General features: G+C 41.5%; 48 protein-coding genes, 1 tRNA gene and 1 pseudogene (1 of these 50 running past the window's edge). 14 read left to right on the forward strand and 36 right to left on the reverse strand.

Annotated elements, in window-relative coordinates; translation table 11 throughout:
• Nucleotides 1-481 (forward strand): peptidase M23 (locus G7Y42_RS11010; RefSeq protein ID WP_165006146.1); only part of this gene is annotated, 481 nt, incomplete at its 5' end.
• Nucleotides 482-680: 199 nt separating this feature from the next.
• Here G7Y42_RS11010 and G7Y42_RS11015 read toward each other — a convergent pair.
• The 7 genes and pseudogenes from G7Y42_RS11015 to G7Y42_RS11045 all read right to left on the reverse strand — a co-directional run bounded on the left by G7Y42_RS11015 (nucleotide 681) and on the right by G7Y42_RS11045 (nucleotide 8534).
• Entirely contained in the window at nucleotides 681-980 is a 300-nt protein-coding gene (locus tag G7Y42_RS11015; RefSeq protein WP_165006145.1) for a hypothetical protein, read from the reverse strand.
• A 194-nt stretch (nucleotides 981-1174) separates the two neighbouring features.
• Nucleotides 1175-1843 carry a GntR family transcriptional regulator gene (locus G7Y42_RS11020; protein WP_165006144.1) on the reverse strand — a complete coding sequence of 223 codons (669 nt, stop codon included), beginning with the start codon at nucleotides 1841-1843 and terminating at the stop codon, nucleotides 1175-1177.
• Between the two features lie 144 nt (nucleotides 1844-1987).
• Nucleotides 1988-3064 (reverse strand): mannonate dehydratase, encoded by a 1077-nt coding sequence (gene uxuA, locus G7Y42_RS11025; protein WP_165006143.1) that lies wholly within the window; start codon nucleotides 3062-3064, stop codon nucleotides 1988-1990.
• Between the two features lie 16 nt (nucleotides 3065-3080).
• Nucleotides 3081-4688 carry a mannitol dehydrogenase family protein gene (locus G7Y42_RS11030; protein ID WP_165006142.1) on the reverse strand — a complete coding sequence of 536 codons (1608 nt, stop codon included), beginning with the start codon at nucleotides 4686-4688 and terminating at the stop codon, nucleotides 3081-3083.
• A gap of 197 nt (nucleotides 4689-4885) precedes the next feature.
• A pseudogene (locus G7Y42_RS15205) lies at nucleotides 4886-6521 on the reverse strand (glucosyltransferase).
• A 392-nt stretch (nucleotides 6522-6913) separates the two neighbouring features.
• A tRNA-Leu gene (locus tag G7Y42_RS11040) sits at nucleotides 6914-6997 on the reverse strand.
• An 85-nt stretch (nucleotides 6998-7082) separates the two neighbouring features.
• A complete protein-coding gene (locus G7Y42_RS11045) occupies nucleotides 7083-8534 on the reverse strand; it encodes a hypothetical protein (RefSeq protein ID WP_165006141.1) in 1452 nt (483 codons plus the stop codon).
• A 317-nt stretch (nucleotides 8535-8851) separates the two neighbouring features.
• On the opposite strand from G7Y42_RS11045, the gene G7Y42_RS11050 reads away from it, so the two are divergent.
• Nucleotides 8852-9352 (forward strand): GNAT family N-acetyltransferase, encoded by a 501-nt coding sequence (locus tag G7Y42_RS11050; protein WP_165006140.1) that lies wholly within the window; start codon nucleotides 8852-8854, stop codon nucleotides 9350-9352.
• A 242-nt stretch (nucleotides 9353-9594) separates the two neighbouring features.
• Here the strand turns inward: G7Y42_RS11050 and G7Y42_RS11055 are convergent, their stop codons facing one another.
• Both G7Y42_RS11055 and G7Y42_RS11060 read right to left on the reverse strand, forming a co-directional pair.
• Nucleotides 9595-9939, reverse strand: coding sequence for a metal-sulfur cluster assembly factor (locus G7Y42_RS11055; RefSeq protein WP_165006139.1), 345 nt, complete (start codon nucleotides 9937-9939; stop codon nucleotides 9595-9597).
• Between the two features lie 155 nt (nucleotides 9940-10094).
• The gene (locus G7Y42_RS11060) at nucleotides 10095-11012 is read right to left on the reverse strand and encodes a YitT family protein (protein WP_165006148.1); all 918 of its coding nucleotides are present in this window, start codon (nucleotides 11010-11012) and stop codon (nucleotides 10095-10097) included.
• Nucleotides 11013-11189: 177 nt separating this feature from the next.
• On the opposite strand from G7Y42_RS11060, the gene G7Y42_RS11065 reads away from it, so the two are divergent.
• Nucleotides 11190-11681 carry a YajQ family cyclic di-GMP-binding protein gene (locus G7Y42_RS11065; RefSeq protein ID WP_165006138.1) on the forward strand — a complete coding sequence of 164 codons (492 nt, stop codon included), beginning with the start codon at nucleotides 11190-11192 and terminating at the stop codon, nucleotides 11679-11681.
• Between the two features lie 234 nt (nucleotides 11682-11915).
• On the opposite strand, the gene G7Y42_RS11070 is transcribed toward G7Y42_RS11065, so the two are convergent.
• Complete coding sequence (locus G7Y42_RS11070; RefSeq protein ID WP_165006137.1) at nucleotides 11916-14282, reverse strand: ATP-dependent DNA helicase; 2367 nt, start codon at nucleotides 14280-14282, stop codon at nucleotides 11916-11918.
• Nucleotides 14283-14592: 310 nt separating this feature from the next.
• On the opposite strand from G7Y42_RS11070, the gene G7Y42_RS11075 reads away from it, so the two are divergent.
• From G7Y42_RS11075 to rpsT, 8 genes are all read left to right on the forward strand, one after another.
• A complete protein-coding gene (locus G7Y42_RS11075) occupies nucleotides 14593-15219 on the forward strand; it encodes an MBL fold metallo-hydrolase (RefSeq protein WP_165006136.1) in 627 nt (208 codons plus the stop codon).
• 24 nt (nucleotides 15220-15243) lie between these two features.
• The gene (locus G7Y42_RS11080) at nucleotides 15244-15948 is read left to right on the forward strand and encodes a histidine phosphatase family protein (protein ID WP_165006135.1); all 705 of its coding nucleotides are present in this window, start codon (nucleotides 15244-15246) and stop codon (nucleotides 15946-15948) included.
• 348 nt (nucleotides 15949-16296) lie between these two features.
• Complete coding sequence (locus tag G7Y42_RS11085) at nucleotides 16297-17130, forward strand: undecaprenyl-diphosphate phosphatase (RefSeq protein WP_165006134.1); 834 nt, start codon at nucleotides 16297-16299, stop codon at nucleotides 17128-17130.
• A gap of 200 nt (nucleotides 17131-17330) precedes the next feature.
• Nucleotides 17331-19256, forward strand: coding sequence for a heavy metal translocating P-type ATPase (locus G7Y42_RS11090; protein ID WP_165006133.1), 1926 nt, complete (start codon nucleotides 17331-17333; stop codon nucleotides 19254-19256).
• A 119-nt stretch (nucleotides 19257-19375) separates the two neighbouring features.
• Nucleotides 19376-19816, forward strand: coding sequence for a DUF441 domain-containing protein (locus G7Y42_RS11095; RefSeq protein ID WP_165006132.1), 441 nt, complete (start codon nucleotides 19376-19378; stop codon nucleotides 19814-19816).
• 108 nt (nucleotides 19817-19924) lie between these two features.
• Nucleotides 19925-20053: a hypothetical protein gene (locus G7Y42_RS15155; RefSeq protein ID WP_277424430.1), complete on the forward strand. Its 129-nt coding sequence runs from the start codon at nucleotides 19925-19927 to the stop codon at nucleotides 20051-20053.
• A 398-nt stretch (nucleotides 20054-20451) separates the two neighbouring features.
• The gene (locus tag G7Y42_RS11100; RefSeq protein WP_123874829.1) at nucleotides 20452-20721 is read left to right on the forward strand and encodes a hypothetical protein; all 270 of its coding nucleotides are present in this window, start codon (nucleotides 20452-20454) and stop codon (nucleotides 20719-20721) included.
• A gap of 384 nt (nucleotides 20722-21105) precedes the next feature.
• Nucleotides 21106-21360 (forward strand): 30S ribosomal protein S20, encoded by a 255-nt coding sequence (gene rpsT, locus G7Y42_RS11105; RefSeq protein ID WP_005878687.1) that lies wholly within the window; start codon nucleotides 21106-21108, stop codon nucleotides 21358-21360.
• Between the two features lie 213 nt (nucleotides 21361-21573).
• Here the strand turns inward: rpsT and holA are convergent, their stop codons facing one another.
• The 26 genes from holA to chvE form a co-directional block, all read right to left on the reverse strand.
• Entirely contained in the window at nucleotides 21574-22617 is a 1044-nt protein-coding gene (gene holA, locus G7Y42_RS11110) for a DNA polymerase III subunit delta (RefSeq protein ID WP_165006131.1), read from the reverse strand.
• Between the two features lie 36 nt (nucleotides 22618-22653).
• On the reverse strand, nucleotides 22654-24930 hold the full coding sequence (locus G7Y42_RS11115; RefSeq protein WP_165006130.1) for a DNA internalization-related competence protein ComEC/Rec2: 2277 nt from the start codon (nucleotides 24928-24930) through the stop codon (nucleotides 22654-22656).
• Nucleotides 24923-25405, reverse strand: a complete 483-nt coding sequence (locus G7Y42_RS11120; protein ID WP_165006129.1) for a ComE operon protein 2 — start codon at nucleotides 25403-25405, stop codon at nucleotides 24923-24925. Before G7Y42_RS11120 ends, G7Y42_RS11115 begins: the two co-directional genes overlap by 8 nt.
• Nucleotides 25406-25416: 11 nt before the next feature.
• Entirely contained in the window at nucleotides 25417-26106 is a 690-nt protein-coding gene (locus G7Y42_RS11125; RefSeq protein WP_165006128.1) for a helix-hairpin-helix domain-containing protein, read from the reverse strand.
• A gap of 763 nt (nucleotides 26107-26869) precedes the next feature.
• Entirely contained in the window at nucleotides 26870-27913 is a 1044-nt protein-coding gene (locus G7Y42_RS11130) for a SepM family pheromone-processing serine protease (RefSeq protein ID WP_165006127.1), read from the reverse strand.
• The gene (gene coaD / locus G7Y42_RS11135) at nucleotides 27903-28394 is read right to left on the reverse strand and encodes a pantetheine-phosphate adenylyltransferase (RefSeq protein ID WP_165006126.1); all 492 of its coding nucleotides are present in this window, start codon (nucleotides 28392-28394) and stop codon (nucleotides 27903-27905) included. The genes G7Y42_RS11130 and coaD overlap by 11 nt, the downstream gene beginning before the upstream one ends.
• Nucleotides 28391-28951: a 16S rRNA (guanine(966)-N(2))-methyltransferase RsmD gene (gene rsmD / locus G7Y42_RS11140; protein ID WP_165006125.1), complete on the reverse strand. Its 561-nt coding sequence runs from the start codon at nucleotides 28949-28951 to the stop codon at nucleotides 28391-28393. The genes coaD and rsmD overlap by 4 nt, the downstream gene beginning before the upstream one ends.
• 170 nt (nucleotides 28952-29121) lie before the next feature.
• Complete coding sequence (locus tag G7Y42_RS11145) at nucleotides 29122-29460, reverse strand: YlbG family protein (protein ID WP_165006124.1); 339 nt, start codon at nucleotides 29458-29460, stop codon at nucleotides 29122-29124.
• On the reverse strand, nucleotides 29447-29881 hold the full coding sequence (locus tag G7Y42_RS11150; protein ID WP_165006147.1) for a YlbF family regulator: 435 nt from the start codon (nucleotides 29879-29881) through the stop codon (nucleotides 29447-29449). Before G7Y42_RS11150 ends, G7Y42_RS11145 begins: the two co-directional genes overlap by 14 nt.
• Nucleotides 29868-30995, reverse strand: a complete 1128-nt coding sequence (locus tag G7Y42_RS11155; RefSeq protein WP_165006123.1) for a CAP-associated domain-containing protein — start codon at nucleotides 30993-30995, stop codon at nucleotides 29868-29870. The genes G7Y42_RS11150 and G7Y42_RS11155 overlap by 14 nt, the downstream gene beginning before the upstream one ends.
• A gap of 19 nt (nucleotides 30996-31014) precedes the next feature.
• The gene (locus G7Y42_RS11160; protein ID WP_165006122.1) at nucleotides 31015-34443 is read right to left on the reverse strand and encodes a pyruvate carboxylase; all 3429 of its coding nucleotides are present in this window, start codon (nucleotides 34441-34443) and stop codon (nucleotides 31015-31017) included.
• 20 nt (nucleotides 34444-34463) lie between these two features.
• The gene (locus G7Y42_RS11165) at nucleotides 34464-35630 is read right to left on the reverse strand and encodes an FtsW/RodA/SpoVE family cell cycle protein (RefSeq protein ID WP_165038194.1); all 1167 of its coding nucleotides are present in this window, start codon (nucleotides 35628-35630) and stop codon (nucleotides 34464-34466) included.
• Nucleotides 35631-35632: 2 nt separating this feature from the next.
• Nucleotides 35633-35935 carry a DUF1507 family protein gene (locus G7Y42_RS11170; protein ID WP_165006120.1) on the reverse strand — a complete coding sequence of 101 codons (303 nt, stop codon included), beginning with the start codon at nucleotides 35933-35935 and terminating at the stop codon, nucleotides 35633-35635.
• Nucleotides 35936-36098: 163 nt separating this feature from the next.
• Complete coding sequence (gene recQ, locus G7Y42_RS11175) at nucleotides 36099-37850, reverse strand: DNA helicase RecQ (protein ID WP_165006119.1); 1752 nt, start codon at nucleotides 37848-37850, stop codon at nucleotides 36099-36101.
• 255 nt (nucleotides 37851-38105) lie between these two features.
• Nucleotides 38106-39935, reverse strand: coding sequence for a translational GTPase TypA (gene typA, locus G7Y42_RS11180; RefSeq protein ID WP_165006118.1), 1830 nt, complete (start codon nucleotides 39933-39935; stop codon nucleotides 38106-38108).
• A 155-nt stretch (nucleotides 39936-40090) separates the two neighbouring features.
• Entirely contained in the window at nucleotides 40091-40879 is a 789-nt protein-coding gene (locus tag G7Y42_RS11185) for an inositol monophosphatase family protein (RefSeq protein ID WP_165006117.1), read from the reverse strand.
• 4 nt (nucleotides 40880-40883) lie between these two features.
• Nucleotides 40884-41159, reverse strand: a complete 276-nt coding sequence (locus tag G7Y42_RS11190) for a UPF0223 family protein (protein ID WP_165006116.1) — start codon at nucleotides 41157-41159, stop codon at nucleotides 40884-40886.
• Between the two features lie 252 nt (nucleotides 41160-41411).
• Nucleotides 41412-42818 (reverse strand): dihydrolipoyl dehydrogenase, encoded by a 1407-nt coding sequence (lpdA, locus tag G7Y42_RS11195; RefSeq protein WP_165006115.1) that lies wholly within the window; start codon nucleotides 42816-42818, stop codon nucleotides 41412-41414.
• A 7-nt stretch (nucleotides 42819-42825) separates the two neighbouring features.
• Nucleotides 42826-44472, reverse strand: a complete 1647-nt coding sequence (locus G7Y42_RS11200; protein ID WP_165006114.1) for a dihydrolipoyllysine-residue acetyltransferase — start codon at nucleotides 44470-44472, stop codon at nucleotides 42826-42828.
• A gap of 24 nt (nucleotides 44473-44496) precedes the next feature.
• Nucleotides 44497-45474, reverse strand: a complete 978-nt coding sequence (locus G7Y42_RS11205) for an alpha-ketoacid dehydrogenase subunit beta (RefSeq protein ID WP_165006113.1) — start codon at nucleotides 45472-45474, stop codon at nucleotides 44497-44499.
• A gap of 2 nt (nucleotides 45475-45476) precedes the next feature.
• The gene (gene pdhA / locus G7Y42_RS11210; protein WP_165006112.1) at nucleotides 45477-46586 is read right to left on the reverse strand and encodes a pyruvate dehydrogenase (acetyl-transferring) E1 component subunit alpha; all 1110 of its coding nucleotides are present in this window, start codon (nucleotides 46584-46586) and stop codon (nucleotides 45477-45479) included.
• A gap of 470 nt (nucleotides 46587-47056) precedes the next feature.
• Complete coding sequence (locus G7Y42_RS11215) at nucleotides 47057-48472, reverse strand: PLP-dependent aminotransferase family protein (protein ID WP_165006111.1); 1416 nt, start codon at nucleotides 48470-48472, stop codon at nucleotides 47057-47059.
• 107 nt (nucleotides 48473-48579) lie between these two features.
• Nucleotides 48580-49557 carry a GMP reductase gene (gene guaC / locus G7Y42_RS11220; protein WP_165006110.1) on the reverse strand — a complete coding sequence of 326 codons (978 nt, stop codon included), beginning with the start codon at nucleotides 49555-49557 and terminating at the stop codon, nucleotides 48580-48582.
• Between the two features lie 249 nt (nucleotides 49558-49806).
• Nucleotides 49807-51015: a multiple monosaccharide ABC transporter permease gene (mmsB, locus tag G7Y42_RS11225; protein WP_165006109.1), complete on the reverse strand. Its 1209-nt coding sequence runs from the start codon at nucleotides 51013-51015 to the stop codon at nucleotides 49807-49809.
• A 1-nt stretch (nucleotide 51016) separates the two neighbouring features.
• On the reverse strand, nucleotides 51017-52546 hold the full coding sequence (gene mmsA / locus G7Y42_RS11230; RefSeq protein WP_165006108.1) for a multiple monosaccharide ABC transporter ATP-binding protein: 1530 nt from the start codon (nucleotides 52544-52546) through the stop codon (nucleotides 51017-51019).
• A 73-nt stretch (nucleotides 52547-52619) separates the two neighbouring features.
• A complete protein-coding gene (gene chvE / locus G7Y42_RS11235; RefSeq protein ID WP_165006107.1) occupies nucleotides 52620-53711 on the reverse strand; it encodes a multiple monosaccharide ABC transporter substrate-binding protein in 1092 nt (363 codons plus the stop codon).
• A gap of 256 nt (nucleotides 53712-53967) precedes the next feature.
• Between chvE and G7Y42_RS11240 the strand changes: the two genes are divergently transcribed.
• The 3 genes in view from G7Y42_RS11240 to G7Y42_RS11250 are tightly spaced (at most 13 nt apart) and all read left to right on the forward strand, a layout consistent with a single transcriptional unit that may run on beyond the window.
• Nucleotides 53968-54987, forward strand: a complete 1020-nt coding sequence (locus G7Y42_RS11240; RefSeq protein ID WP_165006106.1) for an ABC transporter substrate-binding protein — start codon at nucleotides 53968-53970, stop codon at nucleotides 54985-54987.
• 12 nt (nucleotides 54988-54999) lie between these two features.
• Nucleotides 55000-56442, forward strand: a complete 1443-nt coding sequence (locus G7Y42_RS11245; RefSeq protein WP_165006105.1) for a histidine kinase — start codon at nucleotides 55000-55002, stop codon at nucleotides 56440-56442.
• Between the two features lie 13 nt (nucleotides 56443-56455).
• A protein-coding gene (locus tag G7Y42_RS11250; RefSeq protein WP_165006104.1) for a helix-turn-helix domain-containing protein crosses the window boundary here: on the forward strand, nucleotides 56456-57671 show its 5' portion. The gene runs 353 nt beyond the window's last position; the window shows 1216 of its 1569 coding nt (coding positions 1-1216); its start codon is at nucleotides 56456-56458; its stop codon lies beyond the right edge, outside the window.

The raw sequence follows: 57671 nt of genomic DNA on the forward strand, positions 1-57671 counted from the left end.
TGGTGACAACTCCTTGATCAATGCCATTGCAGAATCAAACTCAATTTCTAACATTAACCTGATCTACTCAGGACAACAATTAACGATCCCTACTGGAGACAGCTCTGCTCAAGCAGCTTACACAGCTCCTCAAGAAACAGCTGCTCCTGTGCAAGAAGCACAACCAGTCGCTGAACCTGTTCAAGCACAACCTGCTCAAGTACAAGAAACAGTCCAAGCGCAACCTGCGGCTCCTGCTGCTACTGAAACAGCAAGCACTGGGACGAATTCAGCGAAAGAATGGATCGCTCAAAAAGAATCAAGCGGTTCTTACACAGCAACAAACGGTCGTTACATCGGACGTTACCAATTGGATTCTTCTTACTTGAATGGTGACTATTCTGCTGCGAACCAAGAACGTGTCGCAGAACAATATGTCACATCTCGTTACGGTTCATGGGAAGCTGCTAAATCTTTCTGGGAAGCAAACGGTTGGTACTAAGAGAGAGAAACATAGCCTCAGCAGCATGCTGAAGGGTATAGGAACGATAGGACCTTTCTATCGTTCCTATTTTTTTGTCAAAAAAACTTACCTCCACGGTGTTTGCTGGAAGCAAGTCTGCTGTCTTTGCTAAAAATGGGCTTCGCATACTCAATCATGAATGACTATCTTACAGTGATGGCTGGATTTCTTTGCCCTTCTAGTCATTTAACCTATGTTCATCGATGATCTCTTTGATCTGCTCAAAATTCTCGCTTAAAAAAAGGTTAGCCGAGATAGTTATAACTGTTTTTTCATCTGGGATTTTTACGAAGGGTCTGATGATCTCAGGCAAAATGACAAAATCTGCTGAAGCGAGTTTCTCTGGTTTTGTCGAAATCATATAATAGGCAGAAAAATAAGTTTCGATTTCCCTTTTTAAATCTGAAAGCTCAAAATAGGCAGAAGCATACCATGCTATTTCTTCTGTCGTATCTAATAAAAATAAAACATTTGGCATCATACAACTCCTCTTTTTCTTTCAATATGTTCAAGAGCAAGTAATCATGTATTCTCTGCTTGCTGATTCTCCTCAAGTTTAGTCTCATTAGACGAAAAATAAACAGCATAACTGTAAAAAATTTTCTTAAATTTTCGCATTTATCAAAAACGAAAAAAAATTCTTTTGCATCTATTTTTGCTTTATTTTATGATTCATCCGTCAAAATAAGTTGAGAACTCTGCCTGGACATATCGAACGTCCTGATCGATCAAATGCAGATGTTTTGAAACTAGTTGTTCCACTTGTTCTTTTTTCTTCATTTGGACCAGTTGCAGTAATTCCTCATGATCTTCTGTGATACTATGCCGGGGAAGTGCTGGCACTTTCAACCGCAAATAACGGTATCGGCTCAATTGTGTATTCAAAAGCTGCATCCATTTCCAAACAAAGTTTTTACCTGCTATGGAATAAAAGGCGGAATGGAACTCTTCATCCATCTGGAAATATATTTCTGGCTCTTCCAGATCCTCATAGATTTTTTGGATCTGTATTTTTTTCTCCAAGCTTATGATTTCTTCTGGAGTTATTTTGTCACAGGCTTCTGAGAATACGAGTTTTTCAATCGTTTCACGAACGAATAATGCCTCATATACTTCCTGCATCTTGATTTTTGAGACATACGTCCCACTTTGAGGCAAGATATAAAGCAGCCCCTCTTTTTCAAGGCTGAGTATCGCTTCACGCGCCGGTGTTTCCCCTATTCCAAGTCGCTTGACCAAATCTCTTTTAGAAATCTTCGTTCCAGGCGGAAGTTCAGCCGTCATAATCAATCGTTTGATTTTATCATAAGCAGTGCTTTGGTTATTGTTTCTTGTGTCCACTCGATTATTCCTTTCTATCGAAACCTGTTATTGATCTGTTTACCTGATTATAGCATAACCTAATGTGCGAGATTTATTCGTATACCTTACGATCAATAAATAAAGAAGGCCGAGCATTCCTTCTACGCCAGCCTTCAAAAATAGTTATTTGTTCAACTTTTGCGCCATGTCCCAACTTCCAAGCAAATAGCAGGCTCCCATTGCACGATCATACAAACCATATCCTGGGCGAACATTTGAGAAATTCTCTCCGAAAACATGGCGTCCATGATCAGGACGAATATAACCGGAAAACCCAGATTTCTGAAGAGCAGCCATCACTCCAGTAATATCTACTGTACCATCCGCTGTTCGATGTGATACTTCACTGAAGTCACCGTTTGGATCTACACGTACATTGCGCACATGCATAAAATGGATGCGTTCTTTGAATTCATTGATCATTTCGATCACGTGGTTATCCGGATTTGAGCCTAATGAACCCGTACAAAACGTCAAACCATTATAGATAGAAGAATTGCAGGCTAACAGCTTTCGGATATTTTCCGAATGATTGACGAGACGCGGTAGACCGAATATTGAAAACGGCGGATCATCAGGATGGATAGCCATTTTGATATCATACTTTTCACATGTAGGAATGATTGCATCAATGAAATAGTTGAAGTTTTCTCGTAACCGGTCATCATCGTACCCTTCATAAGCTTTGAACAATTCTTTGATTTTCGCCATGCGTTCTGGTTCCCAGCCAGGCAATGTCAAACCGTGGCTTTCTTTTTCTACCATCTCTACCATTTCTTGCGGAGTAGTATAGATGATTTTTTCTTTTTCAAAGAAGAGTGCTGTCGAGCCGTCAGGTAAAGGGTGGAACATATCTGTACGCGTCCAGTCGAAAACCGGCATAAAATTATAACAGACGACCTTCACGCCATTTTTTCCCAGATTTTCTAGACATTGCTTATAGATCTCGATGTAGTGATCCCTAGTTGGCAGTCCCAGTTTGATATCGTCATGCACATTCACGCTTTCGACGATCGTTGCTTTCAATCCATTGCTTTGGATATAATCGATTTCTTCTTTGATCTCTTCTTCTGTCCATAATTCTCCAGGCTGTTTTTCATGTAACGCCCAGACGATTTCTTCCATTGCAGGGATCTGACGGATATATTCTAGAGGAATCGGATCATTTCCTCGTCCATACCAGCGAAATGACATTTTCATTTTTTTATCTCCTTTTCTATTCTATGATTGTCTGACGAATCGTTTGGCGGATAGCTCCTTTTCCTTCATTCATCTGATCAAATAATTCCAGCACTTTTTCGGCAAGTCCAGCTTGATATAGATCCACGCCGAAAATAGATGTGTCTTTTAATAATTCTTTTATCGACTCGTTCAAAAATGGCTTGCCTAATACAAATCCTTTAAAAAACGGCTGTAAATCTTTTAACAGCGGATCTGGACTCACAGCAAAATTCTCATTGCTGTCATCGATCCCTGTCAAATAACGCAGCCAGCCTGCATATACGAGAGGGATGGCTTTGAGTTCTTTTACATCTAGATCTGGTGCATGTAAATACGCTTTGACGGTTTCGCCAAATCGGATCGCTAATTTTTGTGAGGTGTCTGTGGCGATGCGTTGTGGTGTGTCCGGAATGAAAGGATTTGGCAGTCTCACTTCGATCACTTCGTCAATAAATTTTCTTGGAGAAATAATCTTCGGGTCCTTTACCACTGGGAGCCCTTCTTTATAACCGAGTCGTCTGATCAATCGAACCAAATCCACTTCTTTCATTTCCTGATGGATCGAATCAAAACCAAGCAAGCAGCCAAAAATCGCCAAAGCTGTATGCAATGGATTTAGACAAGTCGTGACTTTCATCGTTTCTACCGCATTGACCATTGCACGATCTGCAAAAATGATTCCTGTTTTTTCCAATTCGGGGCGTCCATTCGGAAACGTGTCTTCCATAACTAGATATTGGGTCTCTTCCCCATTCACATAGGGAGCAACGAAACTGTGCTTAGCTGTCTCTACGGGATGGATATGTTCGAAACCGTCTTCTTCTAGCATTTCTTGAACTGATTGATCCGGTCTTGGTGTGATTTTATCGATCATCGACCAAGGAAAGGCCACTTGGTCACTATCTTGCATGTAATCGACAAAGCCTGTTTCGACGAATCCTCTTTGATGCCATTCTTCTACATAACGAGAAACAGACTTCTGCAGTTTCTCTCCATTATGAGACATGTTGTCCAGACTAACTAAAGCGAGCGGCCACTTACCTGCTAGATACCTTTCGTGCAGCAAAGCAGTCAATTTCCCCAAATAACTGTTAGGTTCTTTCGGCCCATTTTCAAAATCATGTTTTACTGTTTCGGTGATTTCTCCAGTCTTGTCGACGATAGAATAGCCTTTTTCAGTAATCGTCATGCTGATTAGTTGAAGAGATGGTGCAGTAACGACTTCTTTCAAACGCACATAATCTTCAGACTCTGGTAACATTTTCAAGTATTCTGTCGTGCTGGCGATGACTTCTTTTTCGACTTCCCCATTTTCTTTCAGTGTCACGTTGATAGATAATCCATCATGCGCTTTCAATACATCGATAAGTTCAAAATCATAACCTTCCGCAACGATGATCCCCTTTTTTTCGATTCCTTGATTCAAAAGATGCTGTTGCTCCGCAGCTAAAAAAGCCCGAAAAATGTTGCCGGCACCTAAATGCAGCCAAATCGGATTTTCTTTGGTGGCTTTTTGGACGTGATAAAAATGGAAAGCAGGCAAATGATAACTCCTGTTCTTCGATGGTTCTTTATCCTTCAAAAGATTCAGATCTAATTCCATTTTCTTTCCTCCCTTTCAGAAACTGGTATATTAGTATTCTACTATACAATGTATGCCCTTTCAACGAAGTTCTGAAAAATAAAAAAAGAATGGATTTCTCCACTCCTCAAAACTTCTTTTTCGAGATTACCTTCGAACCATTGAAAAGATCGAAATTTTTGATTAACGAATCGTTTAGACAGCGAATATTGGATCCATCATCCTCGAAGCACCTTTTTCAAATTCAATTTACTTAATCCTAAGACCGCTATCACTATCGCCAATTGTGTGATCGGCACGCCGGCTCCCGTATAAACACTTAAAAAATATGCCTTTTGGTTCGGTGCGAATGAACAAAACCAAGAAACACCAAAAAGAAAAATAAATTGAGTTAGTAATAATCCTCCTAGAATAACTAAAGAAGACCAATAATACTCACGATTTTCTTTGGCAAAAAACATCCCCATGAATAAGAAGAATCCTCCTAAAAACGCCACTATGATCAACGGAATAGAGAGTATCTGATACATTCTTATAATCAAATTCGCGAAATTCTCTTTCTTTGAAAATTTGACATTCGGCGTGTGCGGATCTGTGCTATCTATCCATACGTTTAAAGGTGTGTTTAACAGTTTTTCTGCTTGTACTATTTCTTTATGCGTACCCAAACTGGATTTCCTGCCTTGGTGAAAATCTTTATACTGCAAAACATAGGTATATCCAATTTTTAAAAATTCTGAAACTATTGGGATATCTTTCTTTGTCTTCCCGTCACCTGTAGCCATCAGATACAATTCTTTTTTCTTTTCAATCGTCCCCTTTTGATAGGCGTCCTCTAATTCTTGATTCACTTTTTTCCAAAAATCATTCGTTTCTTTTGCATTATCCCTATAATAACCGGACTCGCTAACTACATCACGTATCGCCCAAAAAATAATATCTCCTGGTAATTCCTTTACTTTTCCGCCTTTTGTCCAAGCGTGGGTGGTGTATAATTCGTCGATCCGAGAAGAAACTGTCGAGAATGTTTTAGAAACACTTAACGCTTTATTTAAAGCAGCATGGGATACCCAGATACGACTGTCTTGATTATTCGTTCCATCATCAAGACGGATCAAATTTTTCATCAGTCGCCCAAATTCGCCACTCGTTCGATCATTGACCACATCAACGCCGTAGACTACTTCATTTTTATGTTCAATCCCCTTGATAGACCAGAGTAAAACTGAGAAGAGGCAGCAAAAATAGCGAGATTTTTGAGAGTTGTGCTTTTTTCATCTGAATGTTTTTGTAGTTGAAATCTGCTTTTTTCTTGAAAGAAAAATCTGGTCCTAAAATCATTTGGATCAAACTAATGGCAAGTGCCGCCACGGTAAATGGTAACAGCCAAATCGAATCTTCACGAATAAACCAATAAAAAGGAAAAAATATGGCCAATCCTGCAAACCACGGAAAAAGAACTTTAAAAGAACTATATTTTCGATAATAGATCGCTAATAGACATGCTACTACGATTTCTACAGCTGGTATCACAAGTGCATTACGATAAATACGTGTAGAATATTCGTGCGTAAATCCTATTGGAGAAAACAAAAAATAAAGATAGATCCCCCACAAGTAATAGTTGTTTTTGACTATCGGTCTGAATGCTAACGAGACTACACTGCTTGCAAAAATATTGAGACAGCCAAACAACAAACCGTAAGAAACATTCAATTTGTTGGCTAATGCCATAAATAGACTATAGGTGACGCCTTTAGAAAGGGTAGTCGGAGTATATTCTCCTAACCAGTTCCCCTGTAATATGTTTTGAGCATAGTGAACAAGCAGACGATCATCATAAGTAGCAGTCATATCTACGATGTATGTAGCCTTCCAATACAAATAAAGTCTGAGAATCGTTAGACAGACAACTATTCCAGCTAATAAATCTAATCGTTTCAGTTTATGTTTTAAAAAAACAAAGCAGTGCTATTTTTCATAAGGCATACCCTTTCCACTTATTGTCATTCACTTTTGTCTCATCATCACTAAACAAGCTCTGACTAGTTCTATTTATGTACAGTCATCCCTAATATCAGGAGCACGATTGCTATTCATCGGTGTATATTTCGTATTCTCTTTTTCGAGAAAGTCTCTAAAGTGATAAAAAATAAATTATCTCTTTGATCGAAAAAAAATATCAATAGAGATTCCTCTATTGATACTGTCAGGCTATACCTTATGTTATTTGAAATGAATCATTATGCGGCTAAGAAGACTCGAACTTCCACGAGGTCGCCCTCACTAGCGCCTGAAGCTAGCGCGTCTGCCAATTCCGCCATAGCCGCATCACATATTCTAGTTTAGGATGATACTCGCCGTTTGTCAAGGATGTATTTTATTTTTTTGAAAATTCCGGTCTCTTTTTCTCTTTTAATTTTCAGACCAATAGATATAATTCAAACGAGCTACCCCATCACTTTTGGCAGGATGATGAAAAAAATGAGTCTTTCTTACTAATTCTTCGTCGTTCTTGATAAAATCCGTTACAGCGTGCGGTACACTATCTATGCACACAAAAAGATAATCCGATGCACGAATCGTTCCAAATAAAGCTTTTTCTCCACGTTCATAGGCATCGATCAGATCGATTTTACGTACATATCGTTTCAGCTCATCAGAAAAGTCTTTCACCTGCCTGTTTCCAATCACAGTGACTTTGAGTCTTTCTGCCCATTGTTTTGCTTTCTCATTCGTGAGCTTGTCTGTTCTTGGTTCTTTGTCTGCTGCTGTTTTTTTCCTGCTTCTTTTATGATGCGAATGATCGAGACGTTCCACGATTGGATAACAATAGTTTAAATAGGCCGGATCATTTGCTGATTTTCGATAGACCTGTACTGCCATGCCTTCTTCTAACAGGTCTTTTCTTTTGAATCCGTCTCCTACGATCAGTGGACATCGCTTCCCTGTATTAATGTCATGGAAATAACGATTGCTTTCTTCGTCCAGGCTTAGATATCCATAAAAAATAGTTGCTTCTTGCTCTTTCAAGACATTCGCATGACACTCAAATATCCATTGGTATCGGTTGAACAGCTTATTGAGCTGGTTGAACGCAGAAAAATGTTTCTTATCCAACTGTTGGATCAAGGCACTGATCAATTCATGCGGTTCAGCTAATCCGAAATCTTGTCTTCTTTTCGATAATAGTTCCCGCTGTTTTTGATTGATTCGTAGTAGCTTCTCATACTCATGTTCCTTTTTCACCAATCGTTTTCGATAATTGATATTTTTTGCTGCTAGATGATCCGCTTCTTGTGTTAATTGGTTTGTTCTATTAGTCAGTTGACTGATTTCACGATGCTGCTGATCCAAATAATATTTTGTTTGGATCCTTTTTTGCAGCAAGAAGTAGATGAGCTGATTTCTGATTTTGAGCTCGTTCAGCGCATGGTTCTTCTTGTCCCAGCCTGCCTTTTCCAGAGCATCGAGGAGTGCTTTCGTGTGATTTAGCTGTTTTTCAGTAGCTTGTATCACTCGTTGTTTTTCTTTTTTTGCTGTCTGTTGCTGCTGGTGCAATTCTTGCGCTAAATGGCTTGCCTGCTTTTTATAGTCGCGTTTTTTCTTTCTTTCGGCAGCCAGCAGTTTTTTCGCTTGTCTCAGTTCGCGCTTCAGCTGATCAATTTCGTTATGCAACCGGACAGTCCTTTGTGAAGTATCCGCTTTCTTTTCAGGGTTCGTTTTTTTCTTCTTTTCCCTTGTATGCTGTTTCTGCCGCATTTTTTCAATGAGTTGCTTCTTTTTTTCCTCTTGGTAAAGTTCATTTTTCTCTTCAGATCTTTTCATGCCTTCTGGAATTTTCAAATGATTACTGAAATGATGCATATGCGCGCCTCCTTTCACTGATGCATAGATGGACTAAAAAGTATAGAACACCGACCTTTAAATAACGTATATCAAAACTATCTAGTTTGCAGATAACCACAAAACACCCTAAAAAACCTTTCTTCCAAAAAGAATAATGGGACATCCAGTTATAAAAACAATACATTAAATAACTAACTCGTGCAATAAGTTATTTATTAAATTATTCTTAATGCGGCCTTGGATGAATAATTAAAAATAGAGGGGATTTTTCATCCTAACATGCTATACTTGAAATCAATAAAACATGCGTATATACGTAAAAAGGAGGAGAAAGGATGGAGTTGATCAAACTATGGGAGGCAGATTTGAACAAAGCATATGAACTGCAAAATACTTTTCGCTCAAATGAGAATGGGTTCGTCAATAGTGCCTATGGCTATACATTCACTGAATTTCTAAAGTATGCGAAAGAATGTGAAAGATACGCTTTTGGTGTGGATCTTCCGGAAGGTTTTGTCCCCGCCACTATCTTTATTTTAGAAAATGAGAAAAATGAATATGTCGGTATTTTCAATTTACGACATTCCTTGACAGAATCGCTCAAGGAAGGGGCTGGGCACATCGGCTACGGAATCTCACCCAACTATCGAAAGCGTGGTTATGCAGCGAAAGGACTTGCTTTAGTGCTGCAAGAAGCAAAACGAATCGGTATCAATGAAGCCCTCTTGTCCGTCGACAAAACGAATGTAGCCAGTATCAAAACACAAGAAGCAAACGGTGCAGAGATCTATCGTGAAGATGATCGGAAATATTATTCAAAGATAAGCTTGTTCTAGCTCTCTCCTGTTTCTCTATTCGATTGGTTTTGACTTATACGTTCTTTATTTTCCAAAGACGTATTTTCGTACTTATAGACTCACTTCTTTTATTCATGAGTCTTTCTACTAAGCTTCTTCTCTGCGGTACAAAAGACATTCTCATTAAAATAGTCAAAACAAAAAAACTTTCTATCAGTTTCTATAACGACTGATAAAAAGTTTTTTATTTGATATCTATACTCATTGATCAATGCAGTTTTCTAGCGAATCCCCAAAGCAATCCGTGCATAACGACTCATCTTATCAGTCGTCCACGCTGGATACCATACAAGTTTGACTTCGACTTTGCTGACTTCGGGCACTTCTTTCAACGCATCATGGATCGAATCAGTTAAGATATCCGCTAACGGACAGCCCATAGTTGTCAAGGTCATTTTGATCACTGTCTCTCCATTTTCAGGATTGAATTCTATATCATAGATCAAGCCCAGATTGACGATATCGATGCCCAGTTCAGGGTCGATGACCATCTCTAAGGCAGCAAGAATACGTTCTTTAATCAATTCTGTTTCTTGTGCAGACGGTTCTTGGTTTGCTTCACTCATCGTACGACACTCCTTAACACGATTTTTGTTCATCATACCTTTTTTTCAGTAGTTTGTAAATGAGAATCCAAAAGAATCATTCTCGTTTATCATATAGAAGGCCGATTCTCTCACTATTCATTTTAGAATAATTATCAATAATTTTGCTACTAGCATTACTTGCGGCGATTGTTTTTGATGTCAGGCAGTACACCTGTTGAACGGTACATATTCTGCTCGTTTTCGTTTGCAAATCGACCAAAAACCGAATGTGTAGGTAAGATATTGATAAACGCATCTTCATCTACTTCATGGACGATCTGATCAAGATCATACATTTCATACCGAGTGATCACCATCATGATCATTTTTCCTTCTTTTTTCGAATAGCCGCCCACGGAAGGAAGCAATGTCATCCCTCGAACCATTTGTTTGGATATTTCTTCGATCACTTGATCTGGTTTGACTGTCACGATCATCGCTGTTACCTTTTGATGGCTAGTATGGATGGCATCAATCACTTGCGTCATGGCATAGATCGAGATGATGGTATAAAGTGCGCTTTCCCAATTGAAAAAGAAGCCTGCGATAACCACGATAATGCCATTTAGAATGAGCATATAATTCCCGACCGTTTTTCCTGTTGTCTGTGAAAGGACCAAAGAAATGATATCCATCCCGCCAGTCGTGAACCCCATTTTAAGTGAAAGTCCAACGCCCAAGCCCAACAAGACACCACCGACCAAAGCATTCATCAGTATATTATCTGTGATCTGGCCTACAGGAAGCAGCATCGTCATGACAGAGACACAAACAACGTTGACGAAACTGAGGATAGTTGACCGTTTTCCTACTTTTAAAAAACCTAAAACGAAAACTGGTATATTCAAAAGGAAAATAAAGGTACCTGTATCTATTTTTATACCAAACCACTCAAATAAAAGCGACGCGATGATCTGGGCAATTCCGTTCATCCCTGCCGAAAACACGTTTGCAGGAATCAAAAAATAATTTAAAGCAACAGCCGCCGTCAATCCAGTCAACAAGATGACCGCTACTTTTTTTAATTTTTCATTTTTTTGATAGACCGTCATGATCCTACTCACAAGCACCTCTCCTCTACTTTATTATTCCAAATGTAAGAATAACAGTTTCTTTCGCAAAATAAAATACTTCCGGTTCAAATGAGAATAATTTTAACAAAGAGACAAAAAGCAAACGGGTCTATGCTACAATAAAAGAAAGAAATGATTCCTATCAGGAGGTAACTTATGGCAAAAGATGCAAGTTTCGATATCATATCAGAAGTAAATCTCGAGGAAGTGAAAAATGCGATCCAGCAGACAACGAAGGAACTGTCGAATCGCTTCGATTTCAAAGACTCGATCGTTGACATCAAATTAGAAAACAATCGGTTAGTAGTAATCAGCAATGATGATTTCAAAATCGAACAAATTAAAGATGTTTTATTCGGGAAACTGAATAAACGGAATGTCCCGATCAAAAATATCCATTTTTCTGAATCTGAACATGCTTTAGGAGGAAAAGCAAGACAAAATGCTGACCTAATAAGCGGGATCGATCGTGAAAATGCAAAAAAAATCACAACAGCAATTAAAAATGAAAAGCTGAAAGTGAAAGCGCAAATCCAAGAAGATCAGATCCGAGTAACTGGTAAAAACAGAGATGATCTGCAAGCAGTCATCGCTTTATTGAGAAAGCTGGATTTGCCAATCGAGCTGCAATTTACTAATTATCGATGAGGTTGTGGAAGCATCGCTTTGATCTGAGTATTAGAGAAGAAAAATAAAAAAATAGCTCCTCATGTTTTGTGTTTTTCTGAGCTAATACCGAAGATCAGCTGCTTGAACACCGTTTAGCGAGAGGTCATGAAAACAGCTCTCTATTCTAATCGTGAGCGTTTTCTCGACCAAATAGGTTCAACACCAAAAACCAGCAAAACAAGAAAACAGTTTTGCTGGTTTTTGTTTTTTATTTTATTCTGACTTTTCCTCCCCTTTTTCCTTCCAAAAATCTCGTATTTCTCGTTCTAATGCCGGCAATGTCCGCACTTCTTTTGCAGCATGCCAATGGCTAGGGAACAATTGCCGGTATGCAGGCGAAGCAAACCGCCGATCCGCTAACAAGACGACCCCTTGATCTCCAGTATCTCTGATCACGCGTCCTGCAGCCTGCAGCACTTTGTTCATCCCTGGGAGCTGATAGGCATAAGCAAAACCAAGGTGCGATTTTTCATCATAATATTCTTTGATCAGTTCCTGCTCGTGGTTCACCTGAGGAAGCCCCACGCCGACGATCATACTTCCGATCAATCGTGTACCTCTCAAATCGATCCCTTCAGAAAAAATCCCGCCTAAAACACAAAATCCGACCAGCGTTTCTTGAGGATCTGCTGTGAATGCTGCCAAGAAACTTTCCCGTTCCTTCTCATCCATCACTGTTTCTTGTATCTGTACACGGACATCCGGATACTGCTGCTTGAACACTTCGGCTGCGCGGTCCAGATAGCTGTAAGAAGGAAAGAAAACAAAATAATTTCCGGTTTTCCCTCGGACAAAACGATGGATCGTTTCAATCAACTGTGGCAAACTGCTTTCTCTTTTCCGATAAGTTGTTTCTAAATAATTGGCAATCAAGACCCGCTGATTCTCTTCTGGAAAAGGACTAGGAAGCCGATAAGCCAAACTTTCTTTCCCACCTAAAGTTTCTTGATAATAAGATAACGGAGAAAAACTAGCAGAGAACAAGACACTGCTTCTTCCTTTGTCCAATGATTGTTCCAAAAACAGACTTGGATCGATACAAAATTCTTTGATAATCAGATCATGATATTTTTTCTCCACAGTGGTTTCATAATGTTCATCATAAAATTCACTGGTTCGCAAAAAGCGAAGCAGCTCGAAATAATAAGGCAGTATCTGCTCCTGAGAAGGATGCTCCGGATATTCCGCCAACCATTCTTGGATCAATTCACTTAACTTGTATCCTGCATTCGTCAGTGTTTCAGCAGGTGCTTTTTGATGATGGTAGATCCATTCCTCTTCTTCAGCTATTTCTTGGATCTTTTCAAATTCTTTTAGCAGTTTTTTAAAGCGCCGATGGAGTTTTTTAAATTCCTTTGGCAAAGCTCCCGCTGCTTTTTTTGTCTTTGCATACGACAGTTCTGCCGAATACATCTCTCGGGAACGATTCACCAGATTGTGCGCTTCATCGATCAGAAATAGATTTTCTTCATTTTTTTCTCCCTCGAAGAACCGGCGCAAATATACTGTAGGATCGAACAGATAATTATAATCCCCGATGATCACGTCACACCATAAACTGACATCCAACGACAACTCAAAAGGACACAAGGTGTGTTTTCGTGCATACGTTTCGATGACTTCTCTCGTTATTCGATTTTCATGGTTCAATAGATCCCATAATCCTTCATTGATCCGGTTATAATACCCATTTGCATATGGACACTGATCAGGATTGCAAGTCGTTTCATCCAGAAAACATATTTTGTCTTTCGCTGTCAATGTCACACTTTTTGTCTCAGCTCCGACATCTTCAAGAGCAGCCAGTGCGTCTTCTGCGACCTGTCTAGTGATGGTTTTTGCTGTGAGATAAAAAATACGCTCCCCTTCTTCTTCACCTACAGCTTTAAGCGCTGGAAACAGAGTCGAGATGGTTTTTCCTGTCCCTGTGGGCGCTTCTGCGAATAGCTTTTGCTTCGTCCGGATTGTTTTGTAAGCAGCTACTGCCAGTTCTCGCTGACCCTTTCGGTATTGCTCATGAGGAAATTTCAATGCCATTAAAGAAGCATTGCGCACGGTGCGCCAGTTTTCTTGAAAAACCAGCCATTCTTTATAGTCTTCTGTCAGTTTTTTAAAAAACTCATCTAACTGTTCGATCGTCTGATGCTGGACTTTGCGTGTGATGATCTCTTCCGTTGTTTGAAAGTAAGTAAGCTGAAGATTGATTTCTTGCAGGTCATGCTCATGGCTGTAAATATAAGCATAAACACTAGCCTGATGGAAAAAAAGTTCAACTTGTTCCGGTTCTAGATCTTCGAAACGCGGTTCGGATGTTTTGATCTCATCTATATAATATTGATTTTCTTTTTGAAAGACACCGTCTGCGCGTCCCTCAACGATCAACTGATATTCATCTAATTGGACAGTCGTCTTTAAAAAGACTTCTTTTTCATAGTGCTCGCCTGCTTCTTTTTGAAGCTTACGGTGGATCTTGGCACCTTCCAATGCGGTATGGCTGCTTTTTTTACGGTTATCTATACTACCGCGCCTTAAAATGAATTCTACTAAGTGACGTACAGAAATTTTTGATTGCTTCACCATTCCCGCCTCCTTCTTCTATAGATTACCTGAAAAAAATCCATTTCGCAAAATGCACAAAAAAACGCCCTGCTGGATAGGCAGGGATATAGGATATAGAATTTGGATTTTTGGATGAGATCACTGTAACAACTCCCTATTAAAAAGTGATGAAAGCTTTCTTTCCTTCTGTTTAAAATACAAAAATACTTTTCATATAGTCTGACATGAAAAAATACTGTACAACAAAAAGTAGGGTCTTTTGTTTCAATGAAGTGAATGCGGTATACTAGATGGTGAAGATAAACTTGCTTGATGTCAAGGAGGAAATCATATGCATATTGAACAATTGAAAACCGGAAGAATCGAAGAAAACTGTTACTTAGTCTACAATGAAGAAGCTCTACTGATCATCGATCCTGGCGAGGATGCTGAGATGATCCAGCAGCAGATCGAAAAAACGGAACAACAGCCTGTAGCGATCCTTCTTACCCATACCCATTATGATCATATCGGCGCTGTCGAAGCTTTAAGAAACCATTACCACGTCCCTGTCTATGTGAGTCCACTGGAACAAGAATGGCTAGGAGATCCGATCTTGAATCTTTCTGGGCTAGGTCGTCATGATGATATTGCAGATATCATCGTTTCTCCTGCTGAGTATGAATTCGAGATGAAAAGTTACCATCTTGGCGGGATGGATTTTCGAGTAGTCCCTACACCAGGACATTCGATCGGCAGTGTCAGCTTTATTTTTGATGACTTTGTCGTTTCGGGAGATGCGCTTTTTCAAGGCAGTATCGGACGGACAGATCTTTATACAGGGAATTTAGAACAGCTACTTGACAGCATCCAGACACAGTTATTCACGTTGCCAGATGAATTTGCCGTTTACCCAGGGCACGGAGAAGCTACAACGATTGGGCACGAGAAACACACCAACCCTTTCTTTAACAGATAAACTTAACTTCAGGAGGAGAATAATATGACTGAGACAACGCTTTATATTGTACGACACGGCAAAACGATGTTCAATACGATCGAACGTGTACAAGGCTGGTGCGATACGCCCTTGACAAAACAAGGGCAAGAAGGTATCCACTATACAGGACGCGGATTAAAAGATGTCGACTTTTCATTTGCTTATTCTAGCGACAGCGGCAGAGCAATTGAAACCGCACGGATCATCTTGGGCGAACATTCAAAAGGCAAAGAAATCCCTTATTTTATTGACCATCGCATTCGCGAATGGTGTTTCGGTTCTCTAGAAGGAGGTTATGATACAGAAATGTGGGGTGTCATCCCTCGTGTATTGAATTTTAAAACCTATGATGAGATGTTTACGACAGAAATCACCTTTGAACAAATCGCTAATGCTATTTATAATCTGGACACTGCGGGCTGGGCAGAAACGTATGAAACGTTGAAAAACCGTGTATGGTCTGGTTTCGAAGATATTGCACATCATTGCGAAAAAAACGGTGGCGGCAATGTTCTCGTCGTTTCCCACGGGTTGACTATCGCCTTCTTACTGAATCTGATCGATCAGCATCAGCCAGTTCGTGCAGGACTTTTGAATGGTAGTGTCACGAAAGTACGCTATCAAGATGGGAAATTTTCCATTCTTGGTATCAATGATACAAGTTACATCGATCAAGGAAAACATCATACTCGCGATTCTTTTCTATAAACACAGCGATCAAAGGAACAAATAAAAAAAATCGTGGATCATCAGAGAATAAGAAAGTTTTTACTCTAGGCTGGCGTAGTGCCAAAAAAGTTAGATTTTTATAGAGCGGGTCTTCCGCTCTATTTCTATGTATTTTTTTATCTTAAACTTGAATAGAAGTCATTCCACTACCAGTTTTTTTATTCACACGGAAAACTGAATAGCCTGCCATTTTTTGTGGTTCATGTCTATTTTTGTTATTTTACACCTGCAATTCTCAAGTTTTTCTTAACATTAAAAAACAGATTGGTTTTAGAAAAAAAGAACGGTATACTAGAGAATGTATTTTACTTGGGAAGGAAGGAAATTATGTTTTTTGCAAATATTATTAAAGCAGTTATTCTGGGAATTATCGAAGGGATCACGGAATGGCTGCCAATCAGTAGTACAGGACATCTGATTCTAGCAGATGAATTCATTAAACTTGATGCTAGTACTCAGTTCATGTCGATGTTCAATGTGGTCATCCAGTTAGGTGCGATTCTAGCTGTCGTTGTCCTCTATTTCCATAAATTAAATCCCTTTTCACCAAGCAAATCAACGGTAGAAAAAAAAGACACTTGGACACTTTGGTTCAAGGTACTTGTTGCTTGTGTCCCAGCGATCATCATCGGGTTGCCTTTAGATGACTGGCTGGAAGCTAATTTCCACAAATTTTTACCGGTTGCTATCGTATTGATTGTTTATGGTATTGCATTTATTATCGTTGAAAAACGCAATAAAGATAAAAAGCCGCGCTGGACTACATTGAATGACTTCACTTATCAGGCAGCTCTGATTGTTGGGTTGTTCCAAGTATTGGCATTAGTTCCCGGGACATCAAGGTCCGGTGCCACGATTCTAGGTGCGATCTTGATTGGTGCCTCTCGCTTTGTTGCCACTGAATTCTCCTTTTTCTTAGGCATACCAGTTATGTTTGGTGCAAGTGGCTTGAAAATTGTGAAGTACCTTGCTGAAGGAAACTCGTTCAAAATGGAAGAAACGGTCGTCTTGCTTGTAGGTACACTCGTGTCCTTTATCGTCTCTATCTTAGCCATCAAGTTCTTGCTGAGCTATTTGAAAAAGAACGACTTTACTGCATTTGGCTGGTACCGAATCATTCTTGGGATCATTTTGATCGGCTATTGGTTCATCGGTATGTAAAGATAAGTCCAAGTATTGATCTACGTGATCGATACTTGGGCTTTTTTATTTCCCCCTCTTTCATTATTTATAAATATTATAAATAATAAACTTATTTTATACATATTTTTCCATTGATAATCATTATCGTTCTCATTTAGCTATTTTTATTATCAATTACAAAAACCGTATGCTATAGTGGATTCAAAAGGAGGACTATTATGGAAAAGCCAACAAAAAAAGCATTCATTGCAACGATCGGCTGTTTGGTACTTATCGTTCTCGGTTTATTTGTCCAACAACTCAATGTTGCTTTCACCCCGCTCTTTTATATCGGTGCAATCATTATCGGCGGTTATAAACAAACAAGTGAAGGTCTATCAGAACTATGGAATCATCGGACGTTGAATGTCGATCTTCTCATGGCACTCGCTGCAATCGGCGCTTGTCTGATCGGTAATTATTTCGAAGGTGCGATGCTGACATTCATTTTCTGTCTTAGTGGTGCTTTGGAAGAATACACGACGAGCAAAAGTCAAAAAGAAATCACCGCTCTGATGAACCTCCAGCCCCAAACAGCACAGCGTTTTTTATCAGATGGTGAATTGGAGGAAATCGACGTATCAAAATTGAACATCAACGATCGTGTCTTCGTCGCAAAAGGTGCGGCGATCCCTATTGACGGCGTGCTGGAAAGTGACCAGGCAGCGATCGATGAAGCAGCAATCAGTGGTGAATCGATCCCTATTGAAAAAAGACTTGGCGATGAAGTCTATGCTGGCACGTTAAATCAAGGGAATCCATTGACGCTCCGAGTGACGAAGACAAGTTCTGAGACAGTCTTTGCAAAAATCATTCAGTTAGTAGAAGAAGCGCAAAATACACCGACACAAACAGCTTCATTTATCGAACGTATCGAGAACACATATGTCAAACTGATCCTGATCTCGGTTCCGCTGATGATTTTGCTCCCTCATTACTTTCTTGGATGGTCTTGGGAAGAAAGCTTTTATCGCGGGATGGTCTTATTAGTCGTCGCTTCCCCTTGTGCGCTCGTTGCCTCTGCTACACCGGCATCCTTAGCTGCTCTCTCCAATTCTGCCAAGAATGGGATACTGATCAAGGGAGGCATTTATTTAGAACAGTTATCTGAATTAAAAGCCATTGCCTTTGATAAAACAGGAACATTAACTAGAGGAAAGCCAGTCGTCACTGATACCTTTTTCTTCAAGGATCAAGAACTTGCACAACAAATCCTTGTCGCCATGGAAAAAAAGACGACACATCCGCTTGCTAGCGCGATCTTGAATCATTTTGACTTGCAGCTGCCAAAAGAGATCCAACAATTACCAATCGAAGAAGTCACTGGTTTCGGACTGAAAACCCGCTATCAAGAAGCAGAATGGAAAGTCGGTAAACATGCCTATGATCCTAAAAAAATGAACGTCACACCAGCAACAAAAGAAAAAATCAAACAGTTAGAAGAGCAAGGAAAAACTGTTATCTTTCTATCAAGAGATGACGAATTGATCGCTGTTTTAGGTCTATTGGACATCCCTAAACCTAATACCAAAAATGTCATTTCTTATTTTCGAGCACAAAATATCCATACAAGTATGATTACAGGCGATAATGTTGGAACGGCAAAGGCGATCGCAGAACAAGTAGGCATCAATCATTGCTATGCAGGTTGTACGCCTTCCGAAAAAACAGCGCAAATCCAAAAAGAAAAAGAGCAATACAAAGTCAATGCAATGGTTGGCGATGGCGTCAATGATGCGCCTGCCCTTGCGGCTGCCAGTATCGGTGTGGCCATGGGACAAGGAACAGATGCCGCAATGGATATTGCTGATATCGTTCTCATCAAGAATGATTTAAGCAAATTAGCCTACAGTCATCGGTTATCTTTGAAAATGCGGCGGATCATCAAACAAAACATCGTCTTCTCTGTTTCTGTGATTGTTTTATTGATCTTGTCGAATTTTCTCCAGTTTTTGAATTTGCCATTGGGAGTGGTCGGCCATGAAGGAAGTACGATTTTAGTCATTTTGAACGGTCTTCGTCTACTAAGACCTTTACCTATGCAAAACAAAAAAGAAAAAAGATGTGCTTCCTGTCCGTTATATAAGGCAAATTTTCTCCGTTAATGTGCCATTTGTGTCAATTTTCTATGAATCCATCCTCCTGATTGATTTTCATTCATCGTTTTTTGAAACTTTTATAAAACGTGTTATGATTATTTGAAAGAAAGTGAGGGTTATGATTCATGGAAAGTTGGCTTTTTTTAGGATTGATTTTACTAGTCGCATTTCTGGCAAAAAACCAGAGCCTGCTGATAGCAACAGCTTTTGTTTTATTCGTTAAACTGATTCCTGCATCCAAAACATTTTTCCCCTGGCTTCAAGGCAAAGGAATCAAGATCACTGCAGCGATCTTGATTCCTATCGCAACAGGAGAAATCGGCCTGAAAGATCTAATGGATGCTTTCAAATCTCCGATGGGTTGGATAGCTATCTTTTGTGGTGGTTTAGTCGCAGTGTTATCATCTAAAGGTGTAGGGTTAATTGCGACCGACCCGCAAATTACCGTAGCTCTTGTGTTTGGAACAATTCTAGGTGTCGTTTTCTTGAAAGGGATCGCTGCAGGGCCTGTGATTGCTTCTGGGATTGCTTATTGTATCATGCAATTATTTTCTTTTGGTAAGTAAAGTTCTTCTTGTATGAACTTCTCATCCCATGATTTTCAGGAATGTTTTTGGAAATTCTTAACATACGGTTGTACCGATTCCGTGCTATACTGACAGCGAGGTGATAGAATGTTAGAAAAATTGAAGTATTTCTTAGGAACGATCGGTTGGTTTCTTTTAGCTGTATTGTTGATTCTAGGGCTAGCCTACCTTCTTTTCCCAGACTTGATCCAAAATGTTTTTGATGCCAAATTTTAAATCTGTAAAAAAGTCTGGGCAAAAGAGCCCGGCCTTGCGAAATAAGCCAAGATCCCTGAAAATCGCCTTTTGAATTTTTGCGGATCTTGGCTTATTTATGAAGCTGTTTTCTCTTCTTTCACCGTTTATTCAGCTGTAAGACGCATGGCAAAATTTGGTTTTACTTTTTGGCTACGATACTTTTTCTTTTTGGCTCACGCCCTCTTTTTTGTTATACTAGATGATAGTGGGAAGGAAATCTCCCTCTTTAAACAAACACACTAAACGTTGTCACGAGAGTGTAATATTTAGTCAAAACAATATATCTCAGGGAAATGGGAGCTCGAGTGATTGATTTTTTTCTAATAAAGCTTTCGTTTCAACATCCATATGTTTCACTTATAGAAAGGAAGACGCTCATGGAAACCTTTGAAGGTCTTTTAATTGATACTTATGTTTTACAGGAACAGCCGATGATGTTGACTGGTTTGAACTTGCAGCTGGAAGACCGAGTGATCAACGGACTTCTTAAAGATCGCTATTTAGCAAAATACATTTTACGCTTGCCCTTAAATAAATATGTTTTGGAAGTCAGCGGCAAATGGAACCGACGCAATCAGCTAGTCATCAAAAAGATGATCATCAAAAACATCGATGAATACATCAAAATCATCGGCACGCCAGAGTAACGCGAACATTCCAAGCAATTCTGGTTATAAAATAACTTATGTTTTAAATAGTTTGAACGGTTGATTTCAGGGATCCGTATCCCTTTTCAAAAAAAACTTTGCAAACGGTTCTCTTTGTTATATAATGTTTTAGTACCAAACAATCCCATTCAAATTTTGTTTAAATAGATAAATAATACTCGTTTGGTTAAACGCTATTGCCTCCCACAATAGCGTTTTCTTATTTTTCCATCGCTTGATGATGAAAAAAATCCTCGCGATGTCCTGTTAAGGAAAAAAACTTGTCATGTTCATATTGCAATACAAGCCGGCTTTAGGTATAATAATGAATGTTGAATTATGCGGTAACTCGCGTAAGAACTTAAATTATCGGAGGTGAAACAAATGCCAAACATTGAATCTGCAATCAAACGTGTTCGCACAAGCGAAAACGCGAATGTAAAAAATTCATCTCAAACAAGCGCTATGCGTACTGCAATCAAAAAATTTGAAGATGCTGTAGCTTCAGGTGCTGACAACGTAGATGCGTTATATAAAGAAGCTGTTAAAGCTGTTGATATGGCTGAATCAAAAGGTCTGATCCACAAAAACAAAGCTAACCGCGACAAATCTCGTTTAAGCAAAAAAATCGCTAAATAAAGAAATCGGCCTCGGCCGGTTTTTTTATTTAGCTGATTTCTTGATTATGTACAGCAAATACCATTCCCATCACACCAAAAAGAATGCGCCCAACGCTTCTTGCTGTGATGAGAACCACCATCTGCTGATCAAATTAAGAACCGAACTTTCCTACTAGCTTTTCCTGTATCCCCTCTTGTCTATTTCTCCAAATGAACACACTCCGTTTTACGGCTACTGTTGCAATAGTTCCCCTGTACGCAACACGAACAGCTGGAAGCTCAATTCTTTTTCGATTTGCCCGCTTTTTATTTGATAATCCATTTCCACCAACTGATCAAATAGCTGTACGAGCAATGCCTCATCGAATTTCCGTACTTCCTGCATGGCCAGTTTCACACGATAAGGATGGATTTTCAGTGTTTCTGCAATATTGGCTTGCTGATAACCGATCTTCACTAAAAACTTAGTTTGGAGAAACAGTCGCAACTGCGAAAGCAAGATCGCATTGATCTTGATCGTTTCCTCTCCTTGTGTGACTAAATCTCCGTATAACCGAAGTGCCAGTTCTGTCTGACCGCTTAAGATATACTGCGTCATATCAAAAATATTATGCTCTAATGTTTTTGGTACTAACTGCTCTACTTCACGAACGGTGACCGTTTGTTGGTCTTGTCCATAAAGGATCAGTTTCTGCAGTTCCCTCATCATCTTGGACAGATCCAGATCTGTCAACCGCAGCAGTAAATCGATTGCTTTTCGGTCCATTTTCAATGAAGTATTTTCTAGCGTATGGATCAAATACTGACGAACTTCTTTTTCGCTCAAGCGCTGGACGTCGATCACTACAGCTGCTTTTTTTAGCTGTTTCGTGACTTTTTTTCGTTCGTCTAATTTCTCATAAGGGGCAAAAAACACCAGAACAGTCGATTCTAGCGGCTGCTTCAAATAATCGACAAGTAAATCCGTATTCTGTTCAATACCGTTATTTACTTTCTCACTTGTCAAAAAGTAAGGATTCTCCACAAAAACAAGACGCTGATCCCCAAAGAAAGGCAAGGTCTCTGCTTCTGCCACGACTTCGTCCAAACTCGAATTTTCCATATCAAAACTCAAAAAATTCAAATCATCTTCACTGTCTACTTTGATTTTCTTCAATATCTCTTCTCGTACCTGATCTTGTAAAAATTTTTCTGTTCCCAGCACAAGATAGCAGGGAGAAAGTTTTTCATTACGGATTTTTTGCAGATCTGCTTGTACACTCACGTTACTCACCACTTTCAGATTTATCCTACCATGAGAAGAAGCGAATTGCTAGTCTATCATCGTTTGCAACTTTCCCTCAGGATACCAGATAGGATGCCATTTATAATTGATCATTCCTTGTTCGTCTGTTCGTAACGTCATCATCTGGTTTTCTTCCAGCGCTGTCAATACCTCTTCATGAGGATGACCATAGCGATTGTTCTTCCCACAAGAAACAATCCCATGCCTAGCTTCGATTTGGGTAAGAACACTTGAATCTGTCGAACTACGACTGCCATGGTGCCCTAGCTTGACCACATCGGCTCTCAAGTGCGGGTATGTTCTGACGATTTCTCTCTCCATCTCCTGATCTAAATCTCCCAGAAATAAAAATTTCAATCCTTGATGTTCCAGCCATAGCCCGATCGAATCTTCATTTTTTCCTTCACCATTTTGATTGGGTGTCAAAACGAAAAACTCGAAAAAGCCGGAAATCTGATCGCTTTGTTTCACTTCAATGATCATTGTTCCTTGGCTAGCCAATTGCATCAGTTTTTCTTTGAGCGGTGGCTTTGTTCCGGCTCCCCAACCGATATAGATAGTGTCGATGACAAAATGTTTCGCTAACGTCTTTAGCTCCCCCACATGGTCTGTGTCATCATGTGTGAGGATCAGTTTGTTGATTCGAGAGATCCCCTGCCCTTTTAGAAAGGGAACGACATTATATTCTGCATATGGCTTCGTCACACGTTTTTGCCAAGCTTCTCCTTCAAACGACAATTTACCTCCTGTATCGATCAGTACGATCTCTTGGTATCGGGGACTCCTTAACAATATACTATCACCCTGCCCTACATCGATATAAGAAATTGACGATGACGAATCAAAAAAGCGGGAAAAGACAAATACTGAAGAAAAGGAAATAGATAAAAATAAGGTCTTGACTGGCTTTTTTCTCATTTTTTCCTGTACTACCAAAATAGCCAAAACATAACTTAACAATAAATAAATAGAAGGCTTTCCTATAATTAGTTTAGCAAAAGCAAATCTGCCAGCAAACTGCTCGAACATCTCCAAACCACTTTCAAAGAGCAAAAGCGAAGAATCCGGCAAGAACTGTCCGAAAGAAAATAAAAACACGGTCACAGGTAACAAGATATACTTGAAAAACGAAGAAAACATGAAAGTCAAAAGACCTGAAAAAATCGGCCATTCATAGAAATGCCAGACTGTGATAGGCATGATCGCTAGACTAAAAACCCCGCCAGAAACGAACCGATGCAGCAAGCTGCCTTTTCCGGCGGGAATCATGATGATCATGAAACTTATCAAAAAACTAAGCTGCCCGCCAACTTGAAGAATACTCAAAGGTTCGATCAGCAAAACTAGCCACAGTGTAAGTGCATACAAATCAAGTGATGAACATTTTAGACCGAGAAGCTTCGTGGCTAACTGAAGTAAAAATAAAATCCCAGCTCGTAAAACAGAAACAGAGCCGCCCGCTATCCCGAAATACCCGATCGTCAAAACAGTCATTGGTAAAATACTGACTTCCAATGTAAAGCCGCTTCGTCGAAAAAGATAATACATCCAGCCTAAATAACATTGTATATGCATACCAGAAAGGCTGAATAAATGAAGTAAGCCAGTTTCCTTGAAAATTTCTTCTGAATCGGCAAATCGCGCATCTTTAAAGCCAAACAAAAGCGCATTGAGATAGATCCCTGTTTTTTCTGGGAAGTTGTTTTGGACAAACGAGAGGAACGTCCCTCTTTTTCTTTGCAAAAAATTTCTCCATGTATTCCTATAATCGATCTTTTCGATATGTGTCACTTTGAAGCGTCCAGCGATTCGATGGACCTTGTCATAATGGATTTGATCGAATCCATACTGATTTCGCTGCGGTTCAGCTATTATATACTCTCCAGAAGCGGTCAACTCGATGTCTTTTCCTCGAAAAGACAGCCATTCATGGATTTCTTCTTCCTTTTCTGCATAATAGCTGAGCTGTACTTTCTGATTTTCTCCGACTAGACGTCCAGCCACTGTTAGATGATTCCCATTTGTCCGAAGCGTGTCCATCGAGAGCAGGAAATGTTCCTTTTTTTCTTCTATATTGACTTCAGGAGATTCCAAACGCCAGCACGAAACTAGCACGAAGAAACTGAAAAACAAACAGAGACAGGTGATTTCTCTGCCTTCTTTAACGGTAACCCAGAAAAAAAGTCCGACAAGAACCACTCGATAATACCAATCATCCGTATAATAAAACAAACAGATACCTATCGAAGTCATTGCCGGAAAAATCAGCCGATTCTGGACTTGCTCGCCTAAATCTCTATACATGTTCTCCTGTGAGTTCTTTTTGCAGCTTCGAAAAGTGTTTCGAATCCAAAGCTACCTGATGCACTGTAGCACCCATTTGCTCGATCAATGCTTGAGCGTAAGAGTCATTTCGGTAGTCATGCAGATAATTGATCCTTTTCACACCTGCTTGAAGAAGTGCTTTCGTACAAGCCAGACAAGGGAAATGAGTCACGTAGATCTCTGACCCTTCTGTTGGGATACCAAGTTTCGCACACTGCAGCAATGCGTTCATTTCTGCGTGGATCGTACGTAAACAATGGCCATCTACCACATAACAGCCTTCATCGATGCAATGGACATCCCCGCTGACTGCCCCATTGTACCCTCCGGCAATGATCCTTTTTTCTCTTACCAGAGTGGCGCCGACTTCTAAACGCGTACAAGTACTTCTCAAAGATAATAATACAGCTTGGGCCATGAAATACTGATCCCAGGGAATACGTTCATTGCTCATTTTAGTCACCTCTATAATCTTTCTATAGTTATTGTAACGAAGTCTCTTAGTTTTTCAACCGTCTTTGTCCCGATTCCAGATATTTTCTGCAAATCTTCTATTTTCTGGAAAGAACCGTTTTCCTCTCTATAACGAATGATTTCCTGGGCTTTTTTCTCTCCAATGCCGGGAATTTGTTGTAATTTTGGCGCATCAGCTGTATTGATGTTTATTTTCCCTTCAGAGGATTCGTCTGATTCGGTCAGCTCAGTCGATTGAATCAAAGTCTCAGGTATTTCTTCTCCGATTCTCGGTACATAGATGATCTCCTGATCGGATACTTTCGCTGCAAAATTGATCTGTGTGACATCTGCTTCTTCCGTAAGCCCCCCAGCTCTCTCTAACAATTCGTAAACACGTTCTTGAGCAGAAAACGGGTAAACACCTGGCTGCTGCACACTTCCCTTTATATCAGCGTAGAGAGCCGTTGGAACAGTTGCTTCTTGTTCAGTTCTATTTTCTTGTAACTCTTCTGTCTCATTCATGATCGGTCCACTCGTGGCCAAATAGCTGCTGTCTGCAACAGACAGATGTTTTTCGTCTGAGGCAAGAAACATCCGCTGCAAAATGATACCGCAGAAAAAACAAAGGATAAAAAGAACTGCTGCAATTCCAAAAAAAATTCGTGGCGAGGCAAGTAATTTCTGGCTGATTTTTTCCATTGGTTGTGTCGTGAAATGATCACTCGTCTATCATTTCATTCTCCTTTCTACGTTTATCGAAAGATTTTCCTGTCAGAAAAAGGCCTTTCACTATTAATTACGTAAATCTAGCCCGATTTTTTTCTTCTTCAATGATTTTTTTGCTTTTGGTGCAAAAAATAAGGAGGTTGTGAAAGAGACGTTCAGCTTTGAGGGCCAAGTAGGTACGTTGCATCATCGAATCACTGATGTTCTTCGTTATTTAACGCAATAAGAAAAATTTTGTGAAAATGACTTCTCACATTTTCGCATAAATTAGGCTTATCTCCGAAAAGTTGGCACTGGAACACCGTGAATCAGAGGTTGTGAGCCTGCCGTTCAACTCCTCGGGCACAAGGAACAATTTCAACAAACAGCTTCTCATGTTTGATGAATATTGTGACTTGTGCCCGAGGAGTTGGCAGGGGAACACCGTTTAGTGGAGAGGTCGTGACAATTGCGATCTGCTTCTCGGCAATAAGGACACTGAACAGAAAATAGCTCCTCATATTTTCTTGTTCAGTGAACTTATTGCCGAGAAGCAGCAGATGGAACACCGTTTATAGAGAGGTTGTGACAATTGCGTTTTGACCTGAGTATTAGAGAGAAAAAATGTAAAATAGCTCTCCATATTTTGCATTTTTATGAGCTAATATCGAAGGTCAGCAGTTGGAACACCGTTTATTCGAAAAAAAAGAAGCTGTGACAAGGCTTTTGTCACAACTCCTCTTATTCTTTTGCTTGCTTACTTCATTTTCTGTAAATAATCCAAAGCGTCCTGTACCGTTTTGACTGGGACGATTTTCATGGAAGAATCCAATTTTTCTGCTGCTGCTTTTGCTTCTTCGTAGTTTGTTTTCAGGTCAGGATATTCTTTTCTGATATCCGCTGAGATCGTATCATCTGGTGCGAAAAAGATTTCTACACCTGCTTTGTCCGCACTGGCTACTTTTTTGTCAATGCCACCGATCCGTCCGACTTCACCTGCACTGTTGATCGTTCCGGTACCGGCAATCTGCTTGCCTTTACGAAGATTTTCACCAGTCAGCTGTTCGTAGATCTCGAGCGTGAACATCAAACCAGCAGAGGGACCGCCGATCGAGCCTGAATCGATACGCACGTTTGTATCAGTTTCGATTTCCGTGTGATCTGTCAATGTGATACCGATACCGGCTTTCTTATCTGTAGGCAGCTGGATCAGTTTACCTGAAGCTTCTTTTTCCTTTCCGTCATGCAGGTAAGTGATCGTGACAGTTTGACCTACTTTTTGGCTTTTCACATAATCCATGAATGCTTCCGTACTTTTGAAGCTCTTGTTATCGACTTTAGTGACTGTATCACCGACAGAAAGCTTCCCGTAAAAGCTTGAATTTTTTTCTACGCTCATGACATAAACGCCTTTGAATTCCATCTTATAGGGTTTTCCTGCTAATTTCAGTGCTTGCTCGATCGCCGCATTTTGAGAAGAATCCATATAGTATTGCTGCATCTGGTTGTATTCTTCACTAGTTGCGCCACCAGTTAACTCGTCTTCACTGATCAGTTCCTCGAAAGGTTCCAGTTTTGCTTTGACCGCTAAAAACCCTGTTGCTTGCCGGATTCCAACTGATGTCAGTGAAAAAGAACCGGGCGACTCATCTTTTTTGTTATTGACAGTGATCAGTTCTTTTAAATCGATCGTTGCCCCGGGCGATTCGACGTAATAAGGAAGCGGGACGACGACAAATCCAATGATCAGCATACCTAGGAAAATGATCAGTATTGTTTTCAGCCATTGTTTATAATCCATGTTCTTCACGCTTTCCAGCTAGTGCTTCATTGATGACCGGCGGCAGATAAGCACTCACATCCCCGCCGAAATAAAGCACTTCCTTTAAAATACTGGAGCTGACATGACTGTATTCTGGTTTTGCTAATAGGAAAATAGTTTCCAGATCGCCATTCAAATGATGGTTCATCTGGGCGATCTCCCGCTCATATTCAAAATCTTTGATACTTCGAACGCCCCGTATCAAAGCACTTGCTTTTAGGTCTCGGGCTGTATCCACTGTCAGCTGGTGTTCCTGATGGATGACTTTGACATTTGGGATATGTGCTACAGCCTTTGTAATCAACCCCACTCTTTCTTCTGCGCTGAATAGACTTTTTTTGGCTGTATTCACAAAAACACCCACGATGATTTCATCAAATAGTTTTGCTGCTCGTTCGATTGTATCTAGATGCCCGTTCGTCAATGGGTCGAAGCTTCCAGGAAATAATGCACGTCTCATTTGTCTGCCTCTTTTCTATAAATAGTGATAGCCGTGATTCCATAGTTCTGTTTTTTTATTTGGAAAAAGCTTCCTACTGTTTCTGGCAGCTCGACCGTTTTATCTGTTTCGCACACGATGACAGCTGAATCACTGAACAAGTCCAGTTGCTCCATCTGATTGATTTGATCGATGATCTTTTGCTTCGCATATGGGGGATCGAGGAACAGATAGTCAAATCGTTCCTTTTCTTCGGCCAGCTGACGAATCGCTTTGTCTGCATCCAGTTTCAACACTGTAAATTTTTCCGGTTCTTTCGTGATTTCGATATTTTCTTTGATGATCTTCACCGCTTGATAATTCTTATCCACACAAACAGCGTGTGCACATCCGCGTGAAACTGCTTCGATTGCCAAGCCGCCGCTTCCGGCAAATAAATCTAATACCTTTTCTCCTTCAAAATATGGACCAATCATATTGAAAATCGATTCTTTTACTTTATCAGTCGTTGGTCTGGTGTTCGCACCAGCCAAACTTTTTAATCGGCGTCCGCCATAATTGCCTGAGATTATTCGCATCTACTCACTCCTTAGAAAATGTGCTGTTACTAGTATACCAAAAAATGAACAAAAAAAGACTTGGATAACCATCAAATTTGACAGTTATCTCAAGTTCTTTTTTTGAAATTTTTATTCTATTTTTCTAAAAAACTTATTTATATGCCTTCTACTCGAGACCAGACAAGCAATCAGATGTGATCAGCTAGCCGAATCGTCGTATTAAGCTCTTCAATCTCAAAATTTTCTTCTTTCACCGTTTCTTTTGAGCCGATTTTTTCGGCAAAATTCATCTCAATGTCTGGTCGGTAAGAACGTTCTACGTTACGCACGAAATGTAATTTTTTGATCCGTTCTTCCGTTTGCTCGAATGTTTCTTCATTCAAATAAAGTACGACATACTTCATTTTTCTCGAAACATAATGGAGCAAACCAAATTTTTTCAAGTTTTTCAGCTGTTTCAAGCTGTAGACCCAGACGACCAAGCCTCGTCGTTTCGTTATTTCAAAGTCAACTTTATCGACTTGCATGACAATTTCCTCCGCATCCAATATGTTTTCCCGTTTCAAAAAACGGACTGCCTGCATCGATCTTCACTTCATCTGATACCTTTTCAGCTAGCTGTTTTCCGATAGTATCCAGCAATTCTTGAAGCTGTGTTTCGCTTAGTCGAAAAGCTGCTACGTCTTCATTCAGATCAAGCTGGCGTTTTGCTGTTCGAACTGCACGCTGCTTTTCCCGCAGATCCGGTGCATATTTCCCATAGGAGGCAATTTTTTCATAGCCTTCTTTTTTTTCCAGAAAAAACTGTTTCAGCTGCTTCACTTCAGCAGAATGCTCCATCACTTGCTTGTTTCGCAAGTAATCTTTCATCAGCAGACTGTTTTTGATGCACTCGATCACTTTTTGGCATTGATCCTCCAGGCGGAATAGTTCTTCATTGACGATCACTGCTATCACTACTCTCTTTTTTCTCTTCTTGCAATAAGACTAACATATTTTCTTTTGAGAAAGCAATTCCTAATGAGGAAGAATCCTCTCCCGTAAAGCGATCATGATTATACGGATCACTATACAGAAGCAAAAGTGAGAAGGTCGGATCGATCACCGGATGTGTAAAGATGCCAGTTGCCTGCTGGATATCCTGTTTATTGATCAGCTGATCCAGTTCATTCATGGCAAGCGAAAATTTCACTGTAGTTTTTCCAGTATCAGAAGCTGTCCGCCATTCCTTTAACCGTTCTTCTGAAAGGATGTTCTCAGGTTTAGTCAAAAAATCATGGAGAAGCAGCCGCGTCTGCACAGAAAACATCAATGACTGTTTGTAGATGGGAAGCTGATCTTCTTCTCGGAGCATGTTCAGAAGATTTGCGCTTTTACGTTCTTTCGCTCGATTGATCGTTTCCCAATCTGCTGAATCATCTAATGAATAGTGGGGAAGCCCTTCTCCGAACACTTGATAAGGGAGCAACTTCAATAGACTGTCTTTACTTAGATAAGCAATAGAAAAAAGTTTTCCTGTCGTCTGATCAAAAAACAAGATAGCAAAAGTCCCATTGTCAAATGCGATCAATGGACGGTAATTCATATCTTCTTCCATCAACTCGATCCCGACTTCTGTGTCTTCATAGTCAAAGGTGAAATTTGTATAGATTGTGGTGATCGCTGATAGATCCTGCATCGTCATCCCTGAAAAAAACGGTGCAATAGCTCCAATATCAGGCTTTAACACCTTGACTGCTTCGACTTGGCCATTCTGGACATTTGCTTCAAAAGACAGCTGTTTTACTGCATCCCGGTAGTATCTTATTTCAAAACCGAACCCGCTTGCCAAACGATCATAGGACTTTCCAAAATCCTTTTCCAACTGCTCGATTGGCTGTCCGACATACGTAGAGAACCCTGTCGATTTAAGTTCCTGGTATTTCCACGTCGTCATCTGGTTCTCTACTTGCTGGTCTTGATTCTTTTTTGGTTCAAGCTTAGGGGGAAATAAAACCGGCTGCATATAAAATGCGAGGATCACTGCCGCTAATATCATACTAAATAAACCCAGCCGTTTCATTCTCCTCCTCCTTTTTTGACTATTTTTCTGCCACTTCGATCAACAGATCACCTGAAGAAATCGCATCGCCTTGTTCCACGTATACGTGACTGACCACACCATCAAATCGGGCCTCGATCGCCGTTTCCATCTTCATTGCTTCTGTAATCATCAGCGTATCCCCTTTTTTGACAGCATCGCCTTTTTTAACGAGTACTTCAAGCACAGATCCGGACATCGTTGCACCGATTTGTTCACGATTTGTCGGTTCTGCTTTTAAGCGCGTCTGAACAGCACTGATGATTGAGCGGTCTTTTACAGCAATTTCACGTCTTTGTCCGTTCAAGTTGAAGAACAAGACTCGATTTCCTTCGATGTCTGGTTCACCGATCTCATCTAAACGGATAATCAAGATCTTTCCTTTTTCGATCTGTACGTTGATCGTTTCACCTAAACGGATGCCTTGGAAAAAGGTTGGTGTATCAAGTAACGTAACATCACCGAACTGGTTGTAAGCTTGCTGATAATCCAGGAATACCTGCGGATACATCAGATAACTCAGAACTTCGTCTTGTCTTGGTTCATAGCCTATTTTTTCGGCTAATTCAGCTTTTACTTTTCCAAAATCGACTGGTTCAGCTAACATCCCAGGTCGTTGCGTGAATGACGGACGACCTTTCAAAATGATTCTTTGCAGTTCTTCCGGGAAACCTCCGACTGGCTGTCCTAATTCTCCCTGGAAGAATTTCACCACGGATTCTGGGAAGCTCATGCTGTCGCCTTTTTCATAGATATCTTTTTCCGTCAAGTCATTTTGGACCATGAATAGCGCCATATCCCCCACAACTTTGGATGAAGGTGTCACTTTTACGATATCCCCGAACATCAGATTGACTGTATGATACATTTTTTTGATGTCATCCCAACGATGTCCCAGACCTACTGCTTTTGCCTGCTGTTGCAAGTTTGAATATTGTCCCCCTGGCATCTCATGCATATATACTTCTGTTTCTGGGGCATTCAGTCCGTTTTCGAATGGCTTGTAATACATCCGCACATCTTCCCAATAATGGTTCAGCTGCTGCGCATTCTCAATATTGATTTCCGGCAAGCGAGGCCCATTGACTAGTGCATAGTAAAGGCTGCTCATGCTAGGCTGACTAGTATTGCCGCTCATTGCACTCATTGCTACGTCAACGATATCCACTCCGGCTTTTGTTGCGGCTGAATAAGTGATGATCCCATTGCCGCTTGTATCGTGCGTATGAAGGTGGATCGGCAAGTCAGTCGTCTCTTTCAATTCACTGATCAAGCGGTATGCAGCTTGAGGCTTCAGCAGGCCTGCCATATCTTTGATTGCAATGATATGTGCGCCTAGCTGCTCAAGTTCTTTCGCCATGTCTTTATAGTACTGTACATTATATTTTGCACGGCTTGGATCATTGATATCCCCCGTGTAACAAATTGCAGCCTCTGCGATTTTCCCTGTGTCACGTACGGCTTGGATGCTTTTTTCCATTTGAGGTGTCCAGTTCAAGCTGTCAAAAATCCGAAAGACATCGATCCCTTGTGCCGCTGCTTCTTTGACGAATTCTACAAGGACATTATCCGGATAATTGGAATAACCAACTGCATTCGATCCGCGAAACAGCATCTGCAGCAAAGTATTTGGCATCAATGCACGGATCTTTCTCAATCTTTGCCAAGGATCTTCATTCAAGAAACGATAGGCGACATCAAACGTTGCCCCTCCCCACATTTCGCTTGAGAATAATTCAGGTAGCCCTTCGCCAGTCAGACGAGCGATTTGTTTAAAGTCTTTTGTCCGAACTCTGGTTGCCAGCAAACTCTGATGAGCATCTCTGAACGTCGTATCTGTCAAAAGAAGATTTTCTTGCTTCTTGATCCATTCTACCAAGCCGTCTGCGCCTTTTGAATCCAACACATTTTTGGCTGTGATATAGTCCTCTTTTGTAGAGAAGTCTTTTGGCATGCGCGGTTCTCCGTAAAATGGTTTCTCCCCGCTTTCGATCCCTGGAAAACCATTGACAGTGATCTCGCCGATGTATTTCATCGTTTTATTCCCACGGTCACGCAATCGAGGAAACTCGAACAGTTTTGGTGTGCTATCGATGAAAGTTGTTTTTGCATTCCCAGATTGGAATTCAGGATGCGTGATCACATTCAACATGAAAGGAATATTCGTTTTGACTCCGCGTATCCGAAACTCTTTTAGACACCGTTCCATTTTTTGGATCGCTGTATCGAAATCAGCCCCATGCGTACATACTTTTACGAGCAATGAATCAAAATACGGTGTGACGACATAGCCTGCATAGGCGTTTCCTACATCCAGACGTACACCGAAACCACCTGGTGAACGATACGTATCGATTTTTCCTGTATCAGGAAGAAACTGATTCAATGGATCTTCAGTAGTGATCCGGCATTGGATCGCTGAGCCGTTCAGTTTGATGTTTTCTTGCATCGGCAGACCGATTTCCCGATGAAGGTCTTTGCCTTGAGCGATAAGAAGCTGTGAAGTCACGATATCGATATCTGTGACCATCTCAGTAATCGTGTGTTCGACTTGGACTCGGGGATTGACCTCGATAAAGTAAAATTCGTCGCCTTCTACTAAAAATTCGACTGTCCCTGCATTGACATAGCCGACATGCTTCATCAGCTGAACTGCTGCTTGACAGATCCGTTGTCGCTGTTCGTCGTTCATGGAAACACAAGGCGCTACTTCCACTACCTTTTGATGTCTTCGTTGAACAGAGCAGTCGCGTTCAAATAAGTGAATAACGTTCCCGTGCGTGTCACCGAGAATCTGTACTTCGATATGTTTAGGATTCGCAATATATTTTTCTACGTATACTTCATCGCTGCCAAAAGCCGCTTTTGCTTCGCTTTTTGCTCGTTCGTAACCTTCACGAGCGCTTTTTTCATCGTGAGCCACGCGCATGCCTCGGCCGCCTCCGCCAAGTGCTGCTTTGATCATGATGGGATAGCCATATTGATCAGCGAAACGCAATGCTTCATCCACTGTTTCGATTGGACCGTCTGTTCCTGGGATAGAGGCAATGCCTGCTTCTATAGCAGCTGCTTTCGCTTTGATCTTGTCTCCGAAGATATCCAGATGATGCAGCTTCGGTCCGACAAAGGTGATTCCTTCTTCTTCGCATCGTCTTGCAAAGTTGAGATTCTCAGATAAAAGTCCGTATCCGGGATGGATCGCATCTGCACCGCATTCTTTTGCGATGGCGATGATCCCTTCGATATCTAGGTATGCATCAATCGGTTTTTTTCCTTGACCGACTAGATACGCTTCGTCCGCTTTGAAACGGTGTACGGAATATTCATCCTCTTCTGCATAGATTCCAATAGTTTTAATTCCTAATTCTGTACAGGCACGGAAAACACGTACCGCAATCTCTCCTCTGTTAGCAACTAAAACTTTTTCCATCGAACCACTCCTACATCTTTTTAATATAATCCTAAACTTTTACGTTTTTCATCTGCACTGATATTCAATACGAAGCCGACACAGACCGAGAGCATGAGCAAACTGGATCCGCCTTGACTCAGGAACGGGAAGGTGATCCCTGTTAAAGGAATAACACCGGTGATCCCACCTAGATTGATAAACACCTGGATCATGAACATTGAACCGATCCCGATACAAAGTAATGAATTGAACGGATCTCTTGACCGGATACCTACAAGGAAGATCCGAATGATCATGAAGAACAGCAAAGCTAAGATCAAGATCCCCATAATCACGCCAAGTTCTTCGACGACGATCGCATAGATAAAGTCAGTTTGTGCTTCTTGCAAGAATCCTTTTTTCTGGATACTGTTTCCAAGACCTCGACCAAACAACCCGCCGTTGAACATCGCATAATATCCATTGACCAGCTGATGTCCCTTATCCAATTCATCTGAAAATGGATTTTGGAAAACGGCAAACCGGTTATAGATATATTGTAATCGTCCGGGGAAAATCTTCCCGTGCGTGATATTGATAAGCCATATGGCAAATACACTTAGACCAACGCCTCCAACGCCTACGATTAAAGTATACACATAGTTTACTCCGCTTGCTAAAAGTAGAACCAGAACAATCAAAAAGATGACTGTCGCATTCCCGAAGTCAGGCAAAACAGCTACGATTGCCGTCAAGCCCAATACCATAGCAAGTGGGCCTTTTACAGTGGAAACAAAATCTTTTTGGACACTGTTTTGTCTTCTAGACAAGGTCAGGGCCAAATACCAGATAGCAATGATTTTTAAATATTCAGCCGGCTGGATCGTAAAACCTGCGATCTGGAGCCAACCTTTCGCCCCGTTGATTTCTTTCCCGAAAAACAAGACGATCAGTAACAAAATCGTCAACACAGCGATAGCTGCCATGATCAGCCGCTGTTTTTTCAGAACATCGGTCTTCATTTTGTAAAGCAAACCGATCGCAATCAGACTAAGTATCCAGAAAATACTCTGGTTGATGACTGACGCAGAAGGGTTATCCCCATTTTCTAATAATAAATATGATGTGGAACTATAGACCATGATCAACCCCAGTACGCATAAGATCAAATATGGGATCAAAATACTATAGTCCAGTAAATGCCTTTTTTTTACTTTCTTAGGCAAGTTTACTCCTCCTTGCCGATTTCTTTTTTATCATAATTTTCCTGGTAAACATCATTGTAAAGAAGATTCAGCTCACGTTCCAGTTCGCTTAGCAGTAGCTGACCTTCTGCTTTTTCGATTATCCCCACACGGATCGCGAAACCAACCTGCTGGGAGAATCCATACATTTGTGTATCCACTACCTCTTCAAAGGCTTTGCATTGCGAGATACACAGACTGTTTTTTTGGTTGCGGATCAATCGTTTGATGCGATCCGCTTCATCATTCAAGACATGAATCGCATGTTCTTTTGACAGAGAATCCATCTATGCCTACCCCCTATTCTAATTCATTTATTATAGCATACTTGATTTTGCATAGGGCAAAAAAAAACGGTTTTCTTCAAGTGGATTTCCATTTTTCCTTTAAAAAAACGATCAATGAATCTCGTTTGCCTGACCTTCAAAAAGACTTCTTTTTTCTCGATTTTCAGCCGTTTTTGATAGCTGCCAAAAAGGCTTCGCCATATTTGTCCAGCTTGCTTTGACCTACTCCTTTGATTTGCAACATCTCCAATCGGCTAGCTGGACGAAGCCGACACATTTCTTTCAGCGTGGCATCTGAGAAGACGACATAAGGAGGCACACCGGCATCTGCTGCAAGATCAGTGCGAAGCTCCCGCAATGTTTCGAAAAGAGCATCGGTTTCTCCATCTGCCAATTGCTGGACTTTTTTAGGTTCTTTTCGATAAACACTTTCTTTTCCTTTCAATACCTGTATGCCGAGCTCTGTGACTTTCAGCACAGGGTATTCCCCGCTAACAGATACTAGATAGCCGCCGGAAATCAGATATTCAATAAGCTGTAAAATCTCTTTTTGTGATTTTTTCTGTAGTAAGCCATACGTAGAAAGTTTTTCGAATCCTAGAGCCCGTACTTTTTGTTCTTTCGACCCTGCTAATACTTTCATCAGCAGCTGCTTTCCGTAATTTTCTCCCATACGCTTCAAACAGGAGAGAACCATTTGCGCTTCTGTCGTGACTTCAACTAGTTCGCGGTCATCTAAACAATTCCCGCATCGCTGACAAGGTTCACTGGTTTCCCCAAAATAAGAAAGAATATACTGTTGAAGACAAGATTCGACATAAACATATTCTGTCATTGCTTTCAGCTTCTCGTATTCTTTTATTTTTTGCGTCTCTTCTCTTTGAGATTGCTGGATAAAGAATTTCTGGACTTGGATATCTTGAGGTGCAAACAACAGAATCGCTTCACTAGACAAACCATCTCTTCCTGCACGTCCGGCTTCTTGGTAATATGATTCCAGAGAACCAGGGATCTGATAGTGGATAACAAAACGAACGTTGCTTTTATTGATCCCCATCCCGAATGCATTCGTTGCTACGATCAATTGGACTCGGTCATATAAAAAAGCCTCCTGCATCTCAGTCCGTTCACGCTCATTCAAACCGCCATGGTATCTGCCCACAGAAAAACCGAATTTCTGCAGTAGGTGATAGATCCGATCGACTTCTTTTCGCGTTGCGGCATAAATGATGCCGGATTGCTCCGCATTTATTTTCAGATACTCGACCAAATACTGTTCCTTTTTCTGGTCTTTGATGACCTGAAAGCGCAAGTTTTCACGGGCAAAACCAGTTTGTATATGATTATTCGCAGGAATCTTCAACAATCGTTTGATATCCTCTGCTACTTGGATCGTCGCAGTTGCCGTCAATGCGACGAGCACTGGTCTATTCAAAAGCTCGTTCAGGCACTCTGCCATCTGCAGATAGCTCGGACGAAAATCATGTCCCCACTGCGAGATACAGTGGGCTTCATCGATTGCGATCAGTTTTACATCCCAGCGATTCATTGCATGGATAAAATCAGGCATGATAAATCGCTCAGGCGCTACATAAAGCAGATGGTACTGCTGATGATCCAATGCTTGGAATCGCTGCGCTGTTTCATAACCATCAAGCGAACTGTTGATAAAAGTGGCCGATATCCCTAGCTGATTTGCTGCATCTACTTGATCCTTCATCAAGGAAATCAAAGGAGAGACAACGATCGTCAACCCATCTAACATCAAGGCCGGTAGCTGATAGCAGATCGATTTCCCACTTCCTGTCGGCATGATGCCTAGAACATCTTCTTGATCAACGATTTTTTGGATGATCTCTTTTTGTCCCGGACGAAAATGATCATAGCCAAAGTATTTTTTCAATACATCATTCATTTCGTTTCTCCTTTCCTCTCTATTTTACTTCTGTGTCACTTAAGGAACAAGGTTCTTTTTGTGAAACAAACAAAGGATGTGGAACAAAAAACAAGGACGAAACAGACTTTTAAAAATCTTTTAAAGGACTTTTGGCGTCTTTCTCGTTTTTTTCCCCTCTGTATTTTTCACTTCTCCACAGCTTAATTTTCCCTAAAAAAAGAAACCAGCTTTTTGGATAACAAGCTGGTTTCTGATTTGTTTACAATCTAAAGATTATTTTTTCTTTTTAGATGCTTTTTCCCGAGCATTTTTTTCTAAGATTTGTTTTCTCAGACGGATGCTTTCAGGCGTTACTTCACAGTACTCATCGTCATTCAAGAATTCCAATGATTCTTCCAGTGTCAATTGTTTTGGTTTTTTGATAACGGAAGTTTGGTCTTTTGTTGCTGAACGTACGTTAGTCATTTGTTTTGCTTTTGTGATATTGACGGTCAAGTCGTTTTCACGGCTGTTTTCGCCGATGATCATTCCTTCATAGACCTCTGTACCAGGCTCTACAAAGACTGTTCCACGTTCTTCGATACTCATGATCGAGTAGGTCGTTGCTTTTCCTGTGTCAATCGAAACTAATGCGCCTTGATGACGTCCGCCGATTTGTCTAGGCAACATTGGCAAGTACTGGTCGAAGGTGTGGTTCATGATCCCATATCCGCGTGTCATAGAAAGGAATTCAGTCGAATAGCCGATCAATCCGCGAGCTGGAGTCAAGAATGTCAGACGGATCTGACCATTTCCTGTGTGGATCATATCTTGCATTTCACCTTTACGCATGCTCAATGATTCAATGACACTACCCATGTATTCTTCAGGTGTATCGATTTGAACACGTTCGAATGGTTCACATTTCACACCGTCGATTTCTTTTTCAATTACTTCTGGACGAGATACTTGTAACTCGTAACCTTCGCGGCGCATATTTTCGATTAAAATCGACAAATGCAGTTCCCCACGTCCAGAAACAGTCCAGGCATCTGGAGAGTTCGTTGGTTCAACACGTAGAGATACGTCGGTTTGAAGTTCTGCCATCAAGCGTTCTTCGATTTTTCTTGCTGTCACGAATTTACCTTCGCGACCAGCAAATGGTGAATTATTCACCAAGAATGTCATTTGCAGCGTTGGCTCATCAATGTGCAGGATTGGAAGTGCGTCTTGATGATCAACAGGAGTAACTGTTTCTCCGACAAAGATATCTTCCATACCGGAAACAGCAATCAAGTCTCCTGCTTTTGCTTCTTGGATCTCTAAGCGTTTCAATCCGAAGAAACCGAATAGTTTCGTTACGCGGAATTTTTTGATCGTTCCGTCTAATTTGATCAGTGCGACTTGGTCTCCCACTTTGATCGAGCCTCTGAAGACACGTCCGATACCGATACGGCCAACATAATCATTATAGTCAAGTAATGAAACTTGGAATTGTAATGGTTCGTCGCTGTTATCGACTGGTGCAGGGATCTTTTCTACAATAGTATCGAAAATCGGTGCCATCGTTGGTTCCTGATCAGCTGGATCATCAGACAAACTAGATGTTCCGTTCAATGCAGAAGCATAGATCACTGGGAAGTCCAATTGATCGTCATCTGCCCCTAATTCGATGAATAATTCAAGTACTTCGTCTACGACAAATTCTGGACGAGCAGATGGTTTGTCGATTTTATTTACAACAACGATCGGTGTGATGTGTTGTTCTAAAGCTTTTTTCAATACGAAACGCGTTTGAGGCATTGTGCCTTCATAGGCATCAACGACTAAGACAACGCCATCGACCATTTTCATGATTCGTTCCACTTCACCACCGAAGTCCGCGTGTCCTGGTGTGTCCATGATGTTGACGCGGATTCCTTTGTAGTCTACAGCAGTATTTTTCGCTAAGATGGTGATACCGCGTTCTTTTTCCAATGCATTTGAGTCCATCGCACGTTCTTGCAATTGCGTATGTGCGTCTAAAGTATCTGATTGTTTTAATAGTTCATCAACCAATGTGGTTTTTCCGTGGTCAACGTGGGCAATGATTGCTACGTTACGGATATCATTTCTATAATTCAATGTAACTAACTCCTTTTTTATCGGTTCTTTATGACAGGGCAATTTTACTCGACTGCTAATTATAGCAAACTTTTTTCATGAAATATAGTGAAATGTTTTCATTTTTTCGAGAAAATTAATCTTTTGCCTGTTTTTATCATTTAATTGGTCGATATTTACTTCTTTTCTCCCTCATCTGAGCGATTCACGCTTAGATGACTTAACATTTCTGAATAAGCTCGTGAAGTTCCACCGATGTAATACTCCCGTCCGTTGAAACGCAGCGGTCCACCTGAAAGGTTGCTGTATTTCATCCCGAATTCTTCGAGTAATACATTGCCAGCAGCGTAATCCCAAGGACTGAGATTCGAAATATACCCGATGTGATTCCCCTTCAGCATCGCAACCAGTTCAAGACCTGCACAGCCGTACATTCTCACGCCCATGCTTTTTTCTCCGATTTCTCTCACATGGAATTTATTGTGTCCGAAAAGATAGCTATTGACGCCAAGCAGGCCTTCTGAGAGTGGTTTGTCAATAGGTTGGGGCAAACGCTCGTCATTTTTATAAACACCGATTCCAGGGCCTCCCCAGTACAACTCTTCTTGCATCACATCATAGATAAAACCGAGCTTGCCGATACCATCCTCATAAACAGCAAGCATGATACAGAAGTTCTCGCCTTCTACGACAAAATTCAATGTACCGTCAATCGGATCAATGATAAATACACGTCCGTCCAGAGATTCAAGTTCGCTGCACCCTTCTTCTTCCGCTAAGATTTTGGCTTCAGGATCGAACGTATGGATCTTTTCGATCAAAAAGGTCTGGATCTCACGGTCTGCGTTCGTCACCAAATCCGTTCGGTTTGTTTTTTGTGCCACAGTTATCGTATCGTGTGAAGTTTTGGCCATTTTCCCTGCTTCTTGCAGCCAGTTTTTGATTTCACTGATCATCCGTTCCATTTTCTCACCCATTCATGTTCAAGATTTTTTTCGGATTTTTCTTTGCCTGCTGCACTGTACGATATAAAGAATAACCCGAGGCTTTTTCGAATTCTCTACCTAAACGCTTTTCTTCACCGATCGACTTGACTACTGTTTTGAAATTCTGATAGGATTTCAAAAAAGCTTCATTATTGATCCCTTTTTCATTTGCTTGTTCCAGATCTTCCCACATCTTCATCACGATGACCATTTCTTCTGTTGTCCAATCTAAATCAAGCGGATATTGATAATCTTGCATAGCTGATTCTCCTATTCGTTTATTCAGAATCAGTGTATCATAGGAATGGTTAATAAACCAAGAAGTTATGGCTCTTGGTTTACATAATAAAATTATGGTTTAAAAAATGAGCAGAAAGATTTTCTATGACAATATCCACCTATACTATATCTTCCCATTCTTAATAAATTGTGAGGGATTCTTTCCTAAAAAAACGCAGTTAAAGGGACATCTTCCCTTCAACTGCGTATAGAAAATACATGTACTCTAAACTTAGATATGGATTGGCAGACCTAAAGCGAGTTCTGACGCATCCATCACGATTTCTCCAAGAGATGGATGTGGATGGATAGTCAATGCGATATCTTCTGCGTTCATTCCAGATTCGATAGCCAAAGCTAATTCTGAAACCATGTCACTTGCTCCGACGCCACCTAATTGCGCACCGATAAGTACATTGTCTTCTACAGTCGTTACTAGTCGGATAAATCCTTCTGTTTTCCCTAAAGATAAGGCACGGCCATTACCAGAAAATGGGAATTTGTAAGATTTCGCTTCGATACCGGCGTCTTTTGCTTCTTTGATCGTCATACCGACAGAGGCTAATTCAGGATCTGTAAAAGCCACCGCTGGCATTGCTTTGTAATCGACCGCTACTTTCTTCCCTGAAATAGCTTCTGCTGCAATTTTCGCTTCATAGCTAGCTTTATGTGCTAAAGCGGCTCCTGGAACGATATCTCCGATCGCATAGATATTCGGTACGTTGGTACGTCCTTGTTTGTCTACCGGGATCAGTCCACGTTCGCCCACTTCAACACCAGCTTGTTCTAAGCCCATGTCGTCCGTATTTGGACGGCGACCTACTGTTACCATGACATAATCAGCTGTGACTGACTCTTCTTTTCCATCAACAGCATACTTGACCGTCACGCTGTCGCCGTTGTCAACTGCTTCTTTCGCCATTGCGTTCGTGATGACTGTTACACCTTTTTTCTGGAAGTCATCTTCAACTAATTTCACCAGATCTTTTTCGTATGTTGGCAAGATTTGAGGAGAACCTTCAAGGATCGTTACTTCAGCGCCTAGGTTCGCATAAGCGCCACCTAATTCAGCACCGATGACTCCGCCTCCGATGATGACAAATTTCTTAGGAACTTCTTTTAATGCTAGACCGCCTGTAGAGTCTAAGACACGTCCGCCGAATTTGAATCCTGGGATTTCGATGGGGCGAGAACCTGTTGCGATGATCGCGTTATTAAAGGAATAGGTTTGAGCAGAGTCTGGATGGATCACACGTAATGTATGGTCATCAACGAAGAATGCTTCTCCTTCGATCGTTTCGACTTTGTGTTTCTTCAATAGAAAGCCAACGCCTGATGTCAATGTTTTAACGACTTTGTTTTCTTTCCATTCCTGTGTTTTTGTAAAATCCAATTTGACATTCTCGCTTGTCACGCCGAACATCGAAGAATCCAAAGACTCTTGATAATGATGACCTGCTGCGATCAATGCTTTTGAAGGGATACAGCCGACGTTCAAACAAACACCGCCGATGTATTCTCTTTCAATGATTGCTACTTTTTGGCCCATTTCTGCGGCGCGGATGGCAGCGACATAGCCGCCAGGTCCCGCACCGATTACAACTGTATCTAATTCTACAGCAAAATCTCCTACTACCATTTGTTTATCATCCTTCCATCATTAATAGCTCTGGATCAGCTAAAAGACGTTTGATATTATTCATTGCTTGTTGTGCAGTTGCTCCATCGACGATTCGATGATCGAAGCTCAATGAAAGCTTCATAACGCGTCCGACAACGATTTCGCCCTCTGTATTCACGATTGGCTGCTGGGCAATTGTCCCGACACCTAAAATCGCTACTTCAGGATAGTTGATGACCGGTGTAAACCAGCCACCACCTACAGAGCCGATATTACTGATAGTAATCGTGCCGTTACGCATATCTTCTGCAGATAGTTTGCCGTCATGCGCAAGTTTCGCTTTTTCATTGATTTCATCCGCAATCGCAAACATACCTTTGCGATCTGCATCCTTCACGTTCGGTACGTATAACCCGTGATCCGTATCTGTCGCGATCCCGATGTTGTAATAACGCTTGTACACGATTTCTTGCTTGGCATCATCGATCGAAGCGTTCAATACAGGATATTTCTTGACTGTTGCAGTCAAGGCTTTGACAACGTATGGCAAGAAAGTAAGTTTCGTCCCATTTGCAGCAGCCACTTCTTTGAATCGCTTGCGATTGTCCCAAAGTTTAGAAACTTCTACTTCATCATGCAATGTGACATGAGGGGCAGTTTGTTTGCTGTTGACCATTGCTTTAGCGATTGCTTTACGTGTTGGTGTCAATGCTACACGTTCTTCCAGATCGCCTAAGTTGGATTTGAAGGCCTTAGCTGGTGCTGCTGGTTTGCTTTCAGGTGCTGAAGCAACTGATTCTTCTTTTGCCGGTGCTGGTTCAGCTTTGGCAGATACGCTGCCGCCACCTGAAAGGAAGTTTTCAATGTCTTCTTTTGTCACGCGTCCGCCTTTTCCTGTGGCTGTGACTTGTGTGATATCTACGTCTTTTTCCCGAGCAAACTGACGGACGGAAGGCATAGCCAATACACGTTTATTCGGATCTGCTGCTGCGACCACGCTGGAAGCACCTGATGTTTCTACTTTTTCTTTTGGTTCTTCGGCTAAAGATGAGGACTGGCTAGATGATGAAGCACTGTTGTGACCAGGTGCGTCGATTTCTACGAGTACATCGCCTACGTTTGCTACTGTTCCTTCTGATACGAGGATGTTTTTCACTGTCCCTGTCACTGGAGAAGGGATTTCTTCTACTGATTTGTCGTTTTGGACTTCCAGTAAAGTATCATCCTCATTGATCGTGTCACCAGATTTGACGAACCACTTGACGATTTCGCCTTCTGCGATCCCTTCACCGATATCTGGCAATTTGAATTGGAAGACGCCTTCGCCTTTTGAAGAATCAGATGTGCTTGTATCAACAGTTGGTTCTGCTGCTGGTTTTGCAGGTGTTTGAGATTCTGCTGCTACACCACTGTCTCCTTCATTTCCTTCGTGTCCAGGTGCATCGATTTCTACCAATACATCACCTACGTTCGCTACTGTTCCTTCTGATACGAGGATGTTTTTCACTGTCCCTGTCACTGGAGAAGGAATCTCTTCTACTGATTTGTCGTTTTGGACTTCCAGTAAAGTGTCATCTTCGTTGATCGTATCGCCGGGTTTGACGAACCATTTGACGATTTCGCCTTCTGCAATCCCTTCACCGATATCAGGTAATTTAAATTGATAAGCCATGACTTTATTTCGTCCCTTCTTTTCTTAAAATTCCGCGATTTCTTTTACTTTGTCTTCGATATCTTTCGCATTTGGCAGCCAGATATTTTCTGCTTGACCGAATGGGAAGACTGTATCAGGTGCAGAAACGCGTCCGATCGGTGCTTCTAATGAAAGGATCGCACGCTCTGAGATCTCAGCGATCACTTGTGCGCTGACGCCTGCTTGTCTTTGCGCTTCTTGTACGACGACTACGCGCCCTGTTTTTTCGACAGACTTGATGATCGTGTCGATATCTAGCGGTGCGACTGTACGCAAATCGATGATTTCTACAGAGATGTTTTCTTTGGCAAGATTGTCTGCTGCTTTGATTGCTTCACGTACCATTGCGCCATATGTGATGATTGAGACATCTGTTCCTTCACGTGTAACTGCCGCTTTGTCCAATGGCACTTCATATGCTTCATCCGGCACTTCTTCACGGAATGAACGATATAGCTTCATGTGCTCTAAGAAAACAACCGGATCGTTGCTTCTGATGGATGCGATCAGTAAGCCTTTCGCATCGTAAGGATTAGAAGGGATAACCACTCGGATACCAGGAGACTGAGCGATCAAGCCTTCTAGATTATCTGAATGCAGTTCCGGTGTATGCACGCCGCCGCCAAAAGGAGAACGGATCGTGACTGGCAGATTTCTTGTTCCACCCATACGGTATCTTGTGCGGGCCATTTGAGCGACCACTTCATCCATCGCTTCAAAGATAAATCCGAAGAATTGGATCTCAGGGACTGGACGGAATCCTTCTAATGCTAGACCGAATCCCAAACCTGCAATTCCTGATTCAGCTAAAGGTGTGTCGAAAACGCGCTCTTCGCCGAACTTTTCTTGCAATCCTTCAGTTGCGCGGAATACCCCTCCGTTTTTCCCAACATCTTCACCGAAAACAAGGACATTTTCGTCATTTTCCAGTTCAAGTGCTAAGGCATCTGTGATTGCTTGAATCATTGTTTTTTGTGCCATGATTATTTCGACTCCTTCGCTTCATAAATTGCAATTTGTTCTTTGATTGATTGTGGAGAAACTTCGAACATATTTTTCAAGAAATCTGAAACCTTTTGTTTTGGTACTTTATCGGCTTCAGAAATGGCTGCTTTGATTTCTTCTTTAGTTTGTTCGATGACTTGTTCTTCTTTTTCTTCTGACCATAATCCTTTTTCTGTCAAATAGTGACGGAAACGGATCAACGGATCTTTTTTCTGCCATTCATCGTCTGTGTCTTGTGAACGGTAGCGGGTTGGATCATCTCCTGACAAAGTATGCGGACCGTAACGGTAAGTCAGCGTTTCGATCAGTACAGGGCCATTGCCGCTGACTGCCCATTCACGTGCCATTTTTGAAACTGTATAAACTGCAAGTGGATCCATCCCATCGACTTGGATACCTGGGATCCCTGCTGCTGCCGCTTTTTGAGCAAGTGTTTTCGCAGCCGTTTGTTTTTCACGTGGTGTTGAAATTGCAAATCCATTATTCTGGATATAAAATACAGCATTCGCCTGGTAAGCTCCCGCAAAGTTGATTGCTTCATAAAAGTCACCCTGAGATGAGCCGCCGTCACCAGTGTAAGTGAACACAACGTTTTTCTTATTACGTTTTTTCAAGCCTAATGCTACACCGGCTGCTTGGACGTATTGCGCTCCAATGATGATCTGCGGTGGTAGAGCTTTCAATTCTTCCGGATAAAAATTCCCGGCTGCATGACCTCTTGACCATAAGAAAGCTTGCGATAAAGGCAGGCCATGTTTTACTAATTGAGGGACATCACGATATCCGGGAAGTAAAACATCGTCTTGTTCAAATGCAAATGAACTTGCAAGCTGACTTGCTTCTTGTCCGGCAGTTGGTGCGAAAAATCCAAGGCGTCCTTGACGGTTCAATGCGGTCGAACGTTGATCCAACACACGAGACCAAAACATGTTCGTCATCAATTCTACTAACTGTTCATCTGACAAATCAGGGATCAGTTCTTTGTTTACTACGTTTCCGTCTTGATCAAGTGCTTGGTATACTGGAAATTCTGAATTGACTTCTTCTAACAAAGCTTGGAAGTCGATTGGTGCTTTCTTGTTTGCCATTTGTCACACATTCCTCTCTCATCTATAAGAAAATCTCTTCATTCTGCGATTGAAACAGCGACGAAATCTGTATCACTATTTAACCGTCTTCATAAATAAATTATCACGTATCTGTAAGAAATACAAGATAAAAGCATAAATTTTCACGATTTAAAAAAATTATAATAATCCGCGTGATAATAGCATTAGTGAACACCATCACAATCAAGAAAACGTTTTACATTTATTCGCTGAAATCGCATACGTTTATTCAACATAATCAAGGCCCTGTTACTATTTCAAACCCTTATTGTTACACCTTTTCGTTTGACATTTTTTCCTTTTTGGTGTAGTTCGTGAGTTCTTTTGCAAAATCATTTTTCCGTTCTTCTTTTTTCGCTTATGTACTTCTTTTCATAAGTGAAAAAAAGCTTGGGATCCATCTATATCCCAAGCTCGCTCATTCTTTCACTTTTTGTTGTTATATAAAATCAACCTGTTATATCTTTTGCCAACTCAGCCATACGAGAGGAAAAGAAGGAAAGCTCCGTTTCTTTCAACCGGCTGAAATTGATACGCATCCCATTGGTGTTTTCCCCGAACAAATAACTTGGCGCAACTCCTAATCCACGCTCTGCTAATGCCTCAGCTAATTCAGGAGTCAAATTTTCCCCATCCCATGTCAGCCATGCGTAATATCCGCCAAGAATCGGCTGTAGGTGGTAAAAGGACTGGTTCTCCGCCCATTCTAAAAGCAAACTGCTTCTTTTTTCCAATTCCTTACGTACGCGGTGCATTTTCAGATCGAATGCTTCGTCGAATATACTTGCAGCAGTCATCTGCGTAAAAACGTTCATTGTAAATTCCATCATGTCCTGTGCATTCGCTAATCTCGAGACGAATGTTTCCGGGCCGATGACCCAGCCGATTTTTGTTGTTTTCCCTAACACTCTTGATAACGAACCAATGTATAGTACATTTTCCGGATCGATCGCATGCAAGGAGGGTATCTCTGCTGAAAAAGATAAATCCGTAAATACATCGTCTTCAATGACGGGAAGCTGATAGCGTCTGCATAAGCGGATCAGGTCTTCTCTTCGTCTTTGGCTCATCACTTTTCCAGTCGGATTTTGAAAATTAGGATTGACTAGTACGGCTTTCACTTTGTTTTTACGGATAGAATGTTCCAGCTTATCCAAATCGATCCCTTCTTCATCCATCGGTACACCGAACAATCGTGTTCCTGTCGCCTTGAAAAGAGGGAGCCGATAGAAAAAAGAGGGAGACTCTACTGCGATCGCATCTCCAGTAGCCAAGATCGTCTGCAGGATCAAAAATATAGCTTGCTGTCCGCCGCCAGTCACAAGCAGCTGGTTTTGGGAAAAATCAAAACACAGCTTTTCTTTTAAATAAGCCGTGATTTTTTCCCGCAAAGGCAGATAACCAAAACGATCGATCTTCTTTTCTTCTTTTAATATCTCTTCAAGCGAATAGCTGGGAAAATGAAAATTCGGCAATAGTTCCTCCGGCATCTCACTGGAATACAAATCCAGAAATCCTGGTCTTTGTTTTGCTTCACTGATTTTTTCTTCATACCGATCGTTCGTCTGCTCATAACGCACAGAGATGATTTGCCGCCAGTCGATCCTTGGGACTGCGAATTTCCCCCACTCTGTCTGATTGATATATCTTCCGCTTCCTCTTCTACTTGTGATCACGCCTAGATCCCGCAACTCTTCCAATGCGTGAACAACGGTTGACCGATTGACGCCAAAAGCCTCAGCTAATTTTCTTTCTGATGCCAGTCGATCGCCCGGATTCAGGTTTCCTCGCTCGATCTGCTGCATGATCTGTTCCATCATCTGCCGATAAGCTGGTCCTTGCTGTTTATTTATTTTCTGCCACATAATTACCTCTCAACGATTTGTCCTCGTAGCCTATTGTATCGAATTTCGCGAAAAAAACAACGAGTAGAGGAAATTCCGCTCTACTCGCTGTTTTCAAACGTAAATAATTAAATCGTATCTCCGTTGAAGATCGAATTCTTGACAATCACATAATCCACTTTCCGGATCGCTTCGAGGTCTCTGCCTCCTGCATAGGAGATAGAAGACTGAAGATCCTGCTGCATTTCGACTAGTGTATCTTTCAATGATCCTTTATGCTGGATCCAGATTTTCTTGCCTTCGACATTTTTCTTCTCACCTTTTTGGAATTCTGAAGCAGAGCCGAAATACTCTTTATAGACTACTCCATTTTCGACCTTTGTCTCTCCTGGAGATTCTTCATGTCCGGCAAATAATGAACCGATCATGACCATTGTTGCTCCAAAACGAACGGATTTGGCAATATCGCCGTGCGTGCGGATCCCGCCATCCGCAATGATCGGTTTACGTGCTGCTTTCGCACACCATCTCAAAGCAGCCAGCTGCCAGCCGCCTGTTCCAAATCCTGTTTTTATTTTAGTGATACATACTTTACCAGGTCCGATCCCGACTTTCGTTGCATCTGCACCAGCATTTTCCAGTTCACGGACAGCTTCAGGCGTGCCTACATTCCCTGCGATGACAAAAGTTTCCGGCAGATTTTTTTTGATATGCTGGATCATTTCGATGACTGAATTTGAATGTCCGTGTGCGATATCGATAGTGATGTAATCAGGTACAAGTCCTTGTTTTGCTAATTCTTCCACAAAAGTATATTCTTCTTTTTTCACACCTACACTGATTGAGGCAATAAGATTACGTTCATTCATTTTTTTGATAAATGGGATCCGTGCTGCTTCATCAAAGCGGTGCATGATATAGAAATAGCCGTTTTCTGCTAAAAATTCTGCAATCGATTCGTCAATGATCGTCTGCATATTGGCAGGTACTACTGGCATCTTAAATGTATGTTTGCCCAATGTTACAGTTGTGTCGCATTCTGAACGGCTATTTACGATACATTTATTGGGAATTAGTTGAATATCTTCGTAATCAAATACTTTCATTGCATTGTCCTCCTGATGTTCACATCCAGTAAAACACGAACATTATTAGTTTTGAATAGGCTTTTTTCAGCGCCCTATGTAATTTAACCCACTTCAATCAAAAAATCAAGGGTTAAACAAGAATATTTTTCGGTTTTTTCACAAAAACTGTCTCGATGACTCTTACTTCTTCCATCTCCTCAGCAATGTTCGGATTTAGCAAAAAAAGCATCTGGAGTCCCGATGCTTTTTCTGCCTGTTCTCTCGTTTTCAAGCAATTCTCTTTTTCTTATTGTAAATATCCAGTACAACAGCTAACAGTAAGATCAGTCCTTTGATCGCCTGCTGCCAGTCGACACCGACACCAAGGATCGACATTCCATTGTTCAAAACTCCCATGACTAGTCCGCCAACGATTGCCCCCATGATAGTTCCGATCCCGCCAGATGTAGAGGCACCACCAAAATAAACGGCTGCCATCGCATCTAACTCCATCGAGGTCCCTGCTTGAGGTGTCGCTGCATTCAATCGCGCAGCTAAGATCAGACCTGCCAAAGCTGCCATCGCGCCCATATTGACAAACACCCAGAATGTGATTTTTTTGGTCTTTATCCCTGACAATTCTGCCGCTTTTCGATTGCCGCCAGTCGCATAGATCTGACGCCCAGCAACCGTTTTATTTGTCAAAAAGCCATAGAGTGCGACAATGATGCCTAAAATGATCAAAATGATCGGATAACCTTGGTACGCAGCAAAGATATACGTCCCGCCGAGCACGATGATACTTGTAAAAACTGCCTTGAATACAAAAACATTCAGTGGTTCTGTGTCGAACAAGTGACTGATTCGCCGATTTCTTGCACGCCATTGCCTGATAACGAGTATTGCTGCAATCGCTACACCGATCATTATTGTCAAAAAGTGCAGATGTTCTCCGCCGGCAATATCCGGCAGATATCCTGTGGACATTTTTTGGAATGCAGCCGGAAACGGAGCCAAGGACTGACCACCCAGTACCACTTGTGTCAAACCGCGAAACATCAATAATCCCGCCAAGGTCACGATGAATGCCGGAATCCCCACGTAAGCGACCCAAAATCCTTGCCAAGCACCAATCAATCCGCCAATCACTAGGCAAAGCGGGATAGCGAGCCAAGGACTCATACTGTTATTTACCATCATCATTCCCGCGATTGCCCCGACAAAAGCCATGACTGATCCAACAGACAAGTCCACGTGCCCAAGCAAGACCACTAGCAGCATCCCCGCCGCCAAAACTAAAATATGACTATTTTGCAGTACTAAATTAGTGATATTCAATGGCCGCCAAAAGATCCCGTCTGTCATTAACTGAAACGCAATTAACAATACTGCCAAAATAATGACCATACTGTATCGGCTGAAAATATCTGTGGCTTTAGCCTTGAGATCGAGCTTCTGCTCTGTTTTTTTCTCGGTTAGTTTTTTTGTGTTTTCCATCTTATTTCACTCCTGCTTTTTCCTTGGTCATCAAATTCATCAATCCTTCTTGCGTGGCCTCTTCGCGAAGAACTTCGCCCGTCAACCGGCCCTCGTTCATCGTATAGATCCGGTCACACATGCCCAAAATCTCCGGGAGTTCCGATGAAATGATACAAACTGCTTTTCCGCTAGCGGCCATTTCTTCGATGATCGTATAGATTTCGTATTTCGCTCCGACATCAATCCCACGAGTCGGTTCATCCAAAAACAAAATATCCGGCTGTGTCATCAGCCATTTCGCTAAGACGACTTTCTGCTGGTTTCCGCCACTCAAATGGCCGACATTCTGATAGATCGAACTTGTTTTTGTACGCATTTTTTTACGGAAATCTTCTGCTGCAGCAACTTCTTTTTCTTTGTCCAGCACACCGTTTTGGCTGATTTTCCCTAGGCTTGCGATCGTTGTGTTTTCACGGATATCCATCAGCAGATTCAGTCCAGCTGATTTACGGTCTTCTGAAACATAAGCAAGACCATTTCTGATTGCTGCCGGAACATCTTTCACGACGATTTCTTTTCCTTCTTTGAAAATATGACCTGAGATATGACTGCCATAGGAACGCCCGAACAGACTCATCGCGAATTCCGTTCTTCCAGCACCCATCAGACCTGCGATCCCTACGATTTCGCCTCGACGTATGTGAAAATCGATCCGGTCATTGATGATCCGCTGATTGTCGATCGGGTGATGGACTGTCCAGTCTTTTACTTCAAAATAAACTTCGCCGATCGCTGGCTGTCTTTCGGGATAACGACTAGTCAAATCTCTTCCTACCATGCCTCGGATGATGCGTTCTTCGCTGATCTCTTTCGTTTCCAGCGTTTCGATCGTTTGTCCATCTCTCAAAATCGTGATCCGATCAGCGACTCGGACGATTTCATTCAGTTTATGGGAAATAATGATCGAGGTGATCCCTTGGCGTTTGAATTCTTGGATCAACGCCAGAAGGTTCTCACTTTCTTCTTCATTCAAAGCAGCTGTCGGCTCATCTAAAATCAGCAAATCGACTGATTTAGAAAAAGCTTTTGCGATCTCCACTAGTTGCTGTTGGCCAACACCGATTTGAGAAACTAAAATATCGGGATCAAGTGGCAGTCCGACTTTCTTTAAAAGCTCATTGGTTTTTCTTTCTGTCAGATCCCAATCGATCACACCACGGTTCGCTTGTTCGTTTCCTAAAAAAATATTCTCTTTGATTGATAGATAAGGACTGAGTGCCAACTCTTGGTGGATGATGACGATCCCTTTCTCCTCGCTGTCTTTCAATCCCTTGAATCGGCAAACCTCGCCGTTATAGAGGATCTCACCTTGGTAGGCATTGGGATACAGTCCGCTAAGCACATTCATCAGCGTGGATTTCCCCGCCCCATTCTCTCCGCATAAAGCATGGATCTCTCCGCGCTCGATCGTCAAATTGACTTGATCCAGCGCACGAATCCCTGAAAATTCTTTGATGATTCCCTTCATTTCCAAAATATAATCTGTCATATCCGGTATCCTTTCTTCGTTTTAAAAAAGGGGATTTTTCTTCTTCGAACGGCAATCTCTTGTTTTCCAGACACTATTCTTTCAAATCGGACTCTTTGTAATAATCCGTGTCGACTAATTCTGCTTTGTAATTCTCTGCATCTACGGAAACGGTATTCGCCAAATAAGTCGGTACGACTTTCACTCCGTTGTCATAAGTTTCTGTATCATTGACTGGTACGTCTTTTCCGTTATTGATTGCTTCGATCATCTCGATCGTATTTTTTGCCAATATCCGTGTATCCTTGAAGATCGTTTGAGTCTGCTCCCCTGAAATGATGGATTTGACTCCAGCGATCGTTGCATCTTGTCCAGTAATAACTGGCAGCGGTTTGTCAGATGAACCGTAGCCTACTCCTTTTAGCGAAGAGATGATCCCTAAACTGATCGGGTCATAGGGTGAAAGCACCGCATCTAGCTTTTTGTCCGTATAATTAGCGCTCAGTAGATTATCCATCCGAGCTTGAGCTGTAGAACCATCCCAGCGTAGCGTGGCGATCTGATTGAAGCTGGCCTGTCCAGAAGGAACGACTAACTGGCCATTATCGATATACGGCTGTAGCACAGACATGACGCCGTTATAGTTGATCAGCGCGTTATTGTCATCAGGCGAGCCGCCAAACAATTCAAGATTGAAGGGCCCCTTTCCCTCTTTCAAATTCAGCTGTTCTTCGATATAAGAGGCTTGCGAGACACCTACCCCGAAATTGTCGAATGTAGCATAATAGTCGACATGTTCGGAATTCATCAGCAATCGGTCATAAGCAATCACATTCACATCTGCTTCATTTGCTTTCGTCAATACATCAGTGAGTGCCGATCCGTCAATCGAGGCGATCACCAATGTATCCACACCTTTCGTGATCATATTTTCGATCTGTGCGACTTGGTTCTCCACTTTGTCTTCTCCGTATTGCAAATCCGTTTTATAACCTAGCTTTTTCAGTTCATCCACCATATTGTTTCCGTCGGCGATCCAGCGCTCCGCCGATTTCGTCGGCATGGCGATCCCTACATAGCCTTTTTCGTTGTCTTCAGCAGACCCCATACTTCCACAAGCACTCAAAGCGATACTAGCTGCTGTGACCAACATGATCCCTGCAAATTTCTTCCATCCTGATTTCATTTTTTCCCCTCCGTTGTCTTTAGTTGCACCTTTTATTATACGTTTAAAGTAAGCGATTACATTAAGATTCTTTTTGTAAATCCTTGAATTTCTTTCGTATATTCGCCAATTATTTCTCTTTTGCTGCTTTTCTATCGAAAAAACTTGGATTTTTTTTGATTTCCTCGATTTTTTTTCGATTGATCTGTTTTATGCTTCTTTTTTTACATTATCTGATAAGATAGGACTATCAAAAAGGAAGATGGAGTGATGGAGTTTGAAACGTTTATTATTGGCCTTGTTATTATTTGCAAACGCTTACCTTTTGCTAGGTTGTGCTACGAAAGAACCCGAAGCTGACGCCCCCCCTCTCGTGATCGGTTTTTCTCAGTCCGGAACAGAAAGCAACTGGCGAAAAAAGCATTCTCGTTCGATCATTACAGCGCTGGAAAAAGACCACTATCAAGTCCTCTATCGGAACGGATATATGAACCAAGAACGCCAAATCCAAGATATCCGTACCTTCATCGCTTACAAAGTCGACATGATCATTTTTACTCCGCTGCAAGAAGATGGCTGGGAGCCCGTTTTGATCGAAGCGCAAAAAGCCGATATCCCAGTGATTTTGGTCGATCGGCACATCGATGTCACGGATCCTACATTATTCGTCACTCATATCGGCCCAAGCTTCAAAGCAGAAGGGAATCGAGCGGGACTATATATCAGCAACCACTTTATGGATTCAGCAAAAGAAGAAGTGCGTATCTTAGAACTTGCCGGCGCTCAAAATACATCGCCTACTCAGCTCCGATCAGAAGGATTTCGTGAAACGATCCAGCAAGCACCCCCAGTGAAAGAAGATGGGACCTCGCGGACCAAACCGAAAATGACTATCGTCCATCAGCTGACAGGGGACTTTATCCGGTTAAAGGGAAAGGATCAGATGAAACGTTATATCGAAAACAACGATCTCTCTTCCATCGATGTCCTATATAGTCACAGTGATGAAATGACCCATGGCGCCTTAGAAGCTTTAGCAGATACCGAAATCATCCCAGGAAAAGATTTACTCGTCGTTACGATAGATGGACAAGAAGACATGATCGAAAAGCTCCGGACTGGCATCGTCAACTGTGTAGTAGAATGCAAACCGGATGTCGGATGGTATGTAGCTAATACAGTCACTCGTTATTTTCGCAATCAGGAAACAGGCCAAGTGCTGCCAAAAGATATTTTTGTATCCGAAACAGTGTTTTCCAAACAGAATATCGGCTCGATCCCAACCAGAAATTACTGACTGGTGAATGCGATGAAAAATTTAAGTATCCGTCAAATACTCGCTCAAGGCAATAAAATGATGCTTTTATTAGCAGTGATCCCTTTACTGATCAGCATTCTCTTGTATTCAAGGCAGATCCTCATCTATCAGAAAACGATCGGAAATATCAAAGAAGCCGACATGATCGCTTTGAAAGTCGACCAAACTGTATTGGAACGCATGTGGGATTTGATTTCCGGGCAAGCAACAATCGAGGCATTCACCGAAAAAAACATTTTAGAAGAACTCCGAAACGATATCCGGCAAATCCAAAGCAATACGAATACGGCAAAAGAAGCCAGTACGCTAGATGTCGCTTTACGCACGATCGATACTTTGGAAGATTATCAAAACGAACTGATCACAAATATCCGTGCAGAAGATTCTATTGAAAAAAATGAACAGATTATCAATGAAGTAGATGCTGTCACACAATTATTATCTGCGATCTTACAGGATTTTGTCCGAGTTGAGATCGATTTAGCCAGCAAAAAGAGCAGCGAATTGATTCGTTCGCTGGTGATCCTGACATTTATGGAGCTATTCCTTCTTAGCAGTATCTTTTTCCTCGCGCAAAAAAACCGTCGATTTATGGAAGAACATGTACAAAAACCAGTGAATCGCCTGATCACGATGGCTGAAGCACTCTCGTCAGGAAATCTCGGATTCCGGTTGGAACTTCCAGAGGCAAAAGAACTTCGCGTATTGACGATCAGCATGAACAAAATGGCAGATGAATTGAATGAGTCCTTACAGGAAAATGCATTGAAACAGTATTACTTAGCACAAAGCGAGGTCCGCGTCTTGCAAGCTCAAATCACTCCGCATTTTATTTATAACAGCTTGGATGCTATCGTATCTTTGATCGAACAAAAAAGATTTGAAGAATCACTGCAAATGACTTATGCCCTTTCAGATTTTTTCAGGACTTCCCTCAGCAAAGGACAGGATTGGATCACCATTGAAAAAGAAAAGCAACATATCCAAGACTACCTGACGATTCTACAAATCCGTTATGGAAAAATGCTGGATTACACTATCTCGATCCCAGACGAACTACTCCAAGAAAAAATTCTGAAAATGATCCTGCAGCCCCTGATCGAAAATGCGATTTACCATGGAACGAAATTCGTACGACGCGCAGGACATATCCAAGTCACTGCCAAAGCAAACGAGCAGAAAATCCAGTTCCAAGTAATCGATAACGGGATCGGTATAAAACCTGAACGACTAGCAGAAATCCGAGAAGAACTGTCAAGAGGCATCGAATCTGATTTTAGTGTCGGTTACGGGCTCTACAACGTCAACAAGCGGCTGCTGCTTTACTATGGAGAAAGCCAACAAGAGAAAGTCCCTGCAAGGATCACGATCGAAAGCATCTATCGAAAAGGCACCGTCGTCACCCTCACTGTCCCGAGACGTTTTAAAAATTAACGGAGGAGAACTTATGTACAAACTATTCATCGTAGAAGACGAACACTTGATCCGTGACAATCTTCGCCATCAAGTATCGGAACTAAGTACGAAATATCCGATCACCTATATCGGCGAAGCCGCTGATGGCGAAATGGCGCTTGCTTCCATTATTGATCTACAGCCGGACATACTTCTGACTGATATCAAAATGCCATTTATGGACGGTTTGTCATTCGCCAAAGAAGCACGCAAGCTTTTGCCATGGACGCGCATCATATTTATCAGCGGATTTGATGATTTCGTTTATACGAAAGGTGCGATCCAAGTCCAAGCGGATGATTATCTATTGAAGCCAATCAAAAACAGAGAATTAGAATCAGCGATCGAGAAAGCTGTGGCAGCCCTGAATCAAAAAAAACAGGAAGAACCACAATCGAAAACAGATCTGATCGCTGAATTGAAGAAAAATCATTTTTTGAATGGCTTGTTCAAAGGAGAGTTGGCTGTCGACGAAGCGTTCACGCTCGCTGAATCTTTCAAGCGTTCATTCGCCGGGAAAAAATTTGCTGTTTTGTTAGCGACGAATCAATTCACGACAGACTTCGAAGATTACGCGCATTTCAGCGATTATCTGAATTTTTTATTCCGTGAGAATCCGCAAGTCCTTTTTTCCAGTGTCTCTTCACATTTCATCAAGTTTCTGATTTTTGACACGCACCCCGATGTCGTATTGGAAACCAGTTATCAAATTGCCCAGACACTGATCCATGAATTGACGACTCACAAAAACGAACTGACCGCCGCAATCAGCCCGATAATCGATCGGATCAGTGAATTACCCGATGCGTTCGAAATCACCCAGCATCTATTAACAGGTCCATATCCAAGCAAAGAACGGATTATCAGTTGCGAAGATATTACGCAAAAAGGCGGACTTCTCTCGACTTCGCTCGTGTCTTTTGATTTTCTTTCTGCTTTAGATAAGTTGACCAAAAAGGAGATCCCTTCCTTGATTGCTCAACTGGTCAAACCGCAACACTCAGAAAAACGTACGCATCTGTATCGCTATTTTATCTTGACAGAACTTTTTCATCTGGCACAAAAGAAAAGTGTGGATATCCCCTTTGACCTGATCTTGTATGCTTCAACAAGTCGACGGCTGACCATTACTTCCGAACGAGAAGAGTACGAAAAAGCACTGCATACTCTGATCAGCTATCTCATCGTCAACAAAATACGTCCTTCCA

This window comes from Enterococcus sp. ZJ1622 (genome assembly GCF_011038845.1).
Lineage (GTDB): Bacteria > Bacillota > Bacilli > Lactobacillales > Enterococcaceae > Enterococcus_B.

Bases quoted from the DNA above. Each gene is read 5' to 3' on its own strand.
- G7Y42_RS11015 (WP_165006145.1), bottom strand. From the start codon at position 980: ATGCCAAATGTTTTATTTTTATTAGATACGACAGAAGAAATAGCATGG.
- uxuA (WP_165006143.1), bottom strand. From the start codon at position 3,064: ATGAAAATGTCATTTCGCTGGTATGGACGAGGAAATGATCCGATTCCT.
- G7Y42_RS11030 (WP_165006142.1), bottom strand. From the start codon at position 4,688: ATGGAATTAGATCTGAATCTTTTGAAGGATAAAGAACCATCGAAGAAC.
- G7Y42_RS11045 (WP_165006141.1), bottom strand. From the start codon at position 8,534: ATGCATCATTTCAGTAATCATTTGAAAATTCCAGAAGGCATGAAAAGA.
- G7Y42_RS11050 (WP_165006140.1), top strand. From the start codon at position 8,852: ATGGAGTTGATCAAACTATGGGAGGCAGATTTGAACAAAGCATATGAA.
- G7Y42_RS11055 (WP_165006139.1), bottom strand. From the start codon at position 9,939: ATGAGTGAAGCAAACCAAGAACCGTCTGCACAAGAAACAGAATTGATT.
- G7Y42_RS11060 (WP_165006148.1), bottom strand. From the start codon at position 11,012: ATGACGGTCTATCAAAAAAATGAAAAATTAAAAAAAGTAGCGGTCATC.
- G7Y42_RS11065 (WP_165006138.1), top strand. From the start codon at position 11,190: ATGGCAAAAGATGCAAGTTTCGATATCATATCAGAAGTAAATCTCGAG.
- G7Y42_RS11070 (WP_165006137.1), bottom strand. From the start codon at position 14,282: ATGGTGAAGCAATCAAAAATTTCTGTACGTCACTTAGTAGAATTCATT.
- G7Y42_RS11075 (WP_165006136.1), top strand. From the start codon at position 14,593: ATGCATATTGAACAATTGAAAACCGGAAGAATCGAAGAAAACTGTTAC.
- G7Y42_RS11080 (WP_165006135.1), top strand. From the start codon at position 15,244: ATGACTGAGACAACGCTTTATATTGTACGACACGGCAAAACGATGTTC.
- G7Y42_RS11085 (WP_165006134.1), top strand. From the start codon at position 16,297: ATGTTTTTTGCAAATATTATTAAAGCAGTTATTCTGGGAATTATCGAA.
- G7Y42_RS11090 (WP_165006133.1), top strand. From the start codon at position 17,331: ATGGAAAAGCCAACAAAAAAAGCATTCATTGCAACGATCGGCTGTTTG.
- G7Y42_RS11095 (WP_165006132.1), top strand. From the start codon at position 19,376: ATGGAAAGTTGGCTTTTTTTAGGATTGATTTTACTAGTCGCATTTCTG.
- G7Y42_RS15155 (WP_277424430.1), top strand. From the start codon at position 19,925: ATGTTAGAAAAATTGAAGTATTTCTTAGGAACGATCGGTTGGTTTCTT.
- G7Y42_RS11100 (WP_123874829.1), top strand. From the start codon at position 20,452: ATGGAAACCTTTGAAGGTCTTTTAATTGATACTTATGTTTTACAGGAA.
- rpsT (WP_005878687.1), top strand. From the start codon at position 21,106: ATGCCAAACATTGAATCTGCAATCAAACGTGTTCGCACAAGCGAAAAC.
- G7Y42_RS11115 (WP_165006130.1), bottom strand. From the start codon at position 24,930: ATGTATAGAGATTTAGGCGAGCAAGTCCAGAATCGGCTGATTTTTCCG.
- G7Y42_RS11120 (WP_165006129.1), bottom strand. From the start codon at position 25,405: ATGAGCAATGAACGTATTCCCTGGGATCAGTATTTCATGGCCCAAGCT.
- G7Y42_RS11125 (WP_165006128.1), bottom strand. From the start codon at position 26,106: ATGGAAAAAATCAGCCAGAAATTACTTGCCTCGCCACGAATTTTTTTT.
- G7Y42_RS11130 (WP_165006127.1), bottom strand. From the start codon at position 27,913: ATGGATTATAAACAATGGCTGAAAACAATACTGATCATTTTCCTAGGT.
- coaD (WP_165006126.1), bottom strand. From the start codon at position 28,394: ATGAGACGTGCATTATTTCCTGGAAGCTTCGACCCATTGACGAACGGG.
- rsmD (WP_165006125.1), bottom strand. From the start codon at position 28,951: ATGCGAATAATCTCAGGCAATTATGGCGGACGCCGATTAAAAAGTTTG.
- G7Y42_RS11145 (WP_165006124.1), bottom strand. From the start codon at position 29,460: ATGCAAGTCGATAAAGTTGACTTTGAAATAACGAAACGACGAGGCTTG.
- G7Y42_RS11155 (WP_165006123.1), bottom strand. From the start codon at position 30,995: ATGAAACGGCTGGGTTTATTTAGTATGATATTAGCGGCAGTGATCCTC.
- G7Y42_RS11160 (WP_165006122.1), bottom strand. From the start codon at position 34,443: ATGGAAAAAGTTTTAGTTGCTAACAGAGGAGAGATTGCGGTACGTGTT.
- G7Y42_RS11170 (WP_165006120.1), bottom strand. From the start codon at position 35,935: ATGGATTCTCTGTCAAAAGAACATGCGATTCATGTCTTGAATGATGAA.
- recQ (WP_165006119.1), bottom strand. From the start codon at position 37,850: ATGAATGATGTATTGAAAAAATACTTTGGCTATGATCATTTTCGTCCG.
- G7Y42_RS11185 (WP_165006117.1), bottom strand. From the start codon at position 40,879: ATGGAACGGATGATCAGTGAAATCAAAAACTGGCTGCAAGAAGCAGGG.
- G7Y42_RS11190 (WP_165006116.1), bottom strand. From the start codon at position 41,159: ATGCAAGATTATCAATATCCGCTTGATTTAGATTGGACAACAGAAGAA.
- lpdA (WP_165006115.1), bottom strand. From the start codon at position 42,818: ATGGTAGTAGGAGATTTTGCTGTAGAATTAGATACAGTTGTAATCGGT.
- G7Y42_RS11200 (WP_165006114.1), bottom strand. From the start codon at position 44,472: ATGGCTTATCAATTTAAATTACCTGATATCGGTGAAGGGATTGCAGAA.
- G7Y42_RS11205 (WP_165006113.1), bottom strand. From the start codon at position 45,474: ATGGCACAAAAAACAATGATTCAAGCAATCACAGATGCCTTAGCACTT.
- pdhA (WP_165006112.1), bottom strand. From the start codon at position 46,586: ATGGCAAACAAGAAAGCACCAATCGACTTCCAAGCTTTGTTAGAAGAA.
- G7Y42_RS11215 (WP_165006111.1), bottom strand. From the start codon at position 48,472: ATGTGGCAGAAAATAAATAAACAGCAAGGACCAGCTTATCGGCAGATG.
- guaC (WP_165006110.1), bottom strand. From the start codon at position 49,557: ATGAAAGTATTTGATTACGAAGATATTCAACTAATTCCCAATAAATGT.
- mmsB (WP_165006109.1), bottom strand. From the start codon at position 51,015: ATGGAAAACACAAAAAAACTAACCGAGAAAAAAACAGAGCAGAAGCTC.
- mmsA (WP_165006108.1), bottom strand. From the start codon at position 52,546: ATGACAGATTATATTTTGGAAATGAAGGGAATCATCAAAGAATTTTCA.
- chvE (WP_165006107.1), bottom strand. From the start codon at position 53,711: ATGAAATCAGGATGGAAGAAATTTGCAGGGATCATGTTGGTCACAGCA.
- G7Y42_RS11245 (WP_165006105.1), top strand. From the start codon at position 55,000: ATGAAAAATTTAAGTATCCGTCAAATACTCGCTCAAGGCAATAAAATG.